The sequence below is a fragment of the Bacillus sp. ISL-47 genome, assembly GCF_018613175.1.
Lineage (GTDB): Bacteria > Bacillota > Bacilli > Bacillales > Cytobacillaceae > Cytobacillus.
In genome coordinates this window covers 1-57,671 of sequence record NZ_JAGGQS010000058.1, presented here as the reverse complement: position 1 = coordinate 57,671, position 57,671 = coordinate 1, and the positions used below count along the sequence as shown (strand labels likewise).

The following is a 57,671-nucleotide window of genomic DNA, read 5'->3' as shown; positions in this document are numbered from 1 at the left end:
CATCAACAGAAGGGAACACAAACATTAACAGCATGCTTTCTTATGAGGAAGTTGTTAAAACTCTCAAAAGCATTGAACAGACAAGCAAGGGGAAAGTAGAAGTTTTTACTTTGGATCGCTTCGGAAAATCAGAGCAGGGCAGAAGCATTTATGCAGCAAAGGTAGGGACTGGTGAAAAAAAGATCTGGATTCAGGCACAAATCCATGGGAATGAAAAACTGGTAACAGAGGCAGCGCTGCAGCTGTTAAAAACTTATGCCAGCAACAATTCAAAGGAAGTTCAAACAGTCCTGGAAGAGTCCACTCTTTATTTTATTCCAATGTATAATCCGGATGGGGCGGAAATGAATACCCGCGGCACGAAGATTATGGAAACTGGACAATTACTTGATTTAAATCGTGATTGGGTGGAAGGCGGCTTTAAAGCTAAAGAATCTGAAGTGGTTTATTCCTATTGGGCAGAATTGAAGCCGGACTTCGCCATTGACTTGCATCATCAGGGATTAAAGCAGGTTTATGGTACGAATGAAGCGACTTCTTTCTCCCTTGGGGTCTCTCTTGCTCCGAATGGGCCAACATTGCCTGGTTATAAGAATTACAATGATGTAACCAGACAGATGCTTGCATACGTCTATGACGAAATGAGCGGATATGGCTATACTCATATCGACCGTTACCAGATTGTTGATAGTGAAAACCAGGTTGGCTACGATATTGATATTAAAGGCGGAGTTGTGTCAGCGATGATGATGGGATTGAATTATAACGGTTTGAACCCAGACCATTACAGCCATCCGGCAGTGTTTTTTGAAACAAAAGGAAATTCAAGCGATGGCAGCCTTGGCCAAAAATCGAATGGATACTTAACAAAACAAAACTATTTAGCCTTAAAATCCCTTGTTTATGGATATGTGACAGGAGAGGTCAATGAAGTGGATCCAGAACATTGGAATGATATACCGGCCTATCCTTTAGCAGGTTACTGGACGGATTATAACGGTATTGTTCCTGTTGGGGCATCAGGGTTTTAAGATAACCCAGAGAATAAAAGTGACGGAAGCTGGTATTTATGCCAGCTTCTTTTTTACTTCATTTATTATTCTTCCTCTTTTCATTTTCACCTACCATATTCTTCACGTCTTCTGTCATTTTATCAAAGGTCTGATTTACCCGATTCATTAACACTTCCTGATGAGTGTCGCTGTTCTGAAATTCATTTCGATTTTTAGCCATGTTGTTCACCTCCGTTAATAATAGAGTTTGTATAAGCAACCAAAATATTCCTCAAATTAATATGGTTTGCATGAACCCTTAATGAATGCTTTTTAGTATGATTGTAAAAAGGGTCTTTCGAATATATATGTGTCTGCAAGGGTACATAATGAAGTAATAAGCTTAACTATATTAATATTTCCCTTTTTTGCATTCATTGTTTACACTAAGAATAATTATCATTGCTAAAAAAATATAAACATTGCAAAATAGCGGTTATCAGATAGAACACTTTACATAATATCGTTACAGGAGAGGAGGGGAAGCAGGTAATGTGGCCTTTTTCAATGAACAAAAAAAGCAAAAAAATAGTGGACGCAGCTAGTTATATATCAGTAAAGGAAACGACAGAAGAAGCTGAAATCGAAAAAATGGTTTCCAAATTGGAAGATATCTTCTACAGTACTTCAAAGGAAATTGTTATATTGTGTATTGGTTCTGACCGTTCGACAGGAGATTCACTGGGCCCTATGGTTGGAAAACTTTTAGAAGAACGGAATATTTCTTACCCAGTGTATGGAACCCTTAAAGAGCCGGTCCATGCTTTAAATATCAAGAAAGTTCTAAAAAAAATACATGAATCCCATGAGGATCCGTTTGTATTCGGGATTGATGCCTGTCTGGGGGATGAGCGGCAAGTTGGCTATATATTAATGAGAGAAGGCCCATTTATTCCTGGGAATGCTGTCAATAGGGTTTTGCCAAGTGTGGGGGATTACCACTTGAAGGCGATCGTCAATACGCTAGATCCTTTATCCCCTGTCCATTCCTTAAACAGTACTCGATTATACACTGTTTTAAAGCTGGCTGAGATTATTAGTGAAATTATTGCACGAGTAGCTGGGAATGACAGAATATCAAGAGGGAATGAAGAGAAAAGTATTTTTGGTTAAAACAACCAGAAAAATTGCTGTTCTGGAAATAGGTAAGTTATAATCAGTATAAAGTATACCAAGAGAAAGAGGGAACTTGATGGGGAATAATTGGACGGAGGATAATTTGATCTCTATTCGCGAGAGAGTTTATCTTCATATTAAAGATTTAATATTAGATGGTGAATTTAAAGCGGGAGACCGGCTGGTGGAACGGGAACTTGCAGAAAGGCTGAACATCAGCAGGACGCCAATTCGCGAAGCGCTTTTTCGGCTGGAATCCCAGGGGTTTGTCAAAACCGTGCCAAGAAAAGGGGTTATCGTGGCAGATATTTCTGAAAAAGAAATTATAGAAGTATTCACGATCCTTTCTTCTCTTGAGGTTCTAGCTGCGAAACTAGCAGTGCAAAAGCTGGATGATGAGACGAAAAGCAAGTTCTCAGCAAGCATTAAAAAGGTTGAAAATTACCTGAATCATCCTGATGAGGATGCTTCCGACCTTCATAGGGACCTGAATCATCTCCTATACAGCTCTGCAAAAAATGTAAAGCTTTACGAAATGCTAAGCGGACTATCCGATTATATCCGGGCTTTTGCAAAGATCGGCCACAAAAACCCAGGCAGGGCGAAACAGTCAATGGAAGAGCATTTAAAAATTATGGAAGCGATTGTCAATAAAGAAATAGAAATGGCAGAATATTTAACAAAAATACATATTGAAAACTCTAAAAAAGCATATGTAGAAGCCGTTCAGCCGAGCGAAAAGAAAGACTGAGAAAGAGCAGTATATGCTCTTTCTTATTTTTTAGGCCTCATGAACTACGATAACCCAATTATGTACTTGTACTGCATCGCTTTCATCGTTAATCCACTTGCTTATTCCCATATCAGCTTTGATCGCTCGAAATCGTCGTTAATCCGTGCGATTAACTCCCAAATCAGGAGTGATCGCCTGAAATCGTCGTTAATCCGTGCGATTAACTCCCAAACCAGGAGTGATCGCCTGAAATCGTCGTTAATCCGTGCGTTTAACTCCCAAAACAGGAGTGAATGCCCCGAAATCGTCGTTAATCCGTGCGATTAACTCCCAAATCAGGAGTGAATGCCCCGAAATCGTCGTTAATCCGTGCGGTTAACTCCCAAAACAGGAGTAAATGCCCGGAAATGGTCGTAAATCCGTTCAATTAACGACCAAAACAGGAGTGAGCGCCGTCAAATGGTAGTTAATCCACTCGATAACTACCATTACAGTAGTAATCAGACCGAAATCGTCCCTCAATGAACTCCAAAGCTGCTAAATTCAATAATACCCAGCTTTTTATACTCCAATTACCAAAGGTGAAGTTAAATTTTTTAATACTTTTGCCACACTCATGGCTACAATCGGACTGGATTTAGGGTTTGTTTCATAAGGCACATTTGAAACGGATATCTCAGTTTCGCCAAAATAGCCTTTCGCTTTGATGGTATGAGTATTTGTTTGAATGGTCGGATCAGCAAAAACCTGTACTTTTGTGTTTTCAAAGCCGACACCGGCAAGACTTAAAGCCGCTGAAACATTTACGCTTTGCGGGAATAACTTCGAGGATTCACGTGCGTTGCCTTCATAAATGCAAACTGGCTCGGTTAAGGTTGCTAGATCTACTTTTTCCTCTGCAATTGTACCTGCCCAGCTCCTCGGGTGTTTCCTTGTTATAAGGGTTATCTCTTCGATCTCACCCAAAGCCCCGGCAGCGATTCGGTCCAGTCCGGCAATGGCTGCAGAAGGAATAAAGATTTGCTGATTGTACTTTTGGGCCGTTTCTTGAAGATTTTCAAAGAAATCCGTGTCTCCCAGCGCCCCAACAGAAAGGATAATAAGGTGGCTGCCGCTTGCCAGTGCTTTCTCCCCGTACATCTGTAAAGCTTGATGACCTGCTGCTTCAATGACAATATCTAAATCCCCATTAAAAAATTCTTCTTCATCTGCAGTAAAACCAAATGTTTGCTGAGATGCTTTCATAGAATCTGTTTCTCTTCTAACAAGTATTGTTTTTAATTCAATATTGCCGGCCTGGTTTCCCTCTATTAACTCTGCAATGCCTTTTCCAAGCGTACCATAACCGATGATTCCAGCTTTTAACATATAGGACACTCCTTATTTTATGTATTCTATTAATATGGTGAAAAGGGGAAGCAAACGCATTTTTTGGTATACGATATACTATATACAAATTTACCATTGATTCTATCCAAATACAGATTAAAATGCAAGGTATTTTCAGGAATTTGCTAAAACATCTAAATTTTCAAAATTATTTGCACAATATACATTTTTAGTGTTATTATAGTATACAAGTTATTAATAGTGGCAATGGGAGGTGATTAGCAGGTAGGGTCTTACCAGTTTCAAGAGTAGGTAAAAAGCAAGCTGAAATCATTATAATAGTTGTACAGTAGAATGAACCTTCATGAGCTACTCGAAAGAAGGCAACATGTTTTTTTAACCATAATTGGTATACAATCCACCAAATGCAGTATGCTATTTGGTAAATTTTTCTTATCCTCCTGGTCATATTTTCTAATTGTGAGAATGAGGTATACATAGACAGCTAGATCAAGCATAATCATAGCCTCTTTTCAACCAGAATTTTACAATCTATTTGCTTTTCTTAATAGGGAGTTACATTTCATAAAAAAATGGAGGGGAATTAATGGAATTAACATTTGCTCATTGGGTATATGCACTTGTAACTGTGTCAGTTATTGCCACGATGCTTTTTAGGAGAGGTGTTGTGCTGCCGGTTATTATGGGAACATTCTTAGTGGCAGTCATTTATAAAGGAAATTTGATATCAGGTTTCCAGGCCGTTTTTAACGCGAACCTCCTGGCAGCAAAAGAGCTTTTTAGCATATTCTTAATCATTTCCCTCATGATTGCCTTACTTAATTCTTTGAAAGACTTGGGAGCTGATAAGAAGCTTATTGGTCCGATTGAAAAAATCATGGTGAATGGGCATGTTTCGTACCTTGTTTTAATGGTGACAACATACGTCATTTCATTATTTTTCTGGCCAACTCCTGCGGTTCCGCTTATTTGCGCCTTGCTGGTTCCTGCAGCGGTGCGTGCTGGTCTTCCAGTGATGACTTCCGCGATGGTTATTGTTATCGCAGGCCAAGGTATGGCTCTTTCTTCAGATTATATTATGCAAGTAGCACCGATGCTAAGTGCCAAAGCAGCTGGCATTGATAAAGTGTTAGTTGCTGATAAAACGTTAGTTCTTTCATTGATTACTGGAGTAAGTGCACTTGCCTATATCTATTTTGCTCATAGAAAATCAATCGTCAAGAATGATAACGCTGAATCGGGGCTTAATCCTGAAGATGCAGCTTTTTTCGGTGTAGCCAATGAACTTGCTGCAACAGCAGAAGAAAGTGCTGAAGCGATCCAGAGAAAAAATACATGGGGAAAGGTATTTGCTGTTTTAGTTCCTTTATCCATGCTTGCTGTTATGATTTATATGTTCCAATCAAAATTAACTGGAGCAACAGGCTTTGAAGGAACAGATGGAGCTGCATTTATCGGAGGGGTTGCAACACTTCTGTTGGTGCTCGCGACCATTGCATTTAACCGCATCCATGCTTTAGATAAGATTAGCGATCATTTGACAGAAGGTTTTGTGTTTGCGTTCAGGGCGATGGCACCCGTTATTCCGATTGCCGGATTCTTCTTTATGGGAAGTGCAGACTTCACAGGCACAATCCTATCATTAGATGAAAGCGCTGCCAAACCGGCATTTTTGTTTGATATGATCCAGGCAGGCCAATCCTATATTCCCGAAAATGCATTTATTGCAGGTTTTGGTATTTTAATTGTTGGACTTATCACAGGATTGGACGGTTCAGGCTTTTCTGGCCTGCCATTAACCGGTGCATTATCTGGTGCATTGGCAAATGGAAGCGGCATCGATCCTTCCACATTGGCAGCGATTGGACAAATGGGTGCCATTTGGGGAGGAGGAACAATTGTTGCATGGTCATCCCTTGTGGCAGTAGCAGGCTTCCTGCAGCTTTCTCCGCTCGAATTGGCCAGGAAAAACTTTATCCCGGTTATCACCAGCCTATTCCTCGCAACTCTAATTGGAATACTAATCTGGTAAAAGTATAATCAGCATGCTTGAAAAATAGAGGGCTATCCTGCAAAGTTAGAAATAATCTAACTGAAGGAAAGCCCTTTTTATAGTTAAAAGTGTTTAGCAGATAAGGAGTGATCTAGTGAAGAAACTCAAAGTTGCCTTGGCGGGCATTGGAAAATTGGGTGCAGCTATGATGGCGCATTGGAATGAAGAAAACATCCAAATAGGTATCTATCATCCAAGCAGGACGAAAGCCGAACAATTTATTCGGCGTTTTCCAAACGGTTATTTATTAAATGAACAGGATCTGAGAGAGGTGGATATCCTCATATTGGCTTTGCCGGCCGGCAAGGTGATTCCCTTTATGGAAAACATAGCAGCTGAAGCACTTTCTTCCTCGGTAATCTTTATCAATATGGCTACAGCTCTGCCTACAAAAGTAGTCTGCAAGAGATTCCCGTCTTACAATGTGTATGGCATAAAATATATGGGCCATTCCAGAGATTTATTGGAGCATGGAAATGGATTGTTTATTACCGAGGAGCATTTGCCAGAACAAGTAATGGAACTATACAAACCATTGGGAAAAATCAATAAAGATGGCGAAGACAGATTAGTTGAAATTAACAAACTGGCTACCTATTATGCAGTAAAAACGGCAGTGGAAATCGAAAAAGACTTCACCAATAAAGGCTACCCGTCCGCTTATATAAAAAGGGCACTCACATCACTCGCTCCTGAAGTCATCCGCTCCTATAGCGAAGGCAATTTGGGTCATTTTGCACAGGAGATTGTGAGAGAAATAAAAGAAAGCAGTGAAAAAGATGCTGATTGACTACATCAGCATCTTTTTTTGCCTTTGAGCAATCATATTCAGCCCGGTTTTCGGATATCAACAAAAACCAGGCATATCAACGAAATCACGGATATATCAATGAAAAGCAAGCATATATCAACGAAAATTCATTTTTATCGGCCAAATCGATAAAAAATCCCCCTGCACCTGCAGCGGGGACCCGGAAATCTATTAACTTAACAGGCTTTCTAATAAGAATAAATACAGCATAACACAAGCAACATATATAGCTGCAAATGGCATATTCCAGTTGGACACTTTATAGGAATTGACTTTAATAATGTTTGACATAAGGCCCAGCGTAGCATTATAAGGACCTACCAAAAAGGAGGAAACAGCTCCTGACAGCATCGCGACTGTCAAAATGTGCGGAGAGATTCCGATTGCATCCGGGTTAACACCTTCAATCATTAAAGCGAGTGATACTGCAGGGTGAAGGCCTAAAAAGGCCAGTCCCAAAGGAATGAGTGGCAGGATAATCAGAAAAATTTCCACTCCTGCAACGTCAATAAAAGCTGCAATCCAGCCATACAATTTTTCATTGAAATTGGAATAATTAATAGCTGAAATAAAAAATCCGGTAGATAGAAAGATGAAGAATTGATCCTTCATGCTCATAGAAAAAGTTTGAAGGTGTTCAATCAGCTGATTGCCAAATTCTTTTCCTTTTTTTAGGAAGAGGGCCCAGCTAAACGCAAATGGAATGACAATCAATGAGACAAGAATTAAGAACGGCAATGAGAATTGAGTTTCTGCAAGGGAAACAATAAGATTAAAGATAGCAATTGCAACCAGAATTTGAAAAACCCGGCCAGGCCGCCCCGCAAAGCCTCCTTCCAGAGCTGCTGCCGTTTCATGTACGGATTTTTCAGTGGGTGGGATGGCCATCGTTTGGGATTTGCGGGAACCAATAAACCAATCCAATCCTAATCCCAACATGCTTAACGGAATGACATAGGGAAGGATGGATCCCCAGCTAACTCCAGTCATTGTAATAACAATCCCAACAATGGGTGTAACAGGAGCCCATAATAAAGGCATGGCAAAACCTCTCGAGATCGCCCTGCTCATAAACCGCTCCTTATTCCGGACCGGAAAGCTTCCCAGCGCTGGACGTATGGAATAGTATGTCATGGGAAGCGTTGCAAGGTTCATAAAAATGCTAAAAAAGTAAGAGATACCGGAAGTCATCATATATAAATGGCCGGAAGTCTTTACTTTTTTCTGAATAATCGCCTGTATCCCCTCGCCATATCTCCCAATCCTAATGGGAATTCCCAAGATAGGTATTAAAGTAAACATGGTAAGCAAGTCAAGCATCGGTCCAAAAGCAAGGATATAATTTTGCCACTGTGAGCCGCTTGTCCAAAGCAGCAAAACCCCGAGCCCAAGGAAGATGCCCCCCAAGACTTGGACGAATCTCTTTGCAATCCTGAATGTCAAAACAACAATAATGAAACATAAAATGGAGAGGAGGGGACCGATCTTCCATTCAGGCATTAGAGTGGACAGCAAATATAGGCTAATGACAGATAAAAATAAAACTCTAAGCATATCAGACACCCTCGCAATCATTAAAGAATCCTTCATCTTATAATATCGTGAATGAAATATCTTTTGTTAAGGGAAAAGAAATTAAAAACCCTTTTTAAATTAAGGTTGTATACCAAAATGTTTATTTTAAAGGTTTAATTCACCAATTTGCCATAAATTAAATAAAATTATGGTATTTGGTATACAATTTAGTTGTAAACCAGTAAAACTCATTATATAATAATGATAACAGGAAAGAAAAAAAAGGAGGAAATCCCAATGTTCAACTTTCTATTTGGTTCTAAATATGCAGTTGAAAAATCCGAAAGAAAATTAGCGCGATTGAGAAAGACATTAAAATTCTAACCAGGCCGCCATCCTTGGCGGTTTTTTATTTTACAGAGACCTTTGAAAGTTCATAGTTAGTATATAAAGCGATCCACTACAAGATATTCCGCTGAACCATTCTCTTCCTGAACAACAAACCCGGAAGAAGAGAAGCTTCCTCCGGGTTCAAAATCTTCTTATTAAAAGAGGTTTACACAGCTACTTCATCAGACTTAACAAGCTTGGAGTGGATAGAGTCCTCACTGTTGCCTGAAGCTTTTACAATCTCATCTAATTCCTCGCGGGCTGCTTCAAGGGTTCCAAATCGCTCAAAGAATTTCACACCGATATGGTTAACATATTCTTTTCCTTCATATTCTTCAAACAACTGGATTTTCATATTCTCATCTAAAACCTCTGCGATCGTGTATTTTGCCTTTAATTTATCGAAGAAATAAAAATGATAGGTTTCAACCGGCTTTAAGCCCTCATTTTCTAGAATCGTTTGGAAGGTATCTTTATTTGTTAAAACAATATATTTTCCCATATTTACCACTCCTTTAATATTTTTAGAATGCGCAGGTGAAAAAATGTCTCTCCTAATATGTATGCTTCTCGCATATCTCCTCCCGTCTGGAATATTGTATACCATATATCTTAAATGTATTTTATAACAAGGAGAAGAAATGTTCAATGATATATTCTAAATTTTTTAATAATTCCGTTAAAGTGATAAAAAATATATAATGATAGCCGGTTAAAATTAGGTGTTGATTTCCGATCAGACACTAGCTTTCCGAGGGCTACTGAGAGCTCCTCGGCGTTCTAAGCCTGCGGGGTCTCCCTTGGTTCGCTTGTCCCGTACCTTCCCCTCAAGTCAACACGATTCTAAATCAGTAGATAACTTATCACAGATAATAAATTAGGCTGTTTTCTAAAAGATTGTTGTTTTTGAATAGATTTATGAATAGAACAATAAATAATGTTGGTTGATTGGAGCGTAAGGTGCGAGACTCCTGCGGGAGGAGTGGGACAGGTGAGACCCCACAGGCGCAGCGCGCTGAGGAGGCTCACCGCCTACCCCGCGTTCGCTGAGCAGCCTGGAGCGGAAATCAACCTCTCTACAATATTTGTTTAAAAAGCAACAAAGTTTGCGAAAACAGCCTAAATTAAAAAAATCCTATTTGCCAATCTTCCAGAAAGGTTGTATACTTTTTGAAAGTATCTAAATTTTTCGAATAAACTGAAAGGGGTAATGATATGCCAAAGGTTACTCTCCATGTTGATGGGAAGAAAGTGGAACAGCAAGTAAAAGATAATGCAAATTTAGTAGTATTAGCGGGGATCCGCCAATTCCCAGAGTTAAAGTATGGCTGCGGAATGGGAAGATGTACAAAGTGTACTTGCGTTGTTATTAGCGGGGGAGAAGATTTAGCACCGCCTAATTGGAAAGAGGAAAAAATGCTAGGTGACAAGGTGAATGAGGGCTACAGATTAACTTGCCAACTAACAATTCAGAAGGATATTGAAATATCTCAGGAAAATATCTCTGTAACTCCGCCAAAGAAGACAACAGCAGCTATTACGAAATAGTTTTTTATTTTTTAAATTAAATGGTATACAAAATACCTTAGAGTAGCGGGTGATTATTAAATGAATTGTTATGATCTAACGAAAATGACTTGGAAAGAAGTAGAAGAGTCATTACAAACAGTTGAAATTGCTATTATTCCAGTCGGTGCACATGAACAGCATGGGCCGCATATGGCTGAAAGCTGTGATGCAGTGCTTGCGGAGAAGATGGCAATAAAGCTGGGAGAAAGAATGTTTCCATATGCCATTGTGACTCCTGTTGTGAATATGGGGGTATCCGAGCATCACATGCATTTTCCTGGAACAATCTCACTGCAGCCAGCAACCTTGATTGCTGTTTTGAAAGATATGGTTTCGTCATTGAAGCAGCATGGTATTAAGAAGTTTCTATTTCTAAATTCACATGGAGGCAACCAATCTACTTTGAATCTTGCCGCCATGACGATTACAAAAGAATTGGATGTTGAAGTCTACTATGCAAAAACAACCGCATCAGCCAAGGAGTCAATTGGGAAATTTGTAAAATCGCCTCTTTTTGGTCACAGCTGTGAGCGTGAAGTTTCAGAAGCTTTGTACCTGGCACCTGAACTGGTCAGAACCGAACTATTAGAAAAAGGCGATATTCGAGAGGATGGAAGATGGAAAAGGCTGCGGCCTGGCAAAGCGGTCCAGGGATTCTATTTCTATGAGGAAATGACCCAAAACGGATGTATTGGAGATGGCAGACAGGGCTCTAGGGAAATTGGTAAGCAAATTGTAGATGAAGCCTTAAAGAATCTTACTGAAGAACTTTCCGAGCTGCTTGATCTCAAAGCTGAACTGCTATATTAATTCTAGTTCTCAACAGAAACTTTAATTAATCTTTAAAAAATTCTAAAAATTGTGTTTACAAGTGAAAAAGAATAGGTTATTATTCAATTAAGGTATACCAAAGACCAAAAAAACAAGAAGAATAGAGGTTGTAAAATAGCAACCTATTATTTTTTAAAAGTTTTGGTATACAAAATATCAAATGCCAATAGGCTACATAAAAATCGAGGAGGAGTTTATACATGCCAGAATTATTATCTAAAGATGAATTTCGCAAAGAACTAGAGGAAGCGATTAAAGGAAATCATAGTCAGAAAGCTCCATTTACAGTAGCTTGGGCTGAAGGAAAGCTTGAAAGAAAGCACTTTGCAAGATGGGCTGAAAACCATTACCACTATGTAGGACCTTTCGCAGACTACTTAGCGTATATCTACCATAACACTCCATCAGATCCAAAATTCGAAGCAGCAAAAGACTTCACACTTCAAAATATGTATGAAGAAGAAATTGCTGCTGACCGTCATACAGACCTGCTGATTCGCTTTGCTGAAGCTTGCGGAACAACTCGTGAACGCGTCATCAATCCTGAAAACATGGCTCCAACAACATTAGGTTTGCAAAGCTGGTGCTACGCAGTGGCTGCTCGAGAAAACTTTGTTGTTGCAACAGCAGCTCTAGTTGTTGGCCTTGAGTCTCAGGTACCTGATATCTATCGTAAACAAACCCCTGCTCTTCGTGCACAATATGGATTTACAGATGAAGAAATTGAATTCTTCGACCTTCACATCGTATCCGATGAAATCCATGGCGAACGCGGCTACAAAATTGTACTAGACCACGCAGACACGCCAGAACTGCAGCAGCGCTGCCTGGAAGTAGTACGTACAGGTGCCAAAATGCGCCGCATGTACATGGATGGCCTATGGAGAGAGTACCTGGAACAGGATTTGGGATCTTTAGTAGAAGCTAAATAAATATGAAATAATTATTAATAGTATTGGCTGTATGAAAGCCAACTAAATGATTTAGCACCCTGTTGATTGAAGTGGAAGGAGTAAGACTCCTGCGGGAGGAGCGGGACAGGTGAGACCCCACAGACGCGAAGCGGCGAGGAGGCTCACCGCCCGCCCCGCGGAAAGCGAGCTCCTGAAACGGAAATCAACAGGCCAAATTACCGGAGCTAAATAACCAAAAAAGACTCATTCAAGTTGAAGAATTTTCAATTCCAGGCCGTCACACTAAATCTTGTCAATCGAGGTCTAAGTGGCGGCTATTTTTATAACTATGAATTTGGCGCAGTAAAGGGAGAAATAAACAGAAAGTAAGGTGATCGTTTTGATTACAACAAAAGTAGAAACATTCCATAACTACATTAACGGAGAATGGCAGGAATCAGCCAGCCAAAAAAAGTTTTATAGCGTAAATCCTGCAAACACTGAAGATGTAGTTGGTGTTTTTCAGGCATCAAATGAAACCGATGTAAAACAGGCAATCGAAGCTGCAAACGAAGCTTTTCCAGAATGGGCAAAAACAGCCCCATCCAAGCGGGCTGCCATTTTAAACAAAGCTGCTTCCATTCTGGAAGAAAATTCGGCCAAATATGCGGAAGAACTGTCAAGAGAAGAAGGAAAGCATGTGAATGATGCTAAAAATGAAGTGTTAAGATCAGCACAGACGCTTCGCTATTATGCAGTTGAAGGCCAAAGCTTCACAGGCGAAACCTTCCCGAATGATGACCCGAATATGAAAGTATCCACGGAAAGAGAGCCGCTTGGGGTAGTGAGTGTCATTACACCTTGGAACTTTCCTATTTCCATTGCTGCCAGAAAAATTGCTCCAGCTTTAATTACAGGCAACACAGTTGTCTTCAAACCTTCTTCAGATACTCCACTAATCGCTGTTCGTCTTGTTGAAGCATTGCAGCAGGCTGGACTGCCAAAAGGTGTCCTGAACTTTGTCACTGGCAGGGCATCTGATGTTGGGGATCCATTAGTCACTCATCCTGCTGTTAAAGCTGTCACTTTTACCGGTTCAACCGCTGCTGGAGAAGATATCCACCGCAAGAGCTCTTTCACTACCCGTACCCAAATGGAGCTTGGCGGGAAAAATCCGCTCGTTGTCATGGATGATGCGGATCTTGACCTTGCTGCGACGTTAACCGTAAATGGAGGCTTCTCCTTAACAGGGCAAGCGTGTACGGGAACAAGCAGAGTTATAGTATTGAAAGAAGTAAAAGAAGCCTTCGTTCAAAAATTGATCGAAAAAACAAGCGCCCTTAAAATCGGCAACGGTTTTGAAGAGGGAGTTAAAATCGGCCCGCTTGCAAATGAAAAGCAATTAAAAAATGTTTTGAAGTATATTGAATTCGGCAAAGAAGATGGAGCTGAACTTGTATATGGCGGTGAACATTTGACCAATGCTGCTTACGAGAAAGGATTCTTTGTATCCCCGGCCATTTTCACCAATGTAAAACCAAATCACCGCATTGCCAAAGAAGAAATATTTGGTCCAGTGATTGCCGTTATCGAAGTAGATACATATGAAGAAGCCATCGCGATCGCGAATGATGTTAACTATGGATTGTCTGCTTCGATTGTGACCAATAATTTAAAAACGGCAAACAGGTTCACAAAAGACATTCAGGCAGGGACGGTAAAAGTGAACCGGACAACGACCGGCAACTTGATTAATGCTCCGTTCGGCGGCTTGAAGCAATCCAGCACGGCAACCTTCCGTGAATCCGGCAGAGTTGGCCTTGAATTCTTCACGCAAGTCAAAACTGTTTATATCGGCTACTAATTAGATAGAAGGAGAATGAACATGAAAACAGCCCTTAAATTGGAACTAGAAGAAGCAAAATTAATGATTGAAGCAGCGAAGGAAAAATCAGCTGAAATTAATGTCCTTGAAACGATTGCAATTGTAGATGATGGGGGAAGCCTGCTTGCTCTTGAAAGGATGAACGGAGCTAGAATCACAGGCCCTGAAATTGCCATTGCTAAAGCCTATACAGCTTCAGGCCATAAACGTTCGACTCATTTATTTAATAAAGAGCCAAACGGCCCGGCACTGCCAGGAAATGAAGCATTCGGCATCCAGCATATGCTTAACGGGAAGTTTGCTGTGTTTGTTGGCGGTTTCCCAATCGTGGTAAACGGAGAAGTAGTTGGAGGAATCGGAATCAGCGGCGGGAATGGCGAGCAAGATACGGCTGTTGGAACCGCTGCTTTACAAGCACTTCAATCTTATCTGGAAAAAGACGGATATGAAGTGGTAACAGAAGCAGACATAAAAAGATAATAGAAAAGGGCCTCATTCGTTATGGCAATAGCGGAATGGGGTCCTTATTCAGTCATAGGAACTTATGAAAGAGGATAGAGAGGGAGGATCGCATGAAACCTTATCTTGAATTGGCGATTGGATTTGCCCGCACCGGTGTGACAGGGTATGGAGGAGGTCCTTCGACAATACCGCTGATCGAATTTGAGGCGGTTAAAAAATATAAGTGGATGAGTGAGGAAGAATTTGGGGAGATTTTAGCTTTAGCCAATACGATGCCTGGGCCTATAGCAACAAAAATGGCAGCTTATATTGGCTTTAAAGTAAAAGGAGGGCTTGGGGCAACCGTAGCAATCCTTACACATATCCTGCCATCCATCATCGCCATGCTTGGCTTGCTGGGCGTGCTTTACTCGTTCCGCCAATCGCCTATCGTAAGCGGAATGGTCCAAGGTGTAACACCTGTTATCGGCTTTATGCTTGCTGAAATGGCCTACCGGTTTTTCCAAAAAGGCAGCAAGGGACTGGGCATGGCGAAAACACTGTTGCTCGCGGCCATATCATTAATCTTTGTCCAGATTATGGAATGGCATCCGGGAATATTGATTGCGGCTGTCCTGATTTCTGCTTTTTATATAGCGCATCGGAAAGAAAAGACTGAGAAGAGTGTTAAGGAAGAATTCATTCCAGTAAGGGAGAAAAGCTCATGATCTATTGGGATATTTTCTGGGCGTTTTTAATTGCGAATTTATTAGGCTACGGAGGCGGACCGGCAACCATCCCGCTGATTCAGATTGAAGTGGTAAACAACAATGGGTGGATGACTCTATCTGAGTTTGGCGATGTACTTGCTATAGCGAATGCTCTGCCGGGTCCCATCGCCACAAAAATGGCAGGCTTTATCGGCTACGAATTAGGCGGGGTATTAGGAGCGGTTATAGCTCTTGCAGCAACCATTCTTCCATCCGCTTTGGCAGTCATTTTGCTGTTTAAGTTTGTTAACTTATTTAAAGACTCGCCTAAGGTCAAACTTATGACGAAGTCCGTACAGCCGATCATTGCTGTACTGCTGGCTGTCATGGCATACCAATTCTTTTTAACAGCGTTTGAAAACAGCGGCGTCCTTCATCTTGTGCTGCTTGCAGCAGTCAGCTATTTAACATTAATCAAGTTCAAGGTACATCCTTCTCTCGTCATTTTTGGCGCATTGTTTTATGGAGGTATTTTCTTATCTTAATCTCTATCGGACTATAAAAAAATAATAGCAGGTGGAAAAATGGAAAAAACATGGGAGGAAAATCAGCTAATATCAATACGCGAACATGCTTATCTGTACTTAAAAAAGTTAATTTTAGAAGGGGAGTACCAGGCTGGCGACCGTCTAGTTGAGAGAGAACTGGCTGCCAAGCTGAATATAAGCCGCACCCCAATTCGTGAGGCTTTATTCCGGCTTGAATCACAAGGCTTTGTAAAAACCGTCCCAAGAAAAGGAGTTGTTATTTCCAATATTTCAGAAGATGAAGTATTGGAGGTATTTACGATTCTCTCTTCCCTGGAAGTCCTTGCTGTAAAATTGGCAGCCCAAAGAATGGATAGGGAAACACAAAAAGAATTGGACCGGAAAATTCAAGAACTGATGGAACTTAATGAACAGGCTGAAGAAAACTTTAATTCTGAGCATATCCAAATGAATAGGCTAATTAATAAAGCATCCAAAAGCCCTAAATTATACGAAATTCTTTCCGGCCTTATCGATTTTATTCATATGGCTGCCAATATGGGTTATGAAACACCAGGCAGAAGGAAGGATTCACTAAAAGAACATATCGATATCATGAAGGCACTGCGTGACAAAGATACTGAAATAGCTGAGTACCTGATGAGGATTCATATTGAGAATTCAAAGAAAGCCTATATAGCCTATATGGAAGGCATTAAAAAGAAGTTTAATAACTAGACTTAAGCAGGCGGCTATCCTGGAGCAGCCTGTTTTCCATATTTTCAGATGCAAGTAGAACAGTAAAAAAATGCATAAAGAAAGGCACTTGTTTAAAAGTTGTTTCTTTAAAGGAATTGAGAAAAGGATCAGTGAGAAATAAAAGTGGTTGATTGGAACGTATGGTTCGAGCATTCTGTAGTGGTAATCACCCCTCTGTTGCCAAAAGTTAAAAAACTACAAAGCTAGGGAAAACAGCCTAAAGAAAAACTTTAATTTTTTAAAAGTTTTATATTGTCTGAATATTATTTATATGGTATATTGTATACCAAGAAGAGAAGAACAAGGAGGAAATCGATCATGCCAAACATCTATTTTGTAAACAGCAATAAGAAATTAGAGGTGCCTGAGGATTCAAATATATTAAGAATGTCGCTTCGTTATGATGGAGAACTTCCAAATCGCTGTGGCGGCGGAATTTGCGGAACATGTGTCTTTAAAGCAGAAGAAGGATCCCAATACCTGGATAATGTCAAAATTCAGGAAAGAAGAAAATTGGGGGAAGAGTGGCTGGAGAAAGGCTATCGTTTAGGATGCCAGACATTTGTCACAAACGGTGATATCGCCATCTCCTGGGACGAGGAAGTAACCAGCCAGGTGAAAAAAAGAAAGCCGGATAAATTAAAGCCGACTGTATCTGCAAGCAATTGATATGCCGGCACATTTCAATCTGTAATAGACGTATCTAAACTTGCCTATTACAGATTGAAGAGTTTAAAAGAATACCAAAAGAGGGTGAAATAATGTGGGTTTGCAATAGTCATCTAAAAGAAGTTATACAATTATTGAAAACGCCTCATATTCGAAAAGCTCCGTACCAAATCAAATGCTCGCTTTGTGAAAATCATGCTTTTGCCAAAGTTTATTATACTCACCGCTCTTTCAAGTTCACGAAAAAGCTTTATTCTTCATTAAAACAAAGTGTTTCCCAGGAGGCTTAGCAATGGAAGGATTGAAAAAGGGCATTGAAGAAAGATTGGAAGAGTTAAATATCCAGCTTCCTGTTCTAGTTGATGTCAAGATGCCGTTTGAACCGGGGGTTATCTCAGGAAATATGGTCTTCCTATCCGGTCAAACGCCAAGAGTAAATGGTGGCCAGAAGTACACTGGGACTGTTGGAGCAGACATCAGTATCGAGGAAGCTCAGGAGGCAGCAAGAATCTGTACGCTAAATTCACTGGCAGCCCTTAAAGGAATTATTGGAGATTTAAACAAAGTCAAAAGAGTAGTCAAAATGGATGGATACGTTGCTGCAACTAGTGACTTTAAAGACCATCCAGCCGTTATAAATGCCGCATCAAATCTGCTTCACGAAATTTTCGGTAAAGAAAATGGACATGCACGCAAAGCAGTAGGAATGGCTTCTCTCCCAGGAGGAGCCCCGGTAGAAATTGAAATGGTTGTTGAAATTAAATAGCTTTAAATTCTTTTAATGGGCTGCTCAGTAATATGGGCAGCTTTTTATTTTTTGCCTCTTTTCTAAAGGCTCTTTTCGTATAGATTGTTGTTTTTTCTTAAGAACTTTACCCGTTGATTTCCGCTGCAGGCACTCGCTTTCCACGGGGCTACCGGGAGCCTCCTCGACGCTCTGCGTCTGCGGGGTCTCCCTTGGAACGCTACTCCCGTAGGAGTCTCGCGCCTTCCGCTCCAATCAACTCAGTGATTAAACTTGGTTCGAAAGCAACAAACTTTGCGAAAACAGCGTTTCTAAAAACGGAAATCAAACTCCCCCCAATGTTTGTTAAAAAAGCAACATAGTTTCGAAAACAGTCTATTTTTTTAAAATAGAAAAAGGTGTCCAGATATTTTTACCGAATTAATGTAAGAAAGCAATAATAGGGGGAGATTTTATGCAAACTTTAGAAAAAATCAGTGATCGATTTTGGTATCAGACCCCTGTTTCTGAGACAGATAGGCCTATTTTGGGTGCAGTTGTCGGCGAGAATCGAACTTTGATGATTGATGCGGGTAATTCCGAGGAGCATGCAGCTTACTTTTTAAGCGAGCTTGCGAGGCATGATATTCCGGCACCAAGTATGGTTGTGCTGACACATTGGCATTGGGATCATATTTTTGGCTTACCAGCTTTGGATATGGTCTCTGTTTCTTCAAGTCAAACAAAAGCTGAAATGAAAAAGCTTATTCCGTTTGAGTGGACAGATGAAGCATTAGATGACCGAGTGCTGATGGGAGTTGAGATTGAATTTTGCGCCAGCGCGATAAAGAAAGAGTTTGGTATAGAAAGAAATATTAGAATCAAACTGCCCGAGGTGACATTCGAAAAACAGCTGAAAATCAATCTAGGCGGAATTACATGTCAAGTGCAGCATGTTGGAGGGGACCATTCTGCAGATTCTGTGGTTATATATATTAAGGAAGAAAAAATTTTATTTTTGGGAGATGCCATATACGCAAACCTTTATTCTAGCAAATGGAACTACACGTCAAAGCGTATGCTTCAATTATTGGATTCGCTAGATCGATTTGATGCAGATACATATATACTATCCCACTGGAAGGCCCTTTCGAGGAATGAATACCTCCAAGAAGCCAATTTGCTTAGAAAGGCTGCCCAACTAACCGAGCAATTAGAAGGGCATTCAGAAAAAATTAGAAAGGCCTATAAAACGTCTATAAATCGTGAACTGAATGAGAAGGAGCTTGAGACAATAGAGTATTTTGTGAATGGGTTTGAACTCGAAAATGAACGGCAAATTGACAACTAAGATCGTGTAAAGGAGCTAAAAAAATGATAGATTTACTAAGAAAACTTACCAGCTTATCGGGTCCGTGCGGTTATGAACATGCCGTATCCTACTATTTAAAGGAGTATCTGGAGGATAAAACGGACTCCGTCATGATTGACCCAATCGGGAATGTGATAGCAAGGAAGAAAGGTGAGAAGCCTGGACCGGTTATTTTACTAACGGCTCATGTGGATGAAATCGGCTTTATGGTTAAAAAGATAGAAGAAAACGGCCTGCTGCGTTTTGAAAAATTAGGCGGAAACGATGACCGCATTCTTCTTGCTCAGCCGGTGAAAGTGATAGGGACAGAAGGTGATGTGCATGGTGTGATCGGAACAATGTCTGCGCATTATGTAAAATTTGATGACCCAAATAAAGTGAGAAAGCATTCTCAAATGTATATTGATATTGGTGCTTCTTCAAAAGAAGAGGCGGCGGAAATGGGTATTGAAGTTGGAACACCTGTTACCTGGGGTACCGGGTTCCAGGTTTTTGGCCCTGAAAAGAGCAGAAAGATTCGATCGAAGGCACTGGATGATCGGGCTGGGTGCGCTGTGCTGGTACAAGCACTTGAAGAAATAAAAGATGCATCTTTTGCCGGCGAATTGATTTTCCTTTTCGCAGTTCAGGAGGAGGTCGGTTTAAGAGGAGCTAAAACAGCGGCAGAACATTTAAAAGCCGATGCCGCTATTGCTATTGATACGACTGCGGTCAGTGATACACCAGAAGAAACTATGGATGGCAGTCTCGGTCTGGGCAGAGGAACAGGCATTAAAGTGATGGATTTCAGTTTGATTGTACATAAAACGATGAAAGATTTACTGATAAAGCAGGCAAAGGAAAGCAAAATACCTTATCAGCTTGAAGTCTTCCCGGGAATTGGAACAGATGGCGGTGCAGTGGCTTACGCCAATAAGGGAATTCCAACAGGTGTTCTCTCAATCCCTTCCCGTTATGCCCATTCGCCCGTTGAGGTTATTGATTATGCGGACCTTGAAGCCACAAAAGATTTGGTTAAAGCATTTATCTTAAATCTGGAGGAAGATCAAAAATTTCCTTTTTAATTAATGGAGGTTATGATGGAAAAATTCGCCGTTAATATTTCAACCGTTTTTACAGAATTTCCTTTTTTGGAGCGGTTAAAAAAAGCCAGGGAAAATGGTTTTTCATATGTTGAGTGCCAATTTCCGTATGACTGTACAATAGAAGAAATTCAGAGGGAGCTCGAGCAGAATCGGTTATCATTGCTTTTGATTAATTTGCTGCCAGGTAATTGGGAAAAAGGAGATCGTGGCATAGCTGCTAACCCCCGCCGTATTGAAGAGTTTAGGAGATCAGTAGATGAAGCAATCCGTTATGCAAATGCCTTAAAGGTTACAAACATCCATTGTATGGCTGGAATCGTTTCTGAAAGCGATCAAGAAGAAGCAAACCAAGTATATATTGATAATCTTTTGTATGCTGGTTCAAAAATGGCGGCATATGGAATCTCTCTATTAATAGAACCTATCAACCCTTTCGATATGCCTGGCTATTTCTTAAATGATCTAGAACAGGCTGTGGAGATATTGAAAATTGTTGATTTGCCAAATGTGAAGCTTCAGTTTGATTTTTACCATATTGAAAGAATCCATGGAAACCCGCTTTCAATCTATCAAAAATATTCTAATCTTGTGGAGCATGTACAGATTGCAGATCACCCGGGAAGGCATGAGCCAGGTACAGGAGAAATGAATTATAAGAATATACTTCAGCATTTGAAAGATTCCTATAAAGGCTATATTGGCCTTGAGTATAACCCGCAAGGCAGAAGCGAGGAAAGCTTTGAGTGGCTAAAGGAATTAGAGTAGGGAGGATATAGCATGAAAATTGGTTTTATTGGAACCGGAGTAATGGGCTCACGGATGGTTAAACGCATGCTTAATAACGGCTATCAGGTGTATGTATATAATCGGACGATTGAAAAGGCTAAGGCGCTACTGGATCAGGGAGCTGATCATGCTGATTCCATCAGCTCGCTTGCCCGCCAATGTGACGTGATTTGCACTTGCTTATCCATGCCAGGGGATGTTTTGGAGGTTTATACAGGAAATGAGGGCATTATCGAATATGCCCGCCCTGGAACTGTCTGCATTGACTTGACATCAGTAGGAGAGGGTACAAGTAAAGAAATATATGAGCAGGCAAATGTGAAAGAGATCCGTTATCTTGATTCTCCTGTAAGCGGTGGGCCAGAAGGTGCGGAAAACGGCACTTTAACGATAATGGTCGGAGGAGAGAAAGCGGCTTTCGAAAAAATAAACCATATCCTGACGGTGCTGGGTGAAACCGTTGAATATCTTGGTCCTTCTGGTTCAGGCAGCATTGCCAAACTCATCAATCAGTATCTTGTTGCAGTCCATTCTCTGGCAGCATCAGAGGCAATGGTAGCCGGAGCAGCGTATGGTTTAGATTCCGAACAGCTCTTTAACATTTTAAAGGTTAGCTATGGAGATAGCAGGATTTTGCGGAGACATATGGAACAGTACGTATTTGATAGAAATTTCGAACCTGGCGGGGCAGTGAAATATGTCCATAAAGATGTCCGCCTGGCCAACAGGCTTTTGGAGGAAACAGGGCTGATGCAATATACAGGGCAAATGGCAGAAAAGGCTTTTCAAAACGCTGCGGACAAGGGACTTAGTGATCAGGATATGTCTTCTGTCATTCAGACGCTGGAGGAACAAGCAGGAGTGGTTGTTAAAAGAAAAAAATAGATTAGAGCGGGGGCTGAATTGCCTCCGTTTTTATTATTTTCCAAGTGAAATTAGTGACAAGCTGGTCCGAAGCGAACTGACCGATAAAATTAAAAACTGACCGATATATCGGAAAACTAACCGATATATTAAAGATTTGACTGATAAACTATGTAATCTGACCGATAAATATTTTGCCAGTTTGAAAAAGGGAATAATAACAGAGAGACTTTTCTATTAAAATTATAATGCTTTGCCGTTATTCTCCTAAATTAGTATAATAGAAAAAACTGAACTAATAGAAAAACCGGGAGAACAGCAATGAAGCGTAAAAAAAGCAAAAAAAGAGTAAAACGCAGTTCAAATATAGCTTTATTATTATTTACGATTATTTTTTCCTTTGTCCTAATTGACCAATTTCTAAAGCTCAACGTAGAGGAAAAAGCGGTGAAGTTCCTGCCAAATCCTGTAGCTGAAGATGTGCACAAATACACGCCGGTTCTTCGAAGGGAATTGGAAGAGGTAAATCTTGAAGAATATACGTTGGTGCTTGCGGCTATTATGCAGCAGGAAAGCAAAGGAAAGGGCGGAGATCCCATGCAGGCCTCTGAATCTGCAGGTTTGCCCCCCAACTCCATCAGCGATCCGGAAAAGAGCATTAAACAGGGAGTAAAACATTTTCAGAGAGCTTTTAATTATGGCAACCAGAAAAATGTAGATTTCCCTACCGTTATCCAGGCTTATAATATGGGGATTGGCTATATTGACTTCGTAGCTAAGCAAGGCGGGAAGCATAGTGAGGAGATAGCCAAGAAGTTCTCTCTTGTACAGGCAGAAAAGAACCCCCAGGTTTATAACTGCGGCGGTGATAAAAATAACTTCCGCTACCCATATTGTTATGGCGATTTCACTTATACAACGAAAGTAACCAAAAACATAGAAATCCTAACAGCAAGCAATTCTGAGAAGACCGGGGATTTTAAATCGGTTTGGTAAACGGTCTCCAACACTGGTGCAAAAATAAAACATAATAAATATTGTAGTCAAAAACCGCACTAAAAAATTTTGTGCGGTTTTTGGTTTGTATTTTTTTAAAATACTCTTCTTTATTCATAATTCATATTTAAATACGTTCTATATGTGTTATGTTAAAACCACTTCTCTTTCAAACCAAAAAACCCCTCACTTTTATATTTTTAAGCTGATGGGGTTTAAAAGTATTCTCCAAGAGGAATTGTTCATAGGTCATGACTGAAGCTATTTAGATTATGGCAGCAGTAGCAAGTAACCTTTATTTCTGAGTATTGTTTAGCGCAGGATTTTGCCGAGAGCAGCATCGTTAAATGATTATTGTCAGCCAGATTGTCCATTTAGTGATGTAAATTATGTTTTACCGCCATGTTAAATTTCCGCATCAAGGTATATTTTTTTATTGCCTATCATATAAATGGGCTGTTGTCTGTTTTTTCTCTTTGGTTCAAAAATTATATTTTAATAAGTTTTTACATAAAAAATGAAACTAAATAGCTTTTCAATCGTCTATATATACGTGAGTTTATTTTCTGTTAAGTAATTAGATGGTTCTATCATTTCATAGAAAGATCACTTAAAAGCACTTCGGGTTCAGAGCCTAAAGTACTGTTCTTATAGGCGGGAATAGCTGTTTTATCCGGACATGCTTGACTTTTTGCAAAAACGGAGTATAGTTATATTCTTGCACAGTACTTTAAGTTATTTCTTAGTTTGTTCATAGTTTTTTAATATTTAACAGTTATACTAATTACTAGATTGATTGCCAACATATGATTTTAAAATTGATAGTGAATTATGTTAGAATAATGTGCTAGAAGGTAGGTGTATGATTTTGAATACTTTACTTCAAAAGAGTCATGGTATTTTTAATAAATATATTGGCTTTTTCTTTTTGGCAGTATTTCTGCTTTGGATGAAAACGTATATAACTCAAATGACACAATTTAATTTAGGTATTGAAAGTACATTGCAGCAGATCCTTTTATTTATTAATCCGCTTGGGTCTTCACTGCTATTTTTAGGACTTGCATTTTTCTTTAAGGGAAGAAAGAAGTATATAGCCTTAATGGTTATTTATTTCATTTTATCTTTCCTACTATTTGCGAACGTGGTGTACTATCGTTTCTTTAACGACTTTATTACGCTGCCTACATTAACCCAAACCCAAAACTTTGGTGATGTAAGCAGCAGTGTAAGCTCTCTTTTGAATTCCTATGACTTCCTTTTCTTTATTGATGTTTTAGTGCTGATAGGATTGCTTGTTTTTAAAGTCGTAAAAGTTGAAACAAAGGATATGTCCCGCCGCAGAGTGGCAGCATTGATTTATGCCTCACTGGCTGTTTCCTTTGCAAACCTGGGCATTGCTGAAACAGACCGTCCTGAACTATTAACTAGAGGATTTGACCGCAACTATATCGTTAAGTATCTGGGTATGTACAACTATACGATCTATGATGCGGTACAAAGTACGAAAGCATCCGCTCAGCGTGTTATGGCGGATAGCAGTGATACAACAGAAGTCATAAACTTTACAAAATCGAATTACGCAGAACCGAACCCGAAGTACTTTGGTGCAGCAGAGGGTATGAATGTGATTTATCTTCATCTTGAATCTATTCAGACGTTCCTTATGAACTATGAGTTGCATGGTGAAGAAGTAACGCCATTCTTAAACTCATTAACACGTGAAGAAAACACAATGTATTTTGATAATTTCTTCCATCAGACTGCGCAAGGTAAAACAGCAGATGCCGAGTTTATCTTGGAAAACTCTTTATACGGATTGCCACAGGGCTCTGCATTCACAACGAAAGGTATGAACACATACCATGCTGCTCCGGCGATCTTGAAGGATAAAGGCTATTCATCTGCCGTATTCCACGGTAACTCCGGAAGCTTCTGGAACCGTAATGAGATTTATAAATCATTTGGCTATGACAATTTCTTTGATGCAAACTATTATGATCTAAAGCCAGAGGACATGGCTGACTATGGATTAATGGATAAACCATTCTTTGAGCAATCCATGCCATATTTGGAATCACTTCCACAGCCATTTTACTCAAAATTTATTACTGTATCGCATCACTATCCGTACCATATGGATCAGGAGAAGGCGACGATTGAGCCGCATACAACTGGCGATAAATCGGTGGATAATTACTTCCAGACAGCCCGTTATGCTGACGAAGCACTTAAAGAGTTCTTTGAGCAGCTTAAAGCATCCGGCCTGTACGACAACTCCATTATCGTGATGTACGGTGACCATTATGGTATTTCCAAAAACCATAACAAAGCAATGGAAGAAGTTCTCGGCAAAGAAATTACGCCGTTTGATAGTGCTGGACTTCAGCGTGTTCCATTATTTATTCGTGTACCTGGCATGGAAGGCGGAGTAAACCATGAATTTGGCGGTCAGATTGATTTAATGCCAACTCTAATGCACTTGCTGGGTATCGATACTAAAGATTATCTGCAGTTTGGTACAGATTTATTATCAGAACAGCACGATGATCTTGTACCGTTCAGAAACGGTGACTTTATGAGCCCGACAATCTCTTCTGTTGACGGCAAGTTCTATGATTCAAAGACAGGCGAACTGCTTGAAGAAGAACGTTTGGAAGAAGCGAAAAAGCTTCAGGAAAGTGCTGAGCAAAAACTGGCGCTTTCTGATAAAGTAGTAAATGGCGACCTGCTTCGTTTCTACACACCTGAGAATTTTGAACCGGTAGACCGTTCGGAATATGACTATAAACCTGAAAAATCCGAAGGTGCAAATACAGAAGTGGAAAGTGAAAAAACAGTAGAAGAACAATCTAATAAATAAATAAAAAAGGCTGCCTGGGTAAATCCAGGCAGCCTTTTTGCTGTTTTGGTATTAGGGATGTTGGTCTTATAATGCCTTTCGTTCCCTTATGCTTTCTTTAACCCGTGGGGCCTCGTTAGTTTGACGATCCTGTTCAGATAAATAATATTCCGAGCTAAAGGAGTTTTTAGGCTCTTCCAGCCAGAAAAAGCAAATGGCAAAGCTGATCAGCGCCCCGGCTGCCAGGATAAAAAAGAAAGTTTGTGGTGAAACGAAAGTATACAGGATTAAATAGATCGTTGCCCCGACATTTCCATAAGCTCCTGCCATTCCGGCTATTTGCCCTGTTATCCGTTTTTTTATCATGGGGATGACGGCGAAGGTTGCCCCTTCAGCTCCTTGTATGAACATGGAAGTCAGAATCGTCATCATAACAGCAGCGAATAATGGCCAATTGGAATCGATAAACCCCATACCTAAGAGGCCGGCCGAAATACCAAGCATATAAACGAGCATGACTCTCTTTCTGTTTCCCATCCGATCCGAGAGCATGCCGCCGAGTGGACGGGCAATAAGATTAATAAAAGCGAAAGAAGCTGCAATCAATCCGGCTGTCGAAGGTGTCAGGGAGAATGTCAGCTGAAAGAACATGGGCAGCATGGATACAATCGCAAGCTCTGCGCCGAAGTTCGCAAAGTATGTACTGTTCAACGCAGCCACGTTTTTAAATTTATATTGATCTTCCTCGGGAACTCCCGCTTTTAATATAGGAATATTCACTTCCAATATCTTATAAACCTGTATAAGAAATACCAGTCCAATCAGGCTCCAGACAATATATAAAGCACTCTCCGACATAAAGCCCAGATTTTCAATTCTCCAGGCACTGACGGCTAGAGCGCCGCTAAGCGGGATGGACCATACGATTAGACGAAACATATCTCCCCATGTGCTAACCTCCATGGCCCCTGATCTTTTCGGTTTAACGAGGGATTTTCCTTCAGGGGTATCCTTTACAGCCCAATAGTAGAATACTCCATAAGCAAAACAAATAAGTCCTGTTAAGGCTAATGCGTATCTCCATCCGTCTTCGCCTCCCAAAAGGTTTAAGCCGATAACCGGCAGGATCATGGCTGCCGCTGCAGATCCAAAATTCCCCCAGCCCCCATATATTCCTTCTGCAAAGCCGACATCTTTTGGGGGGAACCACTCAGAAACCATTCGGATGCCAATGACAAAGCTTGCACCTATACTGCCGAGGACTAAGCGGGATATCATCAGCTGGAGCCAATTATCTGCAAATGCGAAAATTAATGTTGGAATGGACATGACAATCAAAAGAGAAGAATAAACCAGTCGTGGGCCATACCGATCCAGCAGGTTCCCAATGATGATTCTGGCTGGAATCGTTAAGGCGACATTCAGAATACCTAGTGCAGCAATATGTTGTACAGTTAGCCATTTCATTTCCTCCAGCATGGTGGTAGCTAAAGGAGCCATGTTGTACCAGGTGAAAAATGAAATAAAAAATGCGAGCCATGTATAGTGCAATACTTTCATTCGCTCATCTTTAAATTTGAAAACATCTGTAACGTTCATTAAAAATCCTCCTTAAAAAGTCTGAATATTTTAACATCATCGCATACTTTAAATATTTATGTAATAGTTATGTAAGGTTTTCTTACATAATTCAAAATCCCTATTTCCATCTATATCCATTGCTGGCAGCGGGATTAAACGCTTACATATCAATAGAGAATAGGTAAAAACGGAGCATAAAAAGTAAATATGAAAGATGGGGCAAAAGTTTTGTAATGATGAAAATAATCAAAAAGTTATGTTAATTATAAATTTCATGTGATAATATCTAACATAACAAAAAGAAAAATATAGAAAGGTGGGAATCAAGTTGTTGGAGGGTTACTATGGCTAAAGAAAAACTAGTCCTTATTGGAAACGGAATGGCAGGAATTCGCTGTGTAGAGGAAATCCTCCATCAGGATCCCAACCGGTTTTCCATTTCGGTTTTCGGAAGTGAAAAGCATCTAAATTACAATCGCATCTTATTGTCTTCTATCCTGCAAGGGAAGTCTTCCATTGAAAATCTGACAATCCATAAATCTGATTGGTATGTGAAAAGGCAAATCGAATTATTCAACAATGAAACAGTTATGAAGTTAAACACTGCGCAAAAGGTACTTACTACAAATAAAAATCGGAAAGTTTCCTATGACAAGCTTATACTGGCTACTGGCTCGACTCCTTATGTCCCGCCGCTCCCCGGCTGCAGCAAAGAAGGAGTAATGACATTCCGTACTATAGAAGATTGCAGGCAAATCATTCATTCATCAAAAAAAGGTAAAAATGCCGTTGTAATTGGGGGAGGCTTACTGGGATTGGAGGCTGCTCAAGGCCTTATCCATTTAGGAATGGATGTCCATGTTATCCATAATGCAGCAAGAATCATGAATAAACAGCTGGACTCTAAAGCAGCAAATCTTTTGCAAAGATCGTTTGAGAAACAGGGCATAAAATTCTTATTGGAGAAGGAAACGCAATCCTTTGAAGGAAGCGGCCGTGTTGAAAGGGTTATTTTTATAGATGGAACAGAACTTCCCGCTGATCTGGTGATTATAGCAGCTGGTGTCAGGCCTAATATTAAGCTTGCACATGATTGTGGAATAAAAACGAATAGGGGAATATTAGTCAATGATTTTATGCAAACGAGTATCCCTGATATTTATGCTGTAGGTGAATGTGCTGAACATAGAGGGATTGTATACGGACTTGTAAAGCCGCTGTATGAGCAGGGAAAGGTACTGGCGAAACATATCTGCGGAAAGTTTACTGAGGAATATAAAGGTTCTATTTTATCTTCGAAGCTGAAGATATCCGGAACGGATGTATTTTCTGCAGGGGAGCTTTTTGAAAAAGGCTATAAAAAAGCTCTGACTTTATATGACGAAGATGAACAAACGTATAAAAAAATAGTGTTTAAGCATAACAAAATGGCTGGATTTTTATTAATGGGTGACATAAAAGACCATGTAAGGTTATTGGACATGATGGAGAAGAAGAAAGACTTTTCCGATGAAGAAAAGCTGCTTCTTTTGAATTCTTCTAAAAAGGAATGCAGCATAAGTTCAATGGCTCAAACCGGTATCGTTTGCAACTGTAATGGTGTCACAAAAAAGGCGATTGCAGAAGCTGTATTAACAAGAGGGCTGAAGACAGCAGAAGAAGTGAAAGAATGTACAAAGGCTTCTGGGGCATGCGGAGGATGCAGGCCGCTGGTCGAAGAGCTTCTGTACTATATAAAAAGCGATGATTTCCATGAAGATATTGAACCTGAAACATTATGTGCGTGTACGGATCTATCAGAAGAAGAGGTTGTAGAGGAGATCCAGCTTCGCGGATTGCAAAGTGTGGAAGGGATATTTACAGATCTTGGCTGGCGCAAAGAAAATGGCTGCCCCATCTGTGTGCCTGCTTTGCATTATATCCTGCGAATGACAGTTCCCGATTATGAGGGAGATGGTCAATCTGTCTTCGTTGGTGAAACACACAACGCAGTTAGGGAGGCAAACGGCACCTATACAATCAAACCGCAAATATATTTGGGAGAAACGAACAGCAATCAATTGCAAAGAATAGCAGCCGTAGCTGAACAATACAGTATTCCGGAAATAGTCATCAGCAATGACGGACGAATCATGCTAAAAGGAATCCAAGAGGAAGATTTGCAGAAAATTTGGCAGTCCTTAAACATGAAATTAATCCCTATACATGACAATAATTCAGTCAGCATCACCTTGCTTACCGGTTTCAAAGGCTGTAGCTGTGAAAATGGTATTTCAAAGAAACTGGCTCTCCAGCTTCAGAAAAAAACGGAATATCTAGCATCTCCGCACCGGCTGGAAATTGGAATCGCTTCTTGCATCCATGGCAGGGGAGGCTTTGGTGTTAAGGATATTGGAGTCATCAAACTTAGACAGTGCTGGGAAATCTATATCGGCGGAAATGCAGGAATCCAATTAAAAGCTGGAGAGCTTTTGGCTATTGCTTCAACTGAGAAGGAAGCGGAAGAGGTGATTTGCACATTGGTTCAATATTTCAGGGAATCCGCCAAATATTTGGAGAGTGTTTCGGAATGGACAGAAAGGATTGGGCTTATACACCTGCGGGAAGTGGTGTTTGATTTGGAGCTAAGAAAACTCTTAATCCAGCGCCTTGCAGAAGATTCATATAATTGCCGCCAAAAGTTACCCGTTTTTTAGTTTGTAAAGAAAAAAATGAACATATGAAAGGCGGAAAGGAATGAGCTATGACAGAACTGTTATTAAAATATTTCCGAACTAAGCAGCAGAAAGGTCAATCTGAGAAAATTTATGAGACACAATGTCCTTTCTGCAGTATGCAATGCAAAAAACAGGTAATTGAACAGTCTATTGTAACGAGGAAGCAATATCGGGTTATTGGAAAAGCAAATCCTGCATCACATGGACGTTTATGCATAAAAGGGATGAATGCCCATCAGCATGCTCTGCATCCTGAACGCCTCAAATATCCGCTTCAGAAAGTGGACGGGAAATTTGAACAGGTGTCATGGGAGAAAGCCATGGGGATGATTAAGGAAAAGTTCCAAGAAATTCAATCTGAGCATGGATTAAATGCTTTGTCCGTGTATGGCGGAGGCTCTTTAACCAATGAAACAGCTTACCTTCTGGGCAAATTTGCGAGAGTGGCATTAAGGACGAAATATATTGATTATAACGGGCGGTTCTGCATGTCTTCAGCTGCATCTGCTGCCATTCATGCTTTCGGGCTGGACCGGGGAATGACGAATGGATTAAATGATATTCCGCTGGCTGAATGTATCATTCTGGCGGGAACCAATATTGCTGAATGCCAGCCAACACTTCTTCCTTATTTTGAGAAAGCGAAGGAGAACGGCGCTTTTATTATCACCATTGATCCGCGGGAGACTGCCACAACTAAAATGGCAGACCTGCACTTAAAACCGAAGCCGGGCAGTGATGCAGCCTTGGCAAACGGGATTTTGAAGGTCCTGATAGAAGAAAAAGAGATTGATCTTCCGTTTATAGAGGCGAGGACAAAAGGATTTGAAGAAATTAAGGCCTATGTAGACACCCTTACGTTAGAAGAAGTTGAAGAATTGACTGGGGTAACTGCCAGTCAAATTAGGAAAACAGCTATTATATTTGGGAAAGCAGCAACCGGCATGGTTTTTACAGCAAGGGGCGTTGAACAGCAAACAGATGGATACCACACCGTCCGGAATTTTTTAAATATTCTTTTAATAACAGGGAAGATTGGTAAGCCTGGATGCGGCTATGGGGCAATCACAGGACAGGGAAACGGACAGGGTGGACGGGAGCATGGCCTTAAAGCTGATCAGCTCCCCGGTTACCGTTCCATTGAAAATCACGATCATCGCCATTATATCGCACGTGTTTGGAATATACACGAAAGTGAATTGCCAGGCAAAGGCGTCTCTGCTTATGAAATGATGAATAAAATCGAGGATGGTGAGATAAAAGGAATGCTATTAATGGGCTCAAATCCCATTGTCTCTAACCCGAATGCAGACTTTGTGAAAAAAGCCCTGAAAAAACTAGATTTTCTTGTTGCTGCCGATATGTTTATTTCAGAAACAGCAATGCTTGCCGATTTGATCCTGCCGGTAACTTCTTATTTGGAAAACGAGGGAACGATGACGAATCTGGAAGGAAGAGTGCTGCTTCGCCCGGCAAGCAAGCCGTGTCCTGGAGAAGTAAAACATGATTGGCAAATCATTTGTGAGATTTCCAGAATGCTAGGGAAGGAAGAGTATTTTTCTTTTTCCGGACCAGAAGAAATATTCAATGAACTAAGAGAAGCCAGCAGGGGTGGTACTGCCGATTATTATGGAATTAATTATGAGCGTCTTAAAAAGGGGGAAGGAATTCTATGGCCTTGCCCGGATCCTGGCCATAAAGGAACTGAAAGGCTTTTTGAACATTCCTTTGCCCACGAAGACGGAAAAGCTGTGATGATACCTGTATCCAATACATCTGAAATAGCAAAAGAGGCAACTGACGGGGAATATCCGCTGTTCCTTACGACAGGAAGAGTGATTGCCCATTATTTAACCGGAGTCCAGACAAGAAAAAGCCCATCACTAGCGGCAAGAAACTTTGAGTCTTTTGCTGAAATTCATCCGGAAACCGCTAAGAAGTACGGGATTCAGAATAAGTCATTGATGAAGATTAAATCAAAAAGAGGCAGCATTATTGTTAGGAGCCAATGGACAGAAGATATAAGGCAGGATACCATTTTTGTCCCTTTTCATTGGGCTGAAAATCAAAATGTTAATCTCCTGGTATCGGACCAGCTCGATCCTGTTTGCCGTATGCCAGGATTTAAAGTTACTGCGGTGAAAGTAAGTCACTTAGGAAACCTATAAGTTTAATAAGAGATACTTTATTCTAATAAATTCAAATGATCGGGGAGGCTGTTTTTAAAAATGGATAAGAAGAAATTGGTCCTTGTTGGGAATGGAATGGCTGGTGTCAGGGCAGTGGAGGAAATTTTAAAGATCGCTCCGGAGAAGTTTGAGATTACGATATTTGGAAGTGAGCCCCATCCCAATTATAATCGCATTCTATTATCAAAAGTTTTACAGGGGGATACAGAAGTAAAGGATATTACCTTGAATGATTGGGACTGGTATGAGGCCAACAATATTAGATTATATACAGGTGAAACGGTGGTGAAGGCAGATCCTGGAAGGAAGGTTGTCATCTCAGATAAAGGAAGAATTGAGCCATATGATGAGCTCATCCTGGCAACGGGGTCAGTACCATTCATCCTTCCAATACCGGGAGCTGAAAAGAAGGGGGTTACAGCTTTTCGGGACCTGGAGGATACCGATAAAATGCTGCAGGCTTCGAAAAAATATAAAAAGGCGGCTGTCATTGGCGGGGGATTGCTTGGTTTGGAGGCAGCAAGAGGCTTATTAAACTTAGGCATGGAAGTATCTGTGATTCATATCTCCCCTTATTTAATGGAAAGGCAGCTGGACGAAACTGCAGGAAAGCTATTGCAAAAAGAACTTAAAAAACAGGGTATGAACTTTTTACTTGAAAAACAAACACAGGCCATTATCGGAAATGAACGTGTAGAAGGATTGACCTTCAGTGACGGTACTGTGCTGGAAGCTGATTTGGTTGTAATGGCTGTTGGAATCCGTCCGAATATTAAACTTGCGCAGGAAAGCGGTTTACATGTGAATCGCGGCATTGTGGTAAATGATTTTCTTGAAACAAGTATTCCCCATATATATTCAGTCGGAGAATGTGCTGAGCATAATGGTATTCCATATGGTCTGGTCGCCCCTTTATATGAACAGGGGAAAGTGCTGGCCAAACATATTTGTCGTATGAAGACAGACCCATATAAAGGTTCTGTACTTTCAACCCAGCTAAAAGTGTCAGGTGTGGAAGTATTCTCTGCAGGAGATTTTTTAGAAGATAAAGAGAAAAAAGCCTTAAAAATATTTGATGACCATGAAGGTGTCTATAAGAAAATTGTCTTTCGTGGAAATCAGATCGTAGGAGCGGTTCTTTTTGGAGACAGCCAGGAAGGAAATCGTCTTTTCTCCCTGATTAAAAAGCAGGCCGATATCTCTGAAACTGCAAAGGTCTCCCTATTACAGCCGGTTGGCCAGGATCCGGGAGATAGCCTGGTCGCCGAAATGAGCAGCGAAGAAATAGTGTGCGGATGCAATGGTGTTTCCATAGGGACGATCATTGATGCCATTCAAGCTGAAGGATGCACAACAGTGGATCAAATTAAAGCCTGTACAAGCGCTTCCCGTTCCTGCGGAGGCTGTAAACCGCTGGTAGCTGATTTGCTTCAGCATACGCTTGGAGCGGATTTTGATCGAAGCATCCAAAAGGAAGCGATCTGCAGCTGTATTTCATTATCGAGGGAAGAAGTAGTTGAAGAAATACGATCAAAAGGGTTAACCCATGTTAAGGAAGTAATGAATGTCCTGGGCTGGATCACTGAGGAAGGCTGTTCCAAATGCCGACCAGCTATAAATTATTATTTGGGAATGGTTCATCCCACCCGATATGAGGATGAACGGGAATCTCGTTATGTCAATGAAAGAATGCATGCCAATATACAAAAAGACGGCACCTATTCGGTGGTTCCAAGGATGTACGGCGGAGTGACGAATTCGAATGACCTGCGCAAGATTGCCGATGTCGTTGATAAATATGAAATTCCTTTAGTAAAGGTAACCGGGGGCCAACGGATTGATTTATTCGGTGTGAAAAAAGAAGATTTGCCTAAAGTATGGTCCGACTTGGATATGCCATCAGGCTATGCGTATGGAAAATCGCTTCGCACTGTTAAAACTTGTGTCGGCGAGCAATTCTGCCGTTTCGGAACCCAGGATTCAATGGGTGTTGGGGTAGCATTGGAAAAGAAATTTGAAGGATTGCAGACTCCCCATAAAATCAAAATGGCGGTATCCGCTTGCCCTAGAAGCTGTGCTGAGTCAGGATTCAAGGATATCGGTTTTATTGGCATAGACGGCGGCTGGGAAATCTATGTTGGCGGCAATGGAGGCACCCATGTAAGAGGGGGAGATTTGCTTTATAAAGTGAAGACAGATGAAGAATTGATGGAAATCACAGGAGCTTACCTTCAATATTACAGAGAAACGGCCAGTTATTTGGAACGCACCTCTGCGTGGGTAGACCGTGTAGGTCTGGCGCATATCCAGTCGGTGCTGGATGATAAAGAGAAGCGCAAAGAATTAAATGCCCGAATGGATGAGGCGCTATCAGTATACAAAGATCCTTGGAAAGAGATTATCAATAACAATAAAACAAAAAATGAGTTATTTGAAAGTCTTGTAAGATCATAAATCATAGGATTGGAGGAGTTTCTATTGTTAAATAAAAGTGTTGTCAAGGTTCTGATAGGTTCTATGCATGATTTGCCTGAAAAACTGGGAAAAACGGTGAAAGTCGGCGGAACTGATATTGCTGTGTTCAGATTATCTAATGGGAAGATCCGTGCAATAGAAAATAGATGTCCCCATAAAGGCGGTGTACTGACTGAGGGATTGGTCAGCGGAGATTCTGTTTTTTGCCCCATGCATGATTGGAAAATTTGTCTGGAAGACGGCAAAGTGCAAGCTCCAGATACAGGGTGTGTTCAAACTTATAAAACAGTTGTTGAGAATGGTACAGTCTATCTTATAATAGAAGAATAAAAGAAGATTAGGCTGGAGGTTTTTTGGATGAAAAAGCTGGAGGGAAAGCGAATTGCTCTTCTTGGATCAAGAAAAATAGAAGAAATAAGCAAAATTGTTGAAAATCTGGGGGGTATCGCTGTTAGCAGGCCTGCGCAAGGTACATCCTTGCGTGTAGATACCAAATTAAAAGACCATATACAACGAATTACAGCAGGCAAGTTTGATTGGATTATCTTTACCACTGGTATAGGTGTGGAGACCTTGTATAATACAGCTTTAGAAATGGGGATGGGAGAAGAGTTTATTGGGACTCTTCATAATACAAGAATTGCAGCACGAGGCTATAAAACGGTTAATTTGCTAAAGAAGTTGGGACTATCACCTGAAGTCCGGGATGACGATGGAAGTACCGCGGGGCTGGTGCGCAGCCTAGCAGCTTATTCTTTTGAGAAAAGTAATGTGGCTCTTCAGCTTCATGGCGACCCTGCACCTAAGCTAATCCAGTGGCTGGACGAACAGCATGCTCAATATGAAGAAATTCTTCCGTATATCCACAATCCGCCGGAAACGGAAGTAATGGAAAGACTTCTATCTGAGCTGCTTGAAGGAAAACTGGAAGCAGCGGTTTTTACGAGTACTCCACAGGTACGTCATTTAATTCAATTTGCACGTAAACAGGATGCCGAAAATGTATTGAAAAGGGCTTTCTCCGATAAAGTTATTGCTTTGGCAGTCGGTAAGGTAACCGCACAAGCTTTATATGATGAAGGAATAAATCGGGTGATTTTCCCCAAGGTGGAGAGAATGGGCAGTGCTATTGTAGAACTGGCCAATTACTATCAGATGAACACCGGCGATTAAAAAGAAGACAAAGGGGTGGGGACTTGAAAAAAGGTAAGGTGTTTCTTGTAGGAGCAGGTCCTGGGGATGAAGGCTTGATGACAATTAAAGGGTTAAAAGCAATTCAGCAAGCAGATGTTATTTTATATGACCGGCTTATAAATCCCAGATTATTAGAGTATGCCCCTTCCCATTGTGTGTTGATTTATTGCGGGAAATTTCCGCAGCAGCATTTACTTAAACAGGAATTAATCAATGATTTTCTCATTCAAAAAGCAATGGACGGATGCAGCGTGGTCCGCTTAAAAGGCGGTGACCCGGGAGTTTTTGGCAGAGTCGGCGAGGAAGCCGAAGCGCTTGTAACAAATGAAATTCCATTTGAAATTGTTCCGGGAGTATCCTCCGGAATTGCGGCACCTTTATATGCAGGCATCCCTGTTACACATCGCGAATATGGTGTTTCCTTTGCGGTGGTAACAGGGCGTGACAAATCGAAAGAAGGGAAGCCCAATATCGATTGGGCCGGATTGGTTGCTAGTGTCGATACCATTGCCTTTTATATGGGTGTATCCAACATCTCCTTTATTGCTGAAAATCTTATCATGCATGGAAAACCGGAAGAAACCCCGGTCATTCTTATCCAATGGGGGACGTATGGAAGGCAGCAGACGGTGCAGGGAACCCTGGGGAATATTGCCAAAAAAGTGAAAGAGGCAGGAATTAAAAATCCTGCTGTTATTTTAGTAGGTCATATTGTTTCATTAAGGGATAAATTAAAATGGTTTGAAAAAAAACCTCTGTATGGAAGGCAAATTTTATTAGCTCGTACCGGTACCGCTAAAAGCCATGTAGCGGAAATGTTAAAAGATCAGGGGGCAGATGTCATTGAATTTCCGAAGTGGGCTAAAAAAGAAAGTCAGATAAATGAAACCATCCTCAATCAATTATTTATGTATGAGCGGATTTTATTCACCTCGCCTGAGGGTATCAACGAGTTTTTTGATTTGATGATTAGCAGAAAAATAGATATTAGAAACCTGCACGCAACGATTTACAGCTTGTCTAAAAAGTCGTTAAAGGTCTTAATGGAGCGGGGGATATCTGGTCATCTGGCGGATGAAATGGATCATTGCAGAGGGCTTTTAATTATTGGTAACCGTAAAATGGATGAAAATAGAGGCTATTATTTTGACCGTTATGGAAAACATGATATTTTTCAGACCAGCGAAACTATACTAGATGAAGCTTTTATTCCTGTGGTAAGAAATATGCTTATGGAAGCTTCACTTGATACAATCGTATTTCCAAGCAGTACCTCTGTGGATGCCTTTATCGAAAATGGAAGTCTATATGGTATAGAGGCAGAAGAAATCATAAAAAACTCAACAGTAATTTGCATGGGAAGCAGTTCGGAAAAGCGAATCAGGGAGTTTGGGTTTGAGCCCGATTCTACTCCTGCAGAACCATGTGCATCTAAGTTGCTGGAGGCATTAATTCTAGATAAAGTGCAGGAAAGAGTATTATGAACCATATAAAACGATAAATGAATTCTTTTCCGGCCTGTACAAAAATGGGGCCGGTTTTTTACTTTGATTATGGGATTAGAAACTAATTTAAATTAATTCACATTTTTTCCCCAAATAATATTGAAAGGGTTTTCACCGCGTGTTATTATTACAACGTAAACGTTTTCGTAATCAATCTAAAAAATAGTGAAATAAAGTAGGTGGGATATGTCCTTTACCATCAAAGATGTTGCCAAAAAGGCAAATGTTTCAATTGCAACCGTTTCAAGAATCCTGAATGGCCAGGGCGGCTATTCGGAAAGAACAAAATTAAAAGTTCTTAAAGTGATTGAAGAGCTTGGCTACCAGCCGAATGCGGTGGCAAGAGGATTAATAAATAAAAGAACCCATACGATTGGCGTGCTTTTTCCAAAGCTTTCCAGCTCCTTGGTTACTGATTTGCTGGACGGTATTGAAAAAGCCGCAAATGATAACGGTTCCAGCGTCATTGTCTGCCATACAGAATCAAATGGCGAGAAAACAATGAAATATCTTCAGCTGCTCATAGAAAAACGAGTAGACGGCATTATTTTCGCCAGTGAGATACTAAAAGATGAATATTATCAGTATGTGGCCAAGTCGAAAATGCCGATGATTTTGTTATCTACAGAATCGTATGCGTACCCGGTGCCGTTTGTAAAGGTCAATGACTTTCATGCAGCCTATTCAGCTGCCAAGTATTTGATCGATAAGGGGCATACAAAAATCGGGATGATAAGCGGTAATAAAGAGGACATCATTGCCGGTATTCCAAGGATAGAAGGCTTTAAAAAAGCGCTGGCCGATCACGACATTCCGCTGGATGATCAAAACATTGTTTTCAGCAGGGGATTTACCTTTCCTGATGGAGTCGAAGGCTTAAAAAGAATGGTCGATCAGTTTCCTGATGTCACAGCTATTTTTGCAGCTAGTGACGAGATTGCGATCGGTGCATTATCAGCCGCTTATCAAAGGGGAATTAAGGTGCCAGATGAGCTATCGGTCATGGGTTATGATAATTTGAGCCTTGCTGAAATGTCCATCCCGCCGCTGACCACAGTAGGACAGCCTTTGGCAAAAATGGGTGAAACATCTGCAGAAATGCTTTTTGCTCTTTTGGAAACGGGCGATACGCCTGAAAGCCGAATAATGCCGCATAAAATCGTTGAAAGAATGAGTGTGAAAGAGAGGAAATAATGACTCTCTTTTTCTTGGGCCGTTCACGTAAACGTTTACGTGAATAGCTATAGTAAATAAAAAATTTAGGGGGAAAAAATCATGTTTAAAAAAATGACTGCAGGTGTGATGGCTTTAACATTAGGTGCCTCTTTATTAGCGGGATGCTCTTCAGGCGGATCCGATGATGGAAAGGTAACTTTGGAACTCTTCTCCAATAAGTCAGAAAGCATTGAAACCTATAAAGGTTTAATTAAAGAATTTGAAGCACAAAACCCTGATATTAAAATCAAGCTGGATGCACCGCCAGAAGCGGAAACAGTTTTAAAAACACGCCTAACAAAAAATGACCTGCCTGACATTATGTCCATCGCAGGTAACGCAACCTATGGTGAGCTGGGCCGGGCAGGTGTCCTTGAGGACTTTGCAGGCACAGAAATGGAAAAAAAGGTTCAGCCATCTTATATCGATATGATTAATCGTTTGGTTGGTCCTGAAACAGATGGAACATTTGGGCTTCCATATGCTACAAATGCCAATGCAGTAATATACAACAAAGCAAAATTTGAGGAACACGGTCTTGAAGTACCGGCAACTTGGGATGAATTTATCGCAAGCCTTGAGAAAGTGAAAGCAGCAGGAGATACACCAATCTACTTTACATTAAAAGACGCATGGACAGGCATGATTCCATGGAACTCTCTTGGTGCTAATATCGCAGGTGAAGACTTCGCTGAAAAGAAAAATGCCGGCGAAAAATCTTTCTCGGAAAATTATGATGAAGTTGCAGACAAAATGTCCACGTTAGTCCAATATGGCCACAAAGATAATATGGGTGTTGCTTACGGCGATGGAAATAATGCTTTTGCCAACGGAAAATCTGTTTTCTATCTGCAAGGCAACTGGGCCATTCCTGAAATTCTGAAAGCAAATCCTGACATGGAGCTAGGCGTATTCCCAATGCCTGTAACAAATGATCCTGAACAAAACAAACTTGTTTCTGGAGTAGACGTTCTTTTAGCAGTCAGTGAAGGTACTGAGCACAAAGAAGAAGCAAAGAAATTTGTTGAATTCATGATGAATAAAGACACAGCTCAGAAATACATTGACGAGCAAAAAGCTTTCTCTGCCATTGAAGGTGTATATCAGGAGAATCCTGTGTTTGAAGGAATCAAAGCTAACTTTGAAAATGGAACCATCACAAGCTTCCCGGACCACTACTACCCAGCAGGCATGGGAGCTGAAAACCTTGTTCAGGAATTCCTAATCAAGAAAGATAAAGAAAAATTCCTGAAGAAAATGGACAGCGAGTGGGAAAAAGTACAAAACCGCTAATGCATAGACGCCAGGGGATCCCTTATGATTCCCTGGCTTTCTAAAAAGGAGTTGTCAATATGAAAAAGAAAAACAGTGTGTTTCTGATTATCACGATACCCGCTTTCCTCCTTTTCTTCATTTTTCATAGCTTTCCTGCCTTACAAGGGATTTTTTACAGCTTTACGGATTGGAAAGGGTATGGAGATTGGAATTTTGTTGGATTAAAAAACTATCTGAACGTTTTTAAAGATGAGCGAGCAGGGGATGCCTACCTATTTACCTTTAAATTTGCAATCGTTTCTACCATTCTCGTTAATATCATCAGTCTTTTGGTTGCAATCGGGCTTAACTCGAAGATAAAATTTCATAAAACGCTGCGGGCGATTTACTTTTTGCCTTATATCCTTAGTATTTTAATCGTTGGCTTTATCTTTAACTTTATTTTTGCTCATTTTCTGCCGCAGATCGGTGATGCCTTCGGCTGGGAGTTTTTAACCCGTAACATTCTTGGGAATCCTGATTTGGCCTGGATTGGAATCGTGATCGTAGCAGTTTGGCAGGCAGTGTCTTTCAATACGATTCTGTACCTTGCCGGCCTAGTAACGATTTCAGAGGATTTATACGAAGCCGCAAGCATTGACGGTGCAGGTGTTTGGACAAAGTTCTGGAAGATTACATTCCCGCTGATCGCGCCATTCTTCACGATTAATATGGTGCTGTCACTGAAAAACTTCCTGATGGTGTTCGACCAGATTGTTGCCTTAACAGGCGGAGGTCCAGGAAAGTCAACAGAATCCATCTCTTTGCTTATTTACCGTGGAGGATTTGAGGGTGGAGAATTTGCCTATCAATCGGCAAATGCAGTCATTTACTTTATCGTCATTATCGTCTTCTCTGTCATTCAATTAAAATTCTTAAATAAAAGAGAGGTGGAAAACTAATGAATCGCAAAAATACTAGCTGGCTTGTCACCACTCTCTTAATTTTAGGTTCATTGCTTATTCTTTTTCCACTATATTTAACGATCACAATCGCCTTCAAAACACCGCCTGAAATGGCTGGCAATTTAATGGCGCTTCCAAAATCATGGTCGTTTGATAACTTTGCAAAAGCAATTGAAATGACTAATTTTTTCAATGCATTTAAAAACAGTGCGTTTGTTACTATTTTTGTAGTCATCTTTACAGTGCTGACAAATTCACTGGTATCCTACGCCATTGCACGCAATCTTCATAAAAAGTTTTATAAGTTCCTATACTTTTACTTTTTAAGTGCGATGTTTATCCCGTTCCCAATTATCATGCTTCCGCTTGTAAAGCAGACTAGTTCATGGGGAATGGATAATCTGGTTGGGTTAATCATTCTATATATTGTTTTCAATCTTTCCTTTAATGTATTTATCTACATTGGCTATATCAGAGCTATTCCCGTTGAACTGGAAGAAGCAGCCATTATGGATGGCGCAAGTACTTGGGGTGTTTTCTGGAAAGTCATATTCCCGCTGCTTGCCCCAATGAATGCAACAGTCGCAATCATTACCAGCCTTGGAGCCTGGAACGACTTCATGCTCCCGCTCGTACTTCTGAGTGACCGGGAAATGGCCACACTCCCGCTCGTCCAATATATTTTCCAGGGACAATTCAGCACAGACTATAACCTGGCATTCGCCTCCTATTTAATGGCACTTGCTCCTATGATCATCGTATACATCTTTGCCCAGAAGTGGATCATTAGCGGAGTAATGAAAGGGTCAATTAAATAATAAAAGAATAGGCACTTAGATAAGTCGCTTGTCAATATGCTTATCATTGGTATTGGCACCCTGTTGATTTGAACGGAAGGGGTGAGACTCCCGGTAGCCCGCGGAAAGCGAGTGCCCTGGAGTGGAAATCAACAGGCCCCATCCAACAGAGCCAAATTGTAATATGAATTTATATTCGATCGGAGTTGTAAAAATTGAACAAAACATGGTGGAAAGAAAGCGTCATCTATCAAATCTATCCAAGAAGCTTTAACGATTCCAACGGAGACGGAATTGGCGATATCAATGGCATCACAGAAAAAATCCCTTACTTAAGCGAACTGGGAATCGATGTAATCTGGCTGTCGCCGGTTTATAAATCCCCTAATGATGATAATGGCTATGATATCTCAGATTACCGCAATATCATGGAAGAATTCGGAACCATGCAGGACTTTGACCGCATGCTGGCTAAAGCACATGAACACGGCATTAAAATCATGATGGACCTTGTTGTCAATCACTCAAGTGACGAGCACCAATGGTTCCAGGAATCACGCAAATCTAAAGATAACCCTTACAGAGATTATTATATCTGGAAAAAGACAGACAATGGAGAGCCTCCAACCAACTGGGGCGCTGCGTTTGGCGGAAATGTATGGGAATTTGATGAACAAACAGGCGAATATTATTTGCATCTTTTCAGCAAAAAACAGCCTGATCTCAATTGGGAAAATCCCGTTCTAAGAAATGAAGTCTATGAAATGATGCGCTATTGGCTTGATAAAGGCATTGATGGATTCCGAATGGATGTCATCAATTTCATTTCCAAAGATACAAGCTATCCGCAGGGAGAGATTCGTGAAGGTCATAAATATGGGAACGGAAGCAAGTATTTTATGAATGGACCGAGAATCCACGAATTTCTGCAAGAAATGAATAAAGAAGCACTTAGCGATTATGATACGATTACGGTTGGCGAGATGCCGGGTGTTACAGTCGAAGAAGGCAAACTTTATACTGGCGAAGACCGTAAAGAATTAAATATGGTGTTCCATTTTGAACATGTTGGGCTGGGTGACGGCCAATTTGGCAAATGGGATCCGCGTCCTTGGAAGTTAACAGACCTAAAAGAAATTTTCACAAAGTGGCAAAAAGGCCTTGAAAATGATGGGTGGAACAGCTTGTACTGGAGCAATCATGACCAGCCGCGGGCTATTTCCAGATGGGGGAACGACTCCGATGAATACCGTGTTGTTTCAGGGAAGATGATTGCTACCTGTCTTCACATGATGCAGGGGACTCCATATATTTACCAGGGCGAAGAAATCGGCATGACAAATGTAAAATTTAATGATATTAACGATTATCGCGATATTGAAACATTAAATGCATACCGTGATTTAACTCCTGATTCATTGACTCACGAAGAAATTTTTAAAGGGATCCATGAGCGGAGCCGTGATAATGCCAGAACCCCGGTTCAATGGGATGCCAGCCCTAATGCAGGTTTTTCGACTGGAACGCCGTGGATCAATGTAAATCCTAATTTTGAAGAAATTAATGCAGAAGCTGTTTTAAAAGATGAAGAATCAATCTTCCATTATTATAAAAAGCTAATCCAGCTTAGAAAGCAAAACGAAGTCATTGTATATGGAACATTTGACTTAGTCATGGAAGATGATGAGCAGATTTTTGCATTTACAAGATCACTTGGCGATGACCAATTGCTGGTCATGTGTAACTTCAGCGAGGAAACTCCTCTTTTCAAGTTACCGGAGACTTTAGATTATTCTTCTAAAGAATTGCTGATTTCAAATCTAAATGTGAATGAAAATGAATCTATTAATGAATTAACGCTGAAGCCTTATGAGGCAAGAGTATACCGTTTAAAGAAATAATGAGGAGGGCCTTTAAAAAGGCCCTTTTTTACGAGTTACTAAAGTTAAGGCTCTGTTAAATTTGGCTGTTGATTTCCGTTGCAGGCACTCGCTTTCCGCGGGGCTACCGGGAGCTTCCTCGACGCTCTGCGTCTGTGGGATCTCCCTTGGTGAGCTACTCCCGCAGGAGTCTCGTGCCTTCCACTCCAATCAACAGGGCTTCTAAAAACAACAATGAGCTTTAACAGAGCCAAAGTTAAAAAAGAGGTGTGGTCGTGAATAAAATGTGGTGGAAAGAAGCGGTTGTTTATCAAATCTATTGGCGAAGCTTTTTTGATTCCGATGGAGATGGGTATGGTGATTTAAAAGGAGTAATAGAAAAGCTTGATTATATTAAGGATCTTGGCATAGATGTGATCTGGCTCAATCCATTTTATAATTCACCAGACCGTGATAATGGATATGATATTTCAGATTACTATGGAATTATGGAAAAGGCAGGGGATATGGCGATTTTTGAAGAGTTAATCCAGGAAATCCATAATCGCGGGTTAAAGGTAATTATGGATCTCGTTGTTAATCATACTTCTGATCAGCATCCTTGGTTTGTTGAGTCCCGTTCTTCAAAAGATCACCCAAAAAGAGATTGGTATATTTGGGAAGATCCAAAGGATGGGAAGGCGCCGAATAACTGGCGGTCCTATTTTGCACCTTCTTGCTGGGAATGGGATGAAGAAACCGGCCAATATTATTATCATTCCTTCGCGGTCGAGCAGCCAGACCTTAATTGGAAAAACCCTGTGCTTAGAAATGAAATTTATAAAATGATGAGATTCTGGCTTGATAAAGGCATCGATGGCTTCAGAATGGATGTCATTAATCTTCTGGCCAAAAAAGAAGATTTTTTAGATGCAGAGAATCCATATAATATCAGCTATTTGGCTAATAATCCCGGCATTCATGACTATCTTCAGGAAATGCACAGGGAGGTTCTTCAGCATTATAATGTCATGACAGTCGGCGAGATTCCATTTGTCTCTCCTGATGAAGGATTGCTTTATGTAGATGAGAGCCGGAATGAGCTGAATACTTTATTCCATTTCCAAGTAGCAGATGATATGCCAACCTGGGATATGCTTCGGTATAAGGAAATTCAATCAAGCTGGTATGAAGGCCTTAAGCAAAGGGGCTGGAATTCGCAATTTCTGAACAATCATGATCACACAAGGCAAGTGACCCGATACGGCAATGACGGTAAATATCGTGTGCAATCTGCGAAGCTGTTAGCGACGATGATTCATACGCTGCCCGGAACTCCTTATATCTTTCAGGGGGAAGAGATTGGAATGACAGGTGTCCGATTTGATTCCATTGAGGATTATAATGATATTGCGATGAAAAATAAATTCCATGAAGAAGTATCTAAAGGCCGCGATCCGCAGGAAGTATTTGAAAGCTTGCTTCTTCTAAGTCGTGATAATTCCAGGACGCCTATGCAATGGAATGATTCACCTCAAGCAGGCTTTTCAATTGGCGAACCGTGGATAAAGGTTAATCCAAACTACAACGAAATAAATGTGGAAGCTGCACTAAAAAACCCTGATTCCGTTTACTATTATTATAGAAAGCTGATTGCATTAAGAAAAGAAAACGACGTAATGGTTTATGGTGACTATAAGGATATATTGCCTGACGATGACCATTTATATGTTTATACACGCTCTTACAAAAATATCACCTGGCTCATTGTCTTGAATCATTGTGACGAGAAGCAGACTTTTACATTTGAGGGATATACTGATCGAGATCTGATTCTCTCCAATTATCAGCGGGATTTAGAAACTAATGAAGAAATCCTTTTTCCTCATGAAGTGAGAATATACCAGATAACCAAATAAGCAAACAGCAAAGAGAACTGCATTTGGACCCTTCCATCCCAATTATTTTTTCAAATGAAAAGCCGGCATCCTTGCATTTAGCACTGGTGCCGGCTTTTCTTCTTTACATTTGTACTTCATTTTTATTCGTTTTTCTCTCCGTATTTTCTGGAGCAACCTTTGAAAGCTGGTCCATTGGCTCCATCATAGATTCAAGAAGACTGCCTTCCGTACGTTTTGGCTCTTCAGTATTTTTGGGTTGATAGGATTCAGGATTGTTCACACTTTCACCTCATTTCAGTAAGAATGCCCTTTTGATAGATTGAACAACTTTCTATAAGATTATTCGGGGAAAAAGAATGCGAGAAGCTTTCTCAACCAATGCTAACTTTTTGGATATTCCATATAAGTGCTTCAACGCCAGTCGAATAATGGGCAACTGGGTTAGTATCTATTAGGTTTATTTTAAAAGGAGAAAGCAGGGAATTGGACTGTATTTCAAATTCCGCCTTTTGCAGCGCCCAGGGCAGATGATGAATTTCGCCGCAAAAGATTTTCGATGTGTTATTAGTACTATAAAGGCAATATCTTTCTGTCAGCCAGTGGTCCAGGGAGCCTTCTTCAGGAAAAAATACATTTGAGACCGGCTTATATAACGCTTTGAATGACATTGGACGGTTAGTCTTTTCTTTGCGCAGACTTTGAAAAGAATAGGCTGTCCCTTTATTTTCAAATGCAACGTTCGCTTCATGATAAGGGAGCCTAAACCAATGCCGTGCGATCTTTAAAGAAGCCCAATTTTCCACATCAATGGATAAAAAAATATTCCTGGCTTACCATCATATTGTACATAGGTTCTGATATTTATTTCAGGGAAACTTCTTGTCAAAGGCCATTGTGGCATTCCGCGGAGGTAAATGCCATCCATCAAAAATGCGATATATCCTACCCATGCGTAACCTTGGAAAGTATCTAATTTTAAGGAGGAAGGAATCCAATTTTTTAAAAGCTCCGGTTTTACTGGCCAGTGCAAAAAAAGGAAGTTTCTCCATCTTTGCCTCATTATCCAATTATTAGAAGGGATGGGCCAGCTGCGGTGTGCAGTGTTATTTAGCAAGTGCATTTATAGACTCCTTTTATCACAAACTTTAGCAGATATAAAAGATCACCGTTCTTTACTTCTATTATATTCTTAGGATTCGTATCAATACTGAGAAACAATTACAAGTTACATTCCTGATTGGAGGAAATGATTCCCTAATCACAGGTTAAATTCTTATCCTATGGCAATAATGGAGTACAAAAGACAATTATAGGATTTGGTGAAATTTGTATGTATGATATTTTACAAATAATTATTTTAGGTATGATTACATTATTATTTATTATTTTTTTATTCTTGCTTATTGGTTGGCGCTGGATTATGAAACGGATTGTGAAGCTAGCCGGGAAAATTATTTTTACAGACAGCTATCAGGAAAATTTAATTGAAATAATCCCTGGGTTCCGCCATATGGGTGTACAAAATGCACTTGAAAATAACCTGCGGGCTGAAACAGGTGATATTCTGCACAGACCGTTTGGCTCTTCGAAAAAATGGCCACATTTTGACCCAATTACCTTTATCCCTGTACAGACATCTCCTTTTCCAATTGATGGTGATGAGGATGTGGATGTTAAAGTGACTATTGGCCCAAAAGCGAAAAAGCCGATGAACATTAAAATTCCATTTATGATCAGCGGCATGGCCTATGGTATAGCCTTAAGCGAGCAGGTGAAAATAGCACTCGCTACAGCAGCCAAGAATACAGGGACTGCCATTAATTCAGGGGAAGGCGGAATCCTCCCGGAAGAGCTGGAAAGTGCGGGAAAGTATATTCTTCAGTTTTCTAAAACCGAATGGGGGAAAGAAGAAGAAGTCATCAAACGTGCTGATATGATTGAGCTTAAGCTGGGCCAAGGTGCGATGCAGGGAATGGGCGGGAATATTTCGCCGGAGAATTTAACTGGACGCGCAAGGGAAATTATGGGCCTTAAGGAGAATGAGGTCGCTCACATCTTAGAACATTATTTTGAAAATCAGACCTTAAATGATTTGAAGGAACTGGTTGAAGAACTTCGGAAGCTGTCAGGCGGAGTGCCAATCGGGGCAAAAATAGGAGCCGGCGGAAAAATCGAAGAAGATATTGACAACCTGCTAGAAATGGGAGTGGATTTCATTGCAGTAGATGGAGGACAGGCAGCCACTATGGGAGCACCGCCTCTTTTAGCTGATGACTTTGGAATCCCTACTTTGCATGCGGTTGTTCGGGCTGCCAATCATCTTGAAAAAAGAAAAAAGAAGGGAGAAGTCAGTTTAATTGTTTCAGGAGGCCTTTTTACACCAGGCCACTTTCTAAAGGTTCTTGCCCTTGGAGCAGATGCTGTCTATCTAGGTTCCGTTATACTGTTTACTGTATCCCACCTGCATACCCTAAACGCACTTCCTTTTGAACCGCCTACTCAAGCCGTTTGGAACCAGGGGAAATTCAAAGATACATTTAAGATAGAAGATGGGGTAAAATCAGCAGAGAAATTTTTAACAGCGAGTACAGAGGAAATTAAAATCGCCTTGCGTGCGATGGGGAAGAAGTCGCTGCAAGAGTTGTCCAAGAAAGATTTAGTCTCCTATGATGAGTTAACAGCTAAGATGATTGGAATACCATTTACTTTTGAACCATGGGAAGAGAAATCGAATAAAAGTGAAAGCAGTTAACCGGCAAAATTCGAAATCATAAACAGCCTGGCTTTTAGCCAGGCTTATTCATCGATATCCTTTTTTACTTTTTTTATTTTTTCCTGAGGAAACCGGTATGGATTTTGTGTTCTTAAATATACTGGCCGAAGCGGGTTAAAGGGGAACCTGATAAAGGAGTCCTTTAGGTCCCGGTATCTAGGCGGATAAAAAGGCTGCAAAAAGGGCCTGCCAAGTGATGTCAGCCTTATCATATGGGTTAATAATATGCATGAGCAAAATAATACACCCACTAACCCCCAAAGATTTGCAAAAACCAAAAACGGGAATCTTAAAAGCCGGATGGTATTGTTCATTTTATAGACAGGTGTTGTAAATGCTGCAAGAGCTGCTAATGCAATGAAAATAAGAAGGACATTACTGGTTAATCCAGCTTCAACGGATGCAGTCCCAATGACAATCCCTCCAACGATACCGATTGTCTGACCAACCTTCGTTGGCAGCCTTGCTCCAGCCTCTCTCAAGAGTTCAATAACCAATTCAAGCAGCAAAGCTTCATAGAACGGCGGAAGCGGGATATGCTGTCTTGAGGACACTAGTGTTCCTAATAAGTCAGTAGGAATCATTTCCTGATGGTAAGTAAGCGTTGCTACATAAATGGGTGTTATCTGGATGGAAAAGATTACAGAAAACGCCCGGAGTATCCTTACAAAAGAGGCTATGATCCAGTTTAGAAAATAATCTTCAAAGGAACTGAAAAATTCTGCAAAGGTTGTTGGTGTAATTAAAACATGGGGAGAACCATCAACAACAATTACAATTTTACCCTCCGCCAGTACAGCTGCAGCTCTGTCCGGTCTTTCAGTATCTAATAATTGCGGAAAAGGTGAATTTGAGTTATCCGATATAAGCTGGGCAATATAGGAACTGTCTGTTATTTCATCAAAATCAACCTTTTCCAGGCGCTCCTTTACCATTTTGACATAATCCTCATTCGTTATGCCATCGATGTAGACAACCGCTACTGGTGTATGAGATATACTGCCGATCGAATATTCTTCAATAGCAAGTTCCGAAATAGGCAGCCTTTTTCTGATTAAATTTAAATTTTGACCAATAGATTCCACAAAAGCTTCTTTTGGCCCAATAACCGTATGTTCAACTTCTGCATGAGCAATTTCACGGACAAATTCTTTTTGGGCGGCTATGAAGGCAGCTCTTTTTTCCTCTTCGTCCACCAAAACCATAACATAGCCATTCAGCAGCTTTTTTTCCGCCACAGATAGGTCCTCACATATTTGGATGTCCGCTGAAGGCAGAAGCTTCTTTAAGTCCTCTAGTCTCGAAAATTCACCCTGCAGCAGTCCTGGGAGTATATTCCTGCTAATGATTTGTTTATCAGTAAGTGTACTGAAATGAATGAATGAAAAACTTGTACCCGTTTTTTTATTGGTATACGGTGTCTTTTTAAAATCATTGGACTTGGAAAAAGATTGTTCCAAATCACTAAGGACAAAGTCAATAAAGGCTCTCTTCTTTTTTAGCTCTTTTTTCATATGAAATCACCGGTTAGTTTGGCATCATCCTTTATTGTTTCCGTTTTTGGAAGGAATATGAATGCTTAGCGGAAAAAGGGAAAAGACAGGTCTTCTTTAAAACATGAAAAAAGCCTGCCCATAAAGGGGCAGGCTTGAGTAATTAGACGGGTTCTTCTGTTTGTTTAAGACACGAAGCAGCAAGCTGGTCAAGTGATTCAAATTCTTTTTCATCTAAATTGGCAAGGCAGGTGCGCAGAGACTGAAGTGCACTATCGATTAAAAACTTTCTAGGCTTTTTAGAATGCAGCAGTTCTTCCTGAACAAAATCCAAAAGTTCATTGCAATGAGCTTGATCCGGGTGCTGAACGGACTTTTTTAAAGCGAAAATGGTTTTACAAAGATGTTGTTTAAATTCCTGATCATGATGCTTTAAAGGGTTAAAGCGGTTGTCTATCAGTTCAGGTTTTAGCAGCTGTTCGCCAGCAGAACTAACTTCTTCAACCATTTTTGAAATACGATCCACACTATACTGAATCACATGATTGATGCCGGAGGGCTGATCAAAAAATTTCTTATAGAATTTCACGTTATGATGAAGAATCCCGATAAACATAACGGCACAATCCAGTAAATATGGCTTCTTCTCTTCCCCAAAGATTTCAATAAACCGCTGAAAAATCCAATGCACCATTCTTAATTGTCCTTCTTTTATAAACTGCATAAGTTCCGGATCGTGTGAAACAAGCACTTCCTCAAAAAGAGTGACTAAATTATTGGAGCGATTCATATTCATTTGAAACTCAATCTGCATAGTAAAAATCTCGATGCTTGTCGGATCCTTGCCAATAAGAAGCTGATTTCGTTCCTGCTCCATTTTTTTATGCAATGTTTTAAAAATGGATATAAGCAGTTCATTTTTTGAGGAAAAATAGTTGTAAAAAGTTCCTTTTGATATTCCCGTGTATTCTAAAATATCCTGGATAGATGTAGCTTGGAAGCCTTTATCCAGAAATAATTGATGTGCTTTCTTAATTACAAGCTGTTTCCTATCATTCATTCGTTATCACCTGTCATTATATTTGAACTGTCGGTATAATCTTATAGTACCTTATTCTAATGATTTATACAAACCCTCTATTTACAAGGTTTTTTTTATTGCATTAGTTGGACTCATGGTATATTATATGTTTTATGTGTAACGTAAGTATAAAAGAATGAACTGAGTGTACAGGAGGAAAAATAAATGGAACATGCTATAAATAATAAAACAGATCGCCCCCCTTATGGGATTTTAGCTGTTTTAATGATAGGGGCTTTTATTGCCTTTTTAAATAATACATTATTGAATATTGCATTGCCTTCTATTATGGCAGACTTGAAAATAGAAGCGGCAACTGTGCAGTGGCTGACCACCGGATTTATGCTTGTTAATGGTATCTTAATCCCTGCTACTGCCTTTTTAATTGAAAAATACACTGTCCGCAGATTATTTATCGTAGCAATGGGTTTATTTACGATTGGTACGCTTGTGGCAGGGGTTGCACATGTATTCCCAGTATTGCTGGCAGGAAGAATGCTGCAGGCTTCAGGTTCAGCGATTATGATGCCGCTATTAATGAATGTCATGCTGATAAGCTTTCCGGTAGAAAAGCGCGGTGCAGCGATGGGTGTATTTGGTCTGATATTAATGTTTGCGCCTGCTATTGGGCCGACTCTATCAGGCTGGATTGTTGAGCATTACGACTGGAGAATGCTTTTCCACTTCCTTTCGCCCATAGCAGCAGTTATTCTCCTGTTGGGCGGTATTTTATTAAAAGATAAAAAGGAAAAAGTGAATATTCGTTTGGATATCTTTTCACTTACCTTGTCAAGTATCGGATTCGGCGGAATCCTATATGGATTCAGCTCAGCTGGAAATAAAGGCTGGGATAGCCCGCATGTTTACTTAACGATTGCAATTGGAGTTATTACTTTAATATGGTTTATTGTCAGGCAGTCAAAAGCCGACCGTCCCATGCTTAATTTTGGGGTATACAAATATCCGATGTTTGCATTATCTTCAGCAATTGCCATGACTGTAAATATGGCTCTGTTTTCCGGAATGATCCTGATTCCAATTTATGTTCAAACCATCCGTGGGATTTCCCCATTGGATGCAGGATTAATGATGCTGCCGGGTGCGCTAGTCATGGCGATAATGTCTCCTATAACTGGCCGGCTTTTTGATAAAATTGGCGGCCGTATCTTAGCAATTGTTGGTTTAGCCATTATTGTTGCTACTACCTATGTTTTTAGCAGGTTAACGACGGAAACCACCTATTCACAATTAATCGTCCTAAATGCAGTAAGGATGTTTGGAATGTCGATGGTTATGATGCCTGTTTCTACAAATGGGCTGAATCAATTGCCAAGACGCTTGTATCCTCACGGTACAGCCATGAACAATACGTTAAATCAGGTCGCAGGTGCAATTGGAACAGCATTATTGGTCACAGTAATGTCAACCAGGACGGAAACCCATGCTGCTGAGATAGCCAAAGAAGCAGCTATGGCAAATGGCGGCACACAAATGACCGAAGCCGCAATGGCAGAAATGCAGCAGCAAGTTTTAATGAGAGCGATGCTCGGTGGAATCAATGACGCTTTCTTTGTAGCAACTTTTATCGCTGCAGTTGCTCTGGTTCTTGCTTTCTTCATTAAGCGTGCCAAACCTGCAGAAGATACAATTGAGGAAACAAAGCAGGAAAAAGTGATGCCAAAACTTGCAAGGAATTAACAGTTTAGAGGAAATCTAAGGATTTTCCTTTACTTGTTGTTCATAAATATCAAACTTGAAACTGAACTGGCTTGACTAGCGGCTAATTGAATTAAGGACTTTTATGGCTAGGCGCATAGTCGCTTTATCCTGGGTTTTGCTCTTTTCTTTAGGCTGTTTTCGCAAACTTTGTTGCTTTTTAAACAAGTATTGTAGAGAGGTTGATTTCCGCTCCAAGCTGCTCGCTTTCCGCGGGGTGGGCGGTGAGCCTCCTCGGCGCGCTGCGCCTGTGGGGTCTCACCTGTCCCACTCCTCCCGCTGGAGTCTCGCACCTTATGCTCCAATCAACCAACCTTATTTATTGTTCTATTCACAAATATATTCAAAAGAAAACAGCCTTTCTTTATATTATCCTTCTTCAATAAATGTCGGCTACAGATTGAGAAAATGAAAGCTTAAATGGGAAAAAGCCTGCAATGCTTAAACATTGCAGGCTTTTTTATCTATTTTTACCCGTTAACCTAATGGATTGATGTCCGCTATGAGGGTGTGGGGAATATAAAATATGGTCAAGATACAGAGCTTCCAGTTTCCGGTCACTTAAACGAAATAAATGCTGATTTTGCTGGAATTTTGAAAGTGATAACAGTTTATTAAGTAAAGTTTCTCTGTTCAATGGCATTATTTTTAACCCTCCTTGGTTTTTGGCTCTGTTAAAACTTATTGTTGTCTTTAGCACCCCTGTTGATCGGAGTGAAAGGCACGAGACTCCTCAAAAATGCTATCGCATTTCCTTACGACGAGGTGTTTATTCAAGGAAGCTTATTCAAAGTCCTGCTGCTGTGCGGATCAAAGGGAGACCCCGCAGGAGCATAGCGACGAGGAGCGTCGGACCGCCCGCGGAAAGGGAGTGCCTCGTGCTGAAATCAACAGGCAATTTTAACAGAGCCTTGTTATTACAATTTTAATTCATATTATTCCGATTTGTCAAGTATGAATTAAACTTATCACATAAACACAGTTAAAAGCACAGGCATCTTGTCCCTATGGCTAATAAAATAGTATAGAAACTATTATAAGGATGTGATTAATTATGGATTTTTGCCCATATTGTGGCTTTCGATCGGATTTATGCCGTTGTAATTCCGGTTATAATCCACCGAACTTTCCGCCAGATGATCACCCTGGACATGGAGACGACCATGACCATCACCCGAAGCCACCGCCGCCACCGCCACCGCCTGCGAAGAAGAAAGAAATTATTCATGACAATATCTGCGGAAATATAGAACAAAGCTGTGGGGAAGGACCTGAAGAATATTGGAGTGCGATGGACCTTAGCGACCTTCCATCTGCAAGTCTTTCAGTTTTTAACAAAGGTAATTGCGATATAATCGTTAGTGCAGCTGTGAATGGGGGAGGCACTTTAGGTCAATTATTTACTGTAGCCAGAGGCCAGACAAAGTCAATAACAATTGGTAATATTGCAAGCCTTTCATTTGAATGTGAAGGCAATGAAGGTGATATATGCAGAGGGACTTATTGCCTTTCTTTGCATTATGAAAAGGAATGTTAAAAGCTATTGAAGAGAGAAAAACGCTAGTGCTCAAAAGGGTCGAATAATGCCTGTTGTCCTACTGGATCGATTTTTCAGAAAAAATTGCGAAAACAGAAGGAATCACCAACCTAATGGTATGGCAAGCGCCAGTAGGTGATTATTTTGAATTCAACACTGCCAGCAGTCCTGTGTTGTTACAGGTGCTATTTCGGCTTCATTTGGAAATCCAGTTGTAGGTCCGCACGAAGAAGATGCGAATGCATTTCGAGGATCGCGTGCCTGCAGCTCCAATCAACAGGGTGTCAATATCAACAACAACTCTTAAATAGCCAATTGAAGTCCGGAAGGGAGGAGAATCTTCTGGACTTCTTTTTAATTAAATGCAAGTTCTAACAGGAAAAGGGGTACAGGACGGTCCTGGCAGTGCTAGGCGTATTATGTTCTTTCCTATAATTATTCCTGAAACTGGCAGGTCAAACAAAAAAGGTTCTTCAAGTGAAATCAGCGAATAACAGCTTTGAAAGGAAAGATGAGCATATATTATTAAAGAGGATATTAAATGGCTATTAAAGGGGGGAGTTAATTGTACAAAGTAATCATGACCTCTCTGATCTTTGTGCTATTAGTCTTATCATTTTTAGTAAGTGAGCCATACTCATTCATGATTATTGTGCTATTATCCGTTTTAATGTTTATAACAGAAGCAATCCCTCCCGTTATAACCGGCTTTGGTATTGTTATTCTCCTGTTTCTTCTTTCTCCAAGTGAGGAACAGGCATTAGCCGTATACGGATTTCATTCACCGATCATTTTCTTTTTAATTTCTGTCACAGGGATAGGAATTGCCATCTCCAAATCCGGCCTTGGAGGCTGGTTTTTATTTAGTTTTGAAAAAACTGTTTTGAATTATCCCAGAATGCCGGTACCAGTTCTTTTAATGCTCGCTTTTTTGCCGCTCTCTTTGCTTCTGCCTTCGTCCATTACTCGTAATGCTATGCTGCTCCCATTATTAAAAAACTTTATACATAATGAACGGCTATGGGAAGGGAGAAGAATATACTTAATGCTGGGGCTCATAAATCCAATGGCTTCCTCTGCTTTCCTAACGGGGGGGATGTCTGCAATTGTTACAGCAAGTCTGATTGGCGGGATCAGTTGGGGAGAATGGTTTATTTTAATGGCTTTCCCTTATTATTTAATGATGCTATCCGGCCTGCTTTACATATTATTTAGATTTCCGCTAAAAAACTTGAAGAAGGTCTCCCTTAAACCAACAATAAAGCCGAGCATGAAGAAAGTCTTAGCTAAGGATGATTGGGTACTCTTATCCGTCCTTATTTTAGTAGTTGTTTTATGGATAACGGATAAGTGGCACATGCTAAATCCTGCAGTACCGGCATTAATCGGGTTGGTAATGATTTTCCTTTTTACTGACAGCTTGAATTTGGACGATCTCAAAGCATCATCTATTTGGGAAAACACCATCATTATAGGCTCGTTACTATCTTTGATTGAAGCTCTAAATCGTTATGGAGTATTGGATTTGGCAAGCTACTTCATTACTGAAAATATAGGAAATGGCGTGCCAGAGAATGTTCTTATTATATGCTGTATTATTTTGACGGTTATTTTCAACCTGTTTATTCCAAATATCACTGTTTGTGTTACATTCCTTGTTCCTTTATATATTGGACTCGCACATAACCTGCAAATGAATCCTGTTGTTTTTGGATTACTGGCTGCATTAACAGTCGACTGCATAAAGTTTTATCCGGCCCAATCTACACCGCTTCTAATGGTTTATGACCGAAGTGTATTTTCACCAAAAGATGTTTTTGATATGGGACTATTTTTATTTATCACTCTGCTTATAGGAGTGTTTCTTTTAATTTTGCCATATTGGAAGCTGGTAGCTGCATAACTTTATATGCAATTGACCTCTGGTTTTGAAAATTTATCCAGCGAATGTACTTGTTTTTACTGAAGGAGTGTTTTTTTCTCTATGGATCATAAAGGTGGAAACAATCAAACAGAAAGAAACGATAACCCAGGAAATGCTAAAGCTTGAAAAAGTATCTTTTGTCCATCCAAAAAAGAGCGGAAATAAAAATATTCCCAAATAGGTAAAAGTCAAACTAACACCGCTGGATACTGCTGCCGTTTGATCTCCGCCATATTCTATAATTGCGGCTTGATATATTCCATTCCATCCGCTTATCGTAAAGCCAAGAATGATAGTTAGCAATATTATTAAAATGGAAGGGATCCTAAAGAAAGGAGTGAGGGATAAAAATACAAGAGAACCTGATGAAAGAATTCCTATCAATGTAAGTATTTTTCGTTTATCACCCATACGGTCGCTTGCTGCACCCCAAATCACTCTCCCGATTGCCCCCGAAGCTTGGGAGAGGGCAAGCAGAACACTGGAAGCAGCTACGGAATATTTTAAATCTAAATTTAAGAACAGAACCAGATACATAAAATACGAAAATTGGGCACCTACAAAGAAAAAAGATAGGATGCTTAATCGTACAAGCCTGGAATTTTTAAAGAAAACCCTTATATTTTTTAAGTGGCTCTGACTGTCTCCCCTATCAGAACTTGCAGGATAGTCTTTAAGAATATGCAAAAAATATAGTGAGAAGCACGCCACAAGTGCACCTCCAATAAAAAGTGAAATTCTCCAATTAAACACAAAAGCAAGCTTTGGAAGCAATAAGGCTGTCAATACTCCTCCTAATGTTACCCCCATTTGCTTTACACTCATGACAAAACCGCGGACCTCCATCGGAAATTCCTGTGTGATCAATAGATTTATAGCAGGATTAATTAAGCTGTAGCCCATTCCGGCAATTGCCAATAAGAAGAGCATGATCCAAACAGAATGGGTGAGTGTGCTCAACATAATGAAGACTCCAATAATTAAAAGTGAAAAAACAATTGATTTTTGTATTCCTAAAAAATAGATTATTTGACCTGTGAAAAATGAAAAAATAATACAGCCCAGATAAAAGGAAGCCATTAATAAACCCATGAAAAAGGCCGAAAGCTCCATATCCGTAACAATGAAACTCGACAGCGGGGGTAATGTTAATACTCCAAAAGCTGATATTGTCTGGGCAAAAAGCGGATTAAACAAAGTTATCTTTGGGTAGGCTGCAAGTTTTCCGTTCCTCACAAAGATCCGTCCTTTCTTAAAGAAAAATCGAAACAACAAACTAAATAACAATTAAATTTTAGAAAATATCTATATAATATTGAATTATATTTATATATATAATAATATAAAAACAAAGTTAATTTCAAACATTCTAAAAATTCTAACTTAAATAATCGTATTCTCATAAGGAAGTGCTTCAATATTGGGTAATATAGATCATATTGTTTTCGCTGTGAAAGACCTGGAAAAAAGCAAGCAGCTCTTTTCGACCATTTTTAAAGGAAAATTTATAAAAGAAATAGAT

Annotated in this window: 47 protein-coding genes and 1 pseudogene (1 of these 48 running past the window's edge); 37 read left to right on the top strand and 11 right to left on the bottom strand. The window is 40.3% G+C overall.

What is annotated here, in order from left to right; genetic code table 11:
* Nucleotides 1-1,031 carry the 3' portion of a M14 family zinc carboxypeptidase gene (locus J7I93_RS19695; RefSeq protein WP_214727753.1) on the top strand. It extends 100 nt beyond the left edge of the window, so only the last 1,031 of its 1,131 coding nucleotides appear in the window; its start codon lies off the left edge, out of view; the stop codon is at nt 1,029-1,031.
* 58 nt (nt 1,032-1,089) lie between these two features.
* On the opposite strand, the gene J7I93_RS19690 is transcribed toward J7I93_RS19695, so the two are convergent.
* A complete protein-coding gene (locus tag J7I93_RS19690; RefSeq protein ID WP_214727752.1) occupies nt 1,090-1,233 on the bottom strand; it encodes a hypothetical protein in 144 nt (47 codons plus the stop codon).
* Between the two features lie 311 nt (nt 1,234-1,544).
* Between J7I93_RS19690 and yyaC the strand changes: the two genes are divergently transcribed.
* Nucleotides 1,545-2,165, top strand: coding sequence for a spore protease YyaC (gene yyaC / locus J7I93_RS19685; RefSeq protein WP_214727751.1), 621 nt, complete (start codon nt 1,545-1,547; stop codon nt 2,163-2,165).
* Nucleotides 2,166-2,244: 79 nt separating this feature from the next.
* Complete coding sequence (locus J7I93_RS19680) at nt 2,245-2,919, top strand: GntR family transcriptional regulator (protein WP_214727749.1); 675 nt, start codon at nt 2,245-2,247, stop codon at nt 2,917-2,919.
* Nucleotides 2,920-3,462: 543 nt separating this feature from the next.
* Here J7I93_RS19680 and nadX read toward each other — a convergent pair.
* Nucleotides 3,463-4,269: an aspartate dehydrogenase gene (nadX, locus tag J7I93_RS19675; protein WP_214727748.1), complete on the bottom strand. Its 807-nt coding sequence runs from the start codon at nt 4,267-4,269 to the stop codon at nt 3,463-3,465.
* Between the two features lie 568 nt (nt 4,270-4,837).
* Between nadX and J7I93_RS19670 the strand changes: the two genes are divergently transcribed.
* The gene (locus J7I93_RS19670) at nt 4,838-6,283 is read left to right on the top strand and encodes a hypothetical protein (RefSeq protein ID WP_214727747.1); all 1,446 of its coding nucleotides are present in this window, start codon (nt 4,838-4,840) and stop codon (nt 6,281-6,283) included.
* A 115-nt stretch (nt 6,284-6,398) separates the two neighbouring features.
* Entirely contained in the window at nt 6,399-7,094 is a 696-nt protein-coding gene (locus tag J7I93_RS19665) for an NAD(P)-binding domain-containing protein (RefSeq protein WP_214988211.1), read from the top strand.
* 192 nt (nt 7,095-7,286) lie between these two features.
* On the opposite strand, the gene J7I93_RS19660 is transcribed toward J7I93_RS19665, so the two are convergent.
* Nucleotides 7,287-8,669 carry a hypothetical protein gene (locus tag J7I93_RS19660; protein WP_214727746.1) on the bottom strand — a complete coding sequence of 461 codons (1,383 nt, stop codon included), beginning with the start codon at nt 8,667-8,669 and terminating at the stop codon, nt 7,287-7,289.
* A gap of 517 nt (nt 8,670-9,186) precedes the next feature.
* Entirely contained in the window at nt 9,187-9,522 is a 336-nt protein-coding gene (locus tag J7I93_RS19655; RefSeq protein ID WP_214727745.1) for a hypothetical protein, read from the bottom strand.
* Nucleotides 9,523-10,235: 713 nt separating this feature from the next.
* Between J7I93_RS19655 and J7I93_RS19650 the strand changes: the two genes are divergently transcribed.
* The 16 genes from J7I93_RS19650 (at nt 10,236) to ltaS (ending at nt 25,994) form a co-directional block, all read left to right on the top strand.
* Nucleotides 10,236-10,568: a 2Fe-2S iron-sulfur cluster-binding protein gene (locus J7I93_RS19650; RefSeq protein WP_214727744.1), complete on the top strand. Its 333-nt coding sequence runs from the start codon at nt 10,236-10,238 to the stop codon at nt 10,566-10,568.
* A gap of 60 nt (nt 10,569-10,628) precedes the next feature.
* Complete coding sequence (locus tag J7I93_RS19645) at nt 10,629-11,399, top strand: creatininase family protein (protein ID WP_214727743.1); 771 nt, start codon at nt 10,629-10,631, stop codon at nt 11,397-11,399.
* A 221-nt stretch (nt 11,400-11,620) separates the two neighbouring features.
* Nucleotides 11,621-12,352 carry an iron-containing redox enzyme family protein gene (locus J7I93_RS19640; RefSeq protein ID WP_214727741.1) on the top strand — a complete coding sequence of 244 codons (732 nt, stop codon included), beginning with the start codon at nt 11,621-11,623 and terminating at the stop codon, nt 12,350-12,352.
* A gap of 352 nt (nt 12,353-12,704) precedes the next feature.
* Nucleotides 12,705-14,177: an aldehyde dehydrogenase family protein gene (locus J7I93_RS19635; protein WP_214727740.1), complete on the top strand. Its 1,473-nt coding sequence runs from the start codon at nt 12,705-12,707 to the stop codon at nt 14,175-14,177.
* 21 nt (nt 14,178-14,198) lie between these two features.
* Entirely contained in the window at nt 14,199-14,678 is a 480-nt protein-coding gene (locus J7I93_RS19630) for a GlcG/HbpS family heme-binding protein (protein WP_214727739.1), read from the top strand.
* 92 nt (nt 14,679-14,770) lie between these two features.
* Nucleotides 14,771-15,367: a chromate transporter gene (locus J7I93_RS19625; RefSeq protein ID WP_214727738.1), complete on the top strand. Its 597-nt coding sequence runs from the start codon at nt 14,771-14,773 to the stop codon at nt 15,365-15,367.
* Complete coding sequence (locus tag J7I93_RS19620; protein ID WP_214727737.1) at nt 15,364-15,894, top strand: chromate transporter; 531 nt, start codon at nt 15,364-15,366, stop codon at nt 15,892-15,894. Before J7I93_RS19625 ends, J7I93_RS19620 begins: the two co-directional genes overlap by 4 nt.
* A gap of 39 nt (nt 15,895-15,933) precedes the next feature.
* Entirely contained in the window at nt 15,934-16,614 is a 681-nt protein-coding gene (locus J7I93_RS19615) for a GntR family transcriptional regulator (RefSeq protein ID WP_214727736.1), read from the top strand.
* Between the two features lie 339 nt (nt 16,615-16,953).
* Nucleotides 16,954-17,304, top strand: coding sequence for a 2Fe-2S iron-sulfur cluster-binding protein (locus tag J7I93_RS19610; protein WP_214727735.1), 351 nt, complete (start codon nt 16,954-16,956; stop codon nt 17,302-17,304).
* Between the two features lie 292 nt (nt 17,305-17,596).
* The gene (locus J7I93_RS19605) at nt 17,597-18,070 is read left to right on the top strand and encodes a RidA family protein (RefSeq protein ID WP_214727734.1); all 474 of its coding nucleotides are present in this window, start codon (nt 17,597-17,599) and stop codon (nt 18,068-18,070) included.
* 433 nt (nt 18,071-18,503) lie between these two features.
* On the top strand, nt 18,504-19,379 hold the full coding sequence (locus J7I93_RS19600; protein WP_214727733.1) for an MBL fold metallo-hydrolase: 876 nt from the start codon (nt 18,504-18,506) through the stop codon (nt 19,377-19,379).
* Between the two features lie 23 nt (nt 19,380-19,402).
* Nucleotides 19,403-20,464, top strand: coding sequence for a M42 family metallopeptidase (locus tag J7I93_RS19595; protein ID WP_214727732.1), 1,062 nt, complete (start codon nt 19,403-19,405; stop codon nt 20,462-20,464).
* Nucleotides 20,465-20,479: 15 nt separating this feature from the next.
* The gene (locus J7I93_RS19590) at nt 20,480-21,250 is read left to right on the top strand and encodes a hydroxypyruvate isomerase family protein (RefSeq protein WP_214727756.1); all 771 of its coding nucleotides are present in this window, start codon (nt 20,480-20,482) and stop codon (nt 21,248-21,250) included.
* A 12-nt stretch (nt 21,251-21,262) separates the two neighbouring features.
* Entirely contained in the window at nt 21,263-22,156 is an 894-nt protein-coding gene (locus J7I93_RS19585) for an NAD(P)-dependent oxidoreductase (protein ID WP_214727731.1), read from the top strand.
* Between the two features lie 300 nt (nt 22,157-22,456).
* A complete protein-coding gene (locus tag J7I93_RS19580) occupies nt 22,457-23,131 on the top strand; it encodes a lysozyme family protein (protein WP_214727730.1) in 675 nt (224 codons plus the stop codon).
* Between the two features lie 862 nt (nt 23,132-23,993).
* Nucleotides 23,994-25,994, top strand: a complete 2,001-nt coding sequence (gene ltaS / locus J7I93_RS19575; protein WP_214727729.1) for a lipoteichoic acid synthase — start codon at nt 23,994-23,996, stop codon at nt 25,992-25,994.
* Nucleotides 25,995-26,060: 66 nt separating this feature from the next.
* Here ltaS and J7I93_RS19570 read toward each other — a convergent pair whose 3' ends face one another.
* Nucleotides 26,061-27,572, bottom strand: coding sequence for a NarK family nitrate/nitrite MFS transporter (locus J7I93_RS19570; protein WP_214727728.1), 1,512 nt, complete (start codon nt 27,570-27,572; stop codon nt 26,061-26,063).
* A 326-nt stretch (nt 27,573-27,898) separates the two neighbouring features.
* Here J7I93_RS19570 and nirB (J7I93_RS19565) point away from each other — a divergent pair, with 326 nt between their 5' ends.
* The 12 genes from nirB (J7I93_RS19565) to J7I93_RS19510 all read left to right on the top strand — a co-directional run bounded on the left by nirB (J7I93_RS19565) (nt 27,899) and on the right by J7I93_RS19510 (nt 45,643).
* Nucleotides 27,899-30,250, top strand: coding sequence for a nitrite reductase large subunit NirB (gene nirB / locus J7I93_RS19565; protein ID WP_214727726.1), 2,352 nt, complete (start codon nt 27,899-27,901; stop codon nt 30,248-30,250).
* 47 nt (nt 30,251-30,297) lie between these two features.
* Complete coding sequence (nasC, locus tag J7I93_RS19560; protein ID WP_214727724.1) at nt 30,298-32,439, top strand: assimilatory nitrate reductase catalytic subunit NasC; 2,142 nt, start codon at nt 30,298-30,300, stop codon at nt 32,437-32,439.
* A gap of 60 nt (nt 32,440-32,499) precedes the next feature.
* Entirely contained in the window at nt 32,500-34,914 is a 2,415-nt protein-coding gene (nirB, locus tag J7I93_RS19555; protein ID WP_214727722.1) for a nitrite reductase large subunit NirB, read from the top strand.
* A gap of 24 nt (nt 34,915-34,938) precedes the next feature.
* The gene (nirD, locus tag J7I93_RS19550) at nt 34,939-35,265 is read left to right on the top strand and encodes a nitrite reductase small subunit NirD (protein ID WP_214727720.1); all 327 of its coding nucleotides are present in this window, start codon (nt 34,939-34,941) and stop codon (nt 35,263-35,265) included.
* 27 nt (nt 35,266-35,292) lie between these two features.
* Entirely contained in the window at nt 35,293-36,108 is an 816-nt protein-coding gene (locus J7I93_RS19545) for a uroporphyrinogen-III synthase (RefSeq protein ID WP_214727718.1), read from the top strand.
* A 23-nt stretch (nt 36,109-36,131) separates the two neighbouring features.
* Nucleotides 36,132-37,613, top strand: a complete 1,482-nt coding sequence (gene cobA / locus J7I93_RS19540) for a uroporphyrinogen-III C-methyltransferase (RefSeq protein ID WP_214727716.1) — start codon at nt 36,132-36,134, stop codon at nt 37,611-37,613.
* Nucleotides 37,614-37,820: 207 nt separating this feature from the next.
* The gene (locus J7I93_RS19535) at nt 37,821-38,828 is read left to right on the top strand and encodes a LacI family DNA-binding transcriptional regulator (RefSeq protein ID WP_214727714.1); all 1,008 of its coding nucleotides are present in this window, start codon (nt 37,821-37,823) and stop codon (nt 38,826-38,828) included.
* 81 nt (nt 38,829-38,909) lie between these two features.
* On the top strand, nt 38,910-40,142 hold the full coding sequence (locus J7I93_RS19530) for an ABC transporter substrate-binding protein (protein WP_214727712.1): 1,233 nt from the start codon (nt 38,910-38,912) through the stop codon (nt 40,140-40,142).
* A 59-nt stretch (nt 40,143-40,201) separates the two neighbouring features.
* Nucleotides 40,202-41,065 (top strand): carbohydrate ABC transporter permease, encoded by an 864-nt coding sequence (locus tag J7I93_RS19525; protein ID WP_214727710.1) that lies wholly within the window; start codon nt 40,202-40,204, stop codon nt 41,063-41,065.
* On the top strand, nt 41,065-41,886 hold the full coding sequence (locus J7I93_RS19520) for a carbohydrate ABC transporter permease (RefSeq protein ID WP_214727708.1): 822 nt from the start codon (nt 41,065-41,067) through the stop codon (nt 41,884-41,886). The genes J7I93_RS19525 and J7I93_RS19520 overlap by 1 nt, the downstream gene beginning before the upstream one ends.
* Before the next feature lie 194 nt (nt 41,887-42,080).
* A complete protein-coding gene (locus tag J7I93_RS19515) occupies nt 42,081-43,766 on the top strand; it encodes a glycoside hydrolase family 13 protein (protein WP_214727706.1) in 1,686 nt (561 codons plus the stop codon).
* 254 nt (nt 43,767-44,020) lie between these two features.
* Nucleotides 44,021-45,643: a glycoside hydrolase family 13 protein gene (locus J7I93_RS19510; RefSeq protein ID WP_214727704.1), complete on the top strand. Its 1,623-nt coding sequence runs from the start codon at nt 44,021-44,023 to the stop codon at nt 45,641-45,643.
* Between the two features lie 103 nt (nt 45,644-45,746).
* Here the strand turns inward: J7I93_RS19510 and J7I93_RS19505 are convergent, their stop codons facing one another.
* Entirely contained in the window at nt 45,747-45,905 is a 159-nt protein-coding gene (locus J7I93_RS19505; protein WP_214727702.1) for a hypothetical protein, read from the bottom strand.
* A gap of 91 nt (nt 45,906-45,996) precedes the next feature.
* Nucleotides 45,997-46,685: pseudogene (locus tag J7I93_RS19500) on the bottom strand (YqjF family protein).
* Nucleotides 46,686-46,955: 270 nt separating this feature from the next.
* Here J7I93_RS19500 and J7I93_RS19495 point away from each other — a divergent pair.
* On the top strand, nt 46,956-48,377 hold the full coding sequence (locus J7I93_RS19495) for an FMN-binding glutamate synthase family protein (RefSeq protein WP_214727699.1): 1,422 nt from the start codon (nt 46,956-46,958) through the stop codon (nt 48,375-48,377).
* Between the two features lie 44 nt (nt 48,378-48,421).
* Here the strand turns inward: J7I93_RS19495 and J7I93_RS19490 are convergent, their stop codons facing one another.
* A complete protein-coding gene (locus J7I93_RS19490) occupies nt 48,422-49,912 on the bottom strand; it encodes a spore germination protein (RefSeq protein ID WP_214727697.1) in 1,491 nt (496 codons plus the stop codon).
* Between the two features lie 142 nt (nt 49,913-50,054).
* Nucleotides 50,055-50,951, bottom strand: coding sequence for a TetR/AcrR family transcriptional regulator (locus J7I93_RS19485; protein WP_214727695.1), 897 nt, complete (start codon nt 50,949-50,951; stop codon nt 50,055-50,057).
* A gap of 186 nt (nt 50,952-51,137) precedes the next feature.
* Between J7I93_RS19485 and J7I93_RS19480 the strand changes: the two genes are divergently transcribed.
* A complete protein-coding gene (locus J7I93_RS19480; protein WP_214727693.1) occupies nt 51,138-52,670 on the top strand; it encodes a DHA2 family efflux MFS transporter permease subunit in 1,533 nt (510 codons plus the stop codon).
* 478 nt (nt 52,671-53,148) lie between these two features.
* On the opposite strand, the gene J7I93_RS19475 is transcribed toward J7I93_RS19480, so the two are convergent.
* The gene (locus J7I93_RS19475) at nt 53,149-53,331 is read right to left on the bottom strand and encodes a hypothetical protein (protein WP_214727691.1); all 183 of its coding nucleotides are present in this window, start codon (nt 53,329-53,331) and stop codon (nt 53,149-53,151) included.
* Nucleotides 53,332-53,742: 411 nt separating this feature from the next.
* Between J7I93_RS19475 and J7I93_RS19470 the strand changes: the two genes are divergently transcribed.
* Together J7I93_RS19470 and J7I93_RS19465 are read left to right on the top strand one after the other, a co-directional pair.
* Nucleotides 53,743-54,225, top strand: a complete 483-nt coding sequence (locus J7I93_RS19470) for a DUF3992 domain-containing protein (RefSeq protein WP_214727689.1) — start codon at nt 53,743-53,745, stop codon at nt 54,223-54,225.
* Between the two features lie 565 nt (nt 54,226-54,790).
* Nucleotides 54,791-56,128, top strand: a complete 1,338-nt coding sequence (locus J7I93_RS19465; RefSeq protein ID WP_214727687.1) for an SLC13 family permease — start codon at nt 54,791-54,793, stop codon at nt 56,126-56,128.
* 33 nt (nt 56,129-56,161) lie between these two features.
* Here J7I93_RS19465 and J7I93_RS19460 read toward each other — a convergent pair whose 3' ends face one another.
* A complete protein-coding gene (locus J7I93_RS19460; protein WP_214727685.1) occupies nt 56,162-57,385 on the bottom strand; it encodes an MFS transporter in 1,224 nt (407 codons plus the stop codon).
* Between the last annotated feature and the right edge of the window lie 286 nt (nt 57,386-57,671).

Bases quoted from the DNA above. Each gene is read 5' to 3' on its own strand.
- J7I93_RS19630 (WP_214727739.1), top strand. From the start codon at position 14,199: ATGAAAACAGCCCTTAAATTGGAACTAGAAGAAGCAAAATTAATGATT.
- J7I93_RS19485 (WP_214727695.1), bottom strand. From the start codon at position 50,951: ATGAATGATAGGAAACAGCTTGTAATTAAGAAAGCACATCAATTATTT.
- J7I93_RS19495 (WP_214727699.1), top strand. From the start codon at position 46,956: ATGTATGATATTTTACAAATAATTATTTTAGGTATGATTACATTATTA.
- J7I93_RS19535 (WP_214727714.1), top strand. From the start codon at position 37,821: ATGTCCTTTACCATCAAAGATGTTGCCAAAAAGGCAAATGTTTCAATT.
- nirB (WP_214727726.1), top strand. From the start codon at position 27,899: ATGGCTAAAGAAAAACTAGTCCTTATTGGAAACGGAATGGCAGGAATT.
- J7I93_RS19585 (WP_214727731.1), top strand. From the start codon at position 21,263: ATGAAAATTGGTTTTATTGGAACCGGAGTAATGGGCTCACGGATGGTT.
- J7I93_RS19580 (WP_214727730.1), top strand. From the start codon at position 22,457: ATGAAGCGTAAAAAAAGCAAAAAAAGAGTAAAACGCAGTTCAAATATA.
- J7I93_RS19660 (WP_214727746.1), bottom strand. From the start codon at position 8,669: ATGCTTAGAGTTTTATTTTTATCTGTCATTAGCCTATATTTGCTGTCC.
- J7I93_RS19570 (WP_214727728.1), bottom strand. From the start codon at position 27,572: ATGAACGTTACAGATGTTTTCAAATTTAAAGATGAGCGAATGAAAGTA.
- J7I93_RS19650 (WP_214727744.1), top strand. From the start codon at position 10,236: ATGCCAAAGGTTACTCTCCATGTTGATGGGAAGAAAGTGGAACAGCAA.
- J7I93_RS19545 (WP_214727718.1), top strand. From the start codon at position 35,293: ATGAAAAAGCTGGAGGGAAAGCGAATTGCTCTTCTTGGATCAAGAAAA.
- J7I93_RS19470 (WP_214727689.1), top strand. From the start codon at position 53,743: ATGGATTTTTGCCCATATTGTGGCTTTCGATCGGATTTATGCCGTTGT.
- J7I93_RS19690 (WP_214727752.1), bottom strand. From the start codon at position 1,233: ATGGCTAAAAATCGAAATGAATTTCAGAACAGCGACACTCATCAGGAA.
- J7I93_RS19595 (WP_214727732.1), top strand. From the start codon at position 19,403: ATGATAGATTTACTAAGAAAACTTACCAGCTTATCGGGTCCGTGCGGT.
- J7I93_RS19480 (WP_214727693.1), top strand. From the start codon at position 51,138: ATGGAACATGCTATAAATAATAAAACAGATCGCCCCCCTTATGGGATT.
- J7I93_RS19475 (WP_214727691.1), bottom strand. From the start codon at position 53,331: ATGCCATTGAACAGAGAAACTTTACTTAATAAACTGTTATCACTTTCA.
- ltaS (WP_214727729.1), top strand. From the start codon at position 23,994: ATGATTTTGAATACTTTACTTCAAAAGAGTCATGGTATTTTTAATAAA.
- J7I93_RS19670 (WP_214727747.1), top strand. From the start codon at position 4,838: ATGGAATTAACATTTGCTCATTGGGTATATGCACTTGTAACTGTGTCA.
- J7I93_RS19590 (WP_214727756.1), top strand. From the start codon at position 20,480: ATGGAAAAATTCGCCGTTAATATTTCAACCGTTTTTACAGAATTTCCT.
- J7I93_RS19680 (WP_214727749.1), top strand. From the start codon at position 2,245: ATGGGGAATAATTGGACGGAGGATAATTTGATCTCTATTCGCGAGAGA.
- J7I93_RS19520 (WP_214727708.1), top strand. From the start codon at position 41,065: ATGAATCGCAAAAATACTAGCTGGCTTGTCACCACTCTCTTAATTTTA.
- yyaC (WP_214727751.1), top strand. From the start codon at position 1,545: ATGTGGCCTTTTTCAATGAACAAAAAAAGCAAAAAAATAGTGGACGCA.
- J7I93_RS19615 (WP_214727736.1), top strand. From the start codon at position 15,934: ATGGAAAAAACATGGGAGGAAAATCAGCTAATATCAATACGCGAACAT.
- nirB (WP_214727722.1), top strand. From the start codon at position 32,500: ATGGATAAGAAGAAATTGGTCCTTGTTGGGAATGGAATGGCTGGTGTC.
- J7I93_RS19625 (WP_214727738.1), top strand. From the start codon at position 14,771: ATGAAACCTTATCTTGAATTGGCGATTGGATTTGCCCGCACCGGTGTG.
- J7I93_RS19600 (WP_214727733.1), top strand. From the start codon at position 18,504: ATGCAAACTTTAGAAAAAATCAGTGATCGATTTTGGTATCAGACCCCT.
- J7I93_RS19645 (WP_214727743.1), top strand. From the start codon at position 10,629: ATGAATTGTTATGATCTAACGAAAATGACTTGGAAAGAAGTAGAAGAG.
- J7I93_RS19620 (WP_214727737.1), top strand. From the start codon at position 15,364: ATGATCTATTGGGATATTTTCTGGGCGTTTTTAATTGCGAATTTATTA.
- J7I93_RS19610 (WP_214727735.1), top strand. From the start codon at position 16,954: ATGCCAAACATCTATTTTGTAAACAGCAATAAGAAATTAGAGGTGCCT.
- nasC (WP_214727724.1), top strand. From the start codon at position 30,298: ATGACAGAACTGTTATTAAAATATTTCCGAACTAAGCAGCAGAAAGGT.
- J7I93_RS19525 (WP_214727710.1), top strand. From the start codon at position 40,202: ATGAAAAAGAAAAACAGTGTGTTTCTGATTATCACGATACCCGCTTTC.
- J7I93_RS19490 (WP_214727697.1), bottom strand. From the start codon at position 49,912: ATGAAAAAAGAGCTAAAAAAGAAGAGAGCCTTTATTGACTTTGTCCTT.
- nadX (WP_214727748.1), bottom strand. From the start codon at position 4,269: ATGTTAAAAGCTGGAATCATCGGTTATGGTACGCTTGGAAAAGGCATT.
- J7I93_RS19530 (WP_214727712.1), top strand. From the start codon at position 38,910: ATGTTTAAAAAAATGACTGCAGGTGTGATGGCTTTAACATTAGGTGCC.
- J7I93_RS19640 (WP_214727741.1), top strand. From the start codon at position 11,621: ATGCCAGAATTATTATCTAAAGATGAATTTCGCAAAGAACTAGAGGAA.
- J7I93_RS19605 (WP_214727734.1), top strand. From the start codon at position 17,597: ATGGAAGGATTGAAAAAGGGCATTGAAGAAAGATTGGAAGAGTTAAAT.
- J7I93_RS19655 (WP_214727745.1), bottom strand. From the start codon at position 9,522: ATGGGAAAATATATTGTTTTAACAAATAAAGATACCTTCCAAACGATT.